We start from the raw sequence: 48209 nt of genomic DNA, 5'->3' as shown, positions 1-48209 counted from the left end.
CAGCCCGGAAAACACCACACTCACAAGCTCGTTGACATCACGCACACCATGCCAACGACGCCCGTCACCCTTCGTTACCACCGATTACGGGACAGAGCCAGAACACGGATGGACTCCCGGAGGGCCGTCATGGTCGGTGGGCCACGGAAGCGGGCAGCACCGACCGGCCCGGGGCGGCGTCCGGAGACGGACGGCCCGGGCGGGCTCGGGAAGTGGCCGGCCGCCCGCTCAGCGAGCGGGAGGCGGCAGGACGCCGCGATGCATGCCCGCCACTGTACGGGAGGACGCGACGGCCGGGCGGCCGGGGTGGTCGGGGTGGGCGGGGCGATCGGGTTGGTCGGGAGGGCCGGGAGGTTCGCCTCGGTGGGCGGCCGCGGGGGCGGGGCTCAGGCCGGGTAGGCGTGGGTCTGGGTGGCCTTGACGGCGGCCCAGACGCGGGTGCCGGGGGTGAGGTCGAGGTCGGCGGCGGCGGTGGGGGTGAGGTCGGCGGCGAGGGGGAGGGGGCCGGTGAGGTCGACGCGGAAGCGGTCGCCGTGCAGGTCGAGTCCGGCGACGGTGCAGGGGAAGAGGTTGCGGGCGCTGGTCTCGGGGCGGTGGCGGTGCAGGGTGACCGCGTCGGGCGGGAAGGCGACGAAGGCGGGGCCGGTGAGGTCCTCGTCGGTGGCGAGGACCTGGCCCTCGGGGAGGGTGACGCGGCGGCCGTCGGCGGTGCCCTGGTAGAGGTTGAGGCCGACCAGCCGGGCGATGTAGTCGGTGCGCGGGTGCCGGGCGACCTCGGCGGGGCGGCCGCTCTGGACGACCCGGCCGCCCTCGATGACGACGAGGCGGTCGGCGAGCACCATGGCGTCCAGCGGGTCGTGCGTGACGAGCACCGCGACGGCCTCGAACTCGGCGAGGTGGCGCCGCAGTTCGGCCCGGACGTCGAGCCGGGTGCGGGCGTCCAGCGCGGCCAGCGGCTCGTCCAGCAGCAGCAGGCGGGGGCGGACGGCCAGGGCGCGGGCCAGGGCGACGCGCTGGGCCTGGCCGCCGGAGAGCTTCGCGGGGCGGCGTCCGGCGTGCTCGGCCAGGCCCATCCGCTCCAGCCAGGGCAGGGCCCCGGCCCGGGCGGCGGACCGGCGCAGGCCGCGGGTGCGCAGGCCGAAGGCGACGTTGTCGAGCGCGGACAGGTGCGGGAAGAGCAGGTAGTCCTGGAAGACCACGCCGATCGGCCGCTGCTCGGCGGGCCGGAACAGGCCGTCGGCGGGGGAGTCCAGCGGTGCGCCGTCCAGGTGCAGGTGCCCGTCGGTGAGCGGCAGCAGCCCGGCCAGGGCGCGCAGCGCGGTGGACTTGCCCGCGCCGTTCGGGCCGAGCAGGGCGAGCACCTCGCCGGGCTCGGCGGCCAGCGGGACGTCCAGGGTGAACGTGCCGCGGGTGATCCGGAGTTCGGCGTCCAGGGCGGGGCGGGCGGCCGACGGAGCGGCGGTCGGGGCGGCTTCGGGAGGTTTCACGGGGTCGACATCCAGCGGTCGCGCAGTCCGGCGAGGACCGCGACGGAGACGGTGAGCAGGACGAGGCTGAGCGCGATCGCCGCCTCCGGGTCGGACTCCATGGCGAGGTAGACGGCCAGCGGCATGGTCTGGGTGCGGCCGGGGAAGTTCCCGGCGAAGGTGATGGTCGCGCCGAACTCGCCCAGCGCCCGGGCCCAGGCCAGCACCGCGCCCGCCCCGATGCCGGGGGCGACCAGCGGCAGGGTGACCCGGCGGAACGCGGTCAGCCGGGAGGCGCCCAGGGTGGCGGCGGCCTCCTCGTAGCGCGGGTCGGCGGCGCGCAGCGCGCCCTCCACGCTGATCACCAGGAAGGGCATCGCGACGAAGGCCTCGGCGATCACCACGCCGGTGGTGGTGAAGGGGAGGGTGATGCCGGTCCAGGCGTCCAGCCAGCGGCCCAGGACGCCGTTGCGGCCGAGCACCAGCAGCAGCGCCACGCCGCCGACCACCGGGGGCAGCACCAGCGGCAGGGTGACCAGGGCGCGCACCAGGCGCCGTCCGGGGAACTCGGTGCGGGCCAGCAGCCAGGCCAGCGGCACGCCCAGGACGAGTGCGACGCCGGTGGCCAGGGTCGCCGAGAGGAGGGAGAGCTTGAGCGCCTGCCACACCTCGGGCTCAGTCAGCAGTTCGGGCAGCGAGCTCCACGGGGCGCGGACCAGCAGCCCCAGCAGCGGCAGGACCAGGAAGGCGAGGCCGAGCAGCGCGGGCAGCAGCAGCGCGGCCGGGACCCGCCCGGCCCCCCGGGGCCGCCGCCGGCCCCGGGGGTGTGGTGCGGTGGTGGTGCGGGGGGCGTCCGGGCCCGTCACGGCGCCTGGAAGCCGGCGTCGGTGAACACCCGGCGGGCGTCCGCGGAGCCGAGGTAGCCGAGGAACGCGGCCGCGCCGTTGGCGTTGGACGCCTTGCCGAGGGAGACGACCTGGTAGTCGTTGACGGCCTGCGCGGCCTCGGGGAAGTTCACGCCCTCGATCTTGCCGGAGTCGGCCTTCACATCGGTCCGGTACACCAGCGACGCGTCGACCTCGCCCAGTTCGACCTTGGTCAGGGCGCCCTTGACGTCCTGCTCGTAGGTGGCGGGGGTGAGCTCCACCCCGGCCGCCCCGAGCGCGGTGACGGCGGCGGTGCCGCACGGCACCTCCTTGGCGCACAGCGCGGTCTTGACGCCCTTGAGGTCCTTCAGGCCGGCGATGTGCTTCGGGTTGCCCTTGGCGACGGCGATCTCCAGGGTGTTGCGGACGAACACCGTCGGGTCGCCGCCGCTCAGCTCGGCGTCGGTGACGGTCTTCATGGTGGCCGGGCTGGCCGCGGCGAACACGTCGGCCGGGGCGCCGGAGACGATGCTCCGGGCGAGCGTGGAGGAGCCGCCGAAGTTGAAGGTCACCGTGGTGCCCGGGTAGGCGGCCTCGAAGCGCTTGCCCAGCTCGGTGAAGGACTCCTTCAGCGAGGCCGCGGCGAACACCGTCACGGTGCCCTTGACCTCGGGCCGGGCCGGGGCCGGGTTGATCGAGGCGCCCCCGCCGCCGGAGCCGGTGCACGCGGTCAGGCCGGCCGCGAGGGCGAGGACGGCGGAGGCGGCGAGGAGTCGTCTGACGCTGCGCATGGATGGTTTCCCCTGGTCGTGTGGGCGTGGCGGGCGAGGACGTGAGGGTGTGATCAGGTGATCATAGTGCCGCAGCTGCGGGGCTCAAGACTGCTGTCTCATCGCACAAGCGACCTTAAGACGAACTTAAGGGTTGCATGTGCAATGCCTCAAGGGCGTCGCGGGCGGGACGGCCAGCACCCTCGCACTCCACCGCCCGCCGGGGGATACTGACGCGGTTTCAGCGAACCTCTCCCACACGGAGGTTCGCCCGCCAACGGAGGGGACCCCTTGACCGCCACCCGCGTGCCCGGCCCGCCCGGCCTGCCGCTGATCGGCTCGCTGCTCGACCTCAAGCGCGACGCGCTCGCCACCTACCTCGCCGCCCACCGCGACCACGGCGACGTGGTCCGCATCCAGGCCGGGCCGCCCGGCCTGCGCGCCGAGATCTGGATGGTCTTCTCGCCCGAGGCCGTCCAGCAGGTGCTCGCCACCGACGCCGCCGGCTTCCGCAAGGACAACGTCTTCTACGGCGAGATCCGGGAGAGCTTCGGCAACGGCCTGCTCACCTCCCAGGACGCCGACTACCTGCGCCAGCGCCGCCTCGTCCAGCCGCTGTTCACCCGCAAGCGGGTCGACCGGTACGCCGACGCGATCGGCGCCGAGAGCGAGGCGCTCGCCGCCCGCTGGGCCGCCGCCCCCGACGCCACCGTCGACCTCGCCGGGGAGATGAGCCGCTTCGCGCTGCGCACCGTCTCCCGGATCCTGTTCGGCCAGGACGTCGAGGAGGCCGTCGAGACCGTCCACCACGCCTTCCCGGTCCTCAACAACTTCGTCCGCGACCGCGCCTTCTCCCCGCTGCGCCTGCCCCGCCAGTGGCCGCTGCCCGGCCACCGCAAGGCGCTCGCCGCCGAACGCACCCTGTACGAGGTCTGCGACGCCATCATCGCCCGCCGCGCCGCCCAGGGGGAGACCGGCTCCGACGACCTGCTCGGCCTGCTCGCCGACGCCCGCGGCGAGGACGGCGAGCAGCTCGACGCCACCGAACTGCGCGAACAGGTGCTGATCTTCCTGCTGGCCGGCCACGAGACCACCGCCACCTCGCTGACCTTCGCCCTCCACCTGCTCGGCAAGCACCCCGAGCAGCAGGCCCTCGCCCACCGCGAGGTCGCCGACCTGCTCGCCGACGGCCGCCGCCCCACCGCCGCCGACTACGCCGAACTCCCGTACCTGACAAGGGTGCTGAAGGAAGCCATGCGGCTCTACCCGGCCGCGCCCGCGGTCGGCCGGCGCGCCGTCGCGGACACCGTGATCGGCGGCGTGCCGGTCCCGGCGGGCGCGGACGTCCTGGTCGCCCCCTACGTCACCCACCGCCACCCCGACCACTGGGAGGACCCCGAGCGCTTCGACCCCGACCGCTTCACCCCCGAGCGCGAGGCCGCCCGCCACCGCTACGCCTGGTTCCCGTTCGGCGGCGGCCCGCGGGCCTGCATCGGCCAGCACTTCTCGATGCTGGAGTCGGTGCTCGCGCTGGCCGTCCTGCTCCGTGCGTTCGAGGTTACCGCGGTCGACACCGACGTCCCGCTGAGCCAGGGCATCACCCTGGAGCTCGGCGGCCCGGTCCGGGTCCGCCTCACCCCGCGCGGCTAGGCCCGCCCCGCGCCGCGCCGCCGGGAACGCCGAACGGCCCGCCACCGGCGGGCCGTTCGCGTGCAGTTGCCGTCGGCGCAGTTGCCGTCGGTTCAGTTGTCGTCGATCCGAACCAGGCAGAGGCTGTACGAGCTGCTGCCCTTCTCCACCCAGTACGTGGCCTCGGCGGTGGGGAACGCCGCGCAGGCGTCCTTCGCGGAGGAGTCCACCCGGCCCAGCACCTTGTACTGGGCGTCGGAGCCGCCGCAGTCGACGACCTTCAGGTCCGGCGAGAAGTCGCTCCCGCTCTTGTGGACGCAGTCGCCCGCCGACGCGAAGTCCGGGTCCTGCTTGACGCTGTAGACGATCGCGCCCACGGCCACCACGGGGACCAGCAGGCCGAGGATCGCCGGGCGCAGGTACAGCGGGCGGCCCACGGGCAGCGGCGTGCCGGGGGCGCCCGGGGCGGGCGGCGCGAGCTTGCGCAGCTTGGACCAGGCCACCAGGTTCATCAGCATGGTGAACGGGTTGATCAGCGCGGAGGCCAGGCCCCACCAGCCCTGCCACAGGCTGTTGGCCGTCATCCGCCGGACGGTCGCCGTCCCGCAGTCCCGGCAGAACGGGCCGGGCAGGCGCAGGAACCTCATCATCACCAGGAAGCCCTGGTGGCCGCGGACCGTGACGTCCACGGCGGGCACCGACCCGCAGAAGCGGCAGTGCGGCCGGGTCGGGTCCGCCAGGTACGGGGCGCCCGCCGGGTACGGGGACTCGGCCCCCGGGTGCGGCGCGAAGGCCGCGGCGGGGTCGGTCTGCTGGGGCGGGACGGGTATGGACACGCTGTTCCTCAGGGGAGTGGTTCGGCCGGGAAGCAGGCGGAGGTTATCGAGTCCGACCGACAGCGCGCAGTGCTTTTTCGGAGCGGGTCCCCGCGGAAGTGCCGGGACGGGCACACGTCGTCGGACCATTCGAGCACACAACCCCCACAGTGCGAGGTGCTTTTCACATCTTCTGGTGACCATTCATCAACCCTGGGTAGCGTCCACGGTCCCTGGAACACAAGAGCTTGGGCGAGCGGCGGACGCCCCTCGCAGGAGGCACCCCGATGGGATCGATGGACCACTTCAGCTTCGGTTGGCTCACACCGGCGCTCTCCTACGCGATGGCCTGCGTCGGCGCGGCCCTCGGCCTGCGCTGCACGCTGCGGGCGCTGTCCGCCACCGGCGCCTCCCGGCGCAACTGGCTGCTCACCGCGGCCGCCGCGATCGGCTCCGGGATCTGGACGATGCACTTCGTCGCGATGTTCGGCTTCACCGTCGACGGCAGCGACCTGCGCTACGACGTCCCGCTGACCGTCCTCAGCCTGCTGGTCGCGATCGCCGTCGTCGGCCTCGGCGTCTTCGTGGTCGGCTACGGGCGGCACCGCGGCCGCAGCCTGCTGCTGGGCGGGCTGACCACCGGCGTCGGCGTCGCCGCGATGCACTACCTCGGGATGTCCGCCGTCCGCATCCACGGCGAACTGCGCTACCAGGTCGGCACGGTGGCGCTGTCCGTGCTGATCGCGGTCGGCGCCGCCACCGCCGCGCTCTGGGCCGCCGTCACGATCCGCAACGTGTACGCGGCGGCCGCGGCCGCGCTGGTCATGGGCATCGCCGTCAGCTGCATGCACTACACCGGCATGGCCGCCGTCCACGTCCACATGGAACCCGCCCGCACCGGCCTCGGCGGCGCCACCCCGATGCAGTTCGTCTTCCCGCTCGCCGTCGGGCTCGGCTCCTTCCTCTTCCTCACCTCCGCGTTCGTCGCGCTCTCCCCGACCGCGCAGGAACGCGCCGCCTACCGCGAGGCGGGCGAACTCACCGTCGAGGACCTCGGCCGCGCCGCCTGAGGCCGTCCCGCCCGCGCCGCCTCCCCGTACGCCAGCCGTCCCCGCCCGCGCCGCCGCCCCCGTACGCCAGCCGTCCCCGTCCGGGCCCTCCCGCACGCCCGCCGCCGCCCCGACGACCCGTAGCCCGAAAGGCCGCCACACCCATGCGCGCAAGCCGAGGCACCTCCCGCAGCGGACCGCCCGCCCCCAGCACGCCGCGCGGACCGGCCCGCACCCGGCCCGGTGCGCCCCGGCGCGGGGCCCACGCCGGGCCGCCCGCCGACGAGACGCCGATCGTGCTGCCCGCGCCCGCCCGGGTCGGCCTGCGGCCCCGCACCGTCCGGGCCCGGATCGTGGCCGTGCTGATGGTGCCGGTGGTGTCGGTGATGGCGCTGTGGGCGTTCGCCACCGTCACCGCCGCCGAGGACGTCTGGGACCTGCTGCGGATCAAGCAGGTCGACGCCGTCCTGCGCACCCCGCTCGACCGCACCGTCACCGCCCTCCAGGCCGAACGCGCCGCCGCCGGACAGCTGCTCGCCGCCCCCGGCGCCGACCAGGAGGCCGCGCTGCGCACCGCCGCCCAGGAGACCGACCGGGCCGCCGCCCCGCTCACCCTCGCCCCCGGTTACAACCGGGCCGACGCCGAAGGGCTCGGCACCGAGGCCGCCGGACGCCTCGACACCCTCGCCCGCGCCGTCGCCGCCCTCCCCGCGCTGCGCGGCCGGCTGCTCGACGGCAGCATCCCCTGGAACGACGCCTACCTCGTCTACACCGCCGCCGTCGACGACGCCCTCGCCACCTCCGGCTCGCTCACCGCCCTCCAGGACCACCGGGTCGCCGCGGACGCCCGCGTGCTGCTGGAGTTCGCCCGCTCCCGCGAGCAACTCGCCCGCGAGGACGCCCTGTTGCGCGCCGCCCAGCGCAGCGGCCGGCTCACCGAGGCGCAGTACCGGCAGATCGTCCAGGCCGGGTACGCCCGCGCCCAGTTCGAGCAGACCGCCGTCCCCGACCTGCGCCCCGCCGACCGGGCCGCGCTCGCCGCCTTCACCGGCGGCCCCCAGTACCAGGAACTGCGCCGCTACGAGGAGCAGTTGGCCAACGTCTCGGACCCGGCCACCGCCCTGCACGCCATCCCCGACACCCGCTGGGCCGTCGTCGCCGACGCCGTCGCGCACGCCCTCGCCGACGTCGAACGGCAGGCCGGCGCGGACGCCGCGGAACGCTCCGACCCGTACGCCCTGGGCCTGTTCAGCACCTCCGGCGCCACCGTGCTGCTCGGCCTGGTCGCCGTCCTCGCCTCGCTGCTGATCTCGGTCCAGATCGGCCGCGGCCTGGTCGCCGAACTGCACGCCCTGCGCAACTCCGCCCTGGAACTCGCCGGACGCAAACTCCCCGCCACCATGCGCCGGTTGCGCGCCGGGGAGGAGGTCGACGTGGACGCCGAGGTGCCCCCGCGGGACCACGGCGGCGACGAGATCGGCCAGGTCCACCACGCCCTGGACAGCGTCCAGCGGGCCGCCGTCACCGCCGCCGTCGAACGCGCCGAGGTGCTCTCCGGCGTCTCCGGCGTCTTCGTCAACCTTGCCCGCCGCAGCCAGGTCCTGGTGCACCGCCAACTCACCCTGCTGGACGCGATGGAGCGCCGCACCGAGGACCCGGCCGAACTCGACGACCTGTTCAAGCTCGACCACCTCACCACCCGGATGCGCCGCCACGCCGAGGGCCTGATCATCCTCTCCGGCGCCGCCCCCGGCCGCGCCTGGCGCAAGCCCGTCCCGCTCACCGACGTGGTCCGGGCCGCCGTCGCCGAGGTCGAGGAGTACGCCCGGGTCGACGTCCACCGCCTCCCGTACGCCGCCGTCACCGGCCCCGCCGTCGCCGACCTCACCCACCTGGTCGCCGAACTCGTCGAGAACGCCACCGGGTTCTCGCCCCCGCACACCAAGGTCCAGATCCGCGGCGAGGCGGTCGGCAACGGCTACGCCCTGGAGATCGAGGACCGCGGCCTCGGCATGGGCCCCGAGGCGCTCGCCGACGCCAACCGGCGGATCGACGCCAGCGAACAGGTCGACCTCTTCGACAGCGACCGCCTCGGCCTGTTCGTGGTCAGCCGCCTCGCCAAGCGCCACGGCGTCAAGGTCGCCCTGCGGCCCTCCGCGTACGGCGGCACCACCGCGATCGTGCTGCTGCCCACCGACCTGCTCGACCCGCGCGAGGCCGAACCCCGGCCGGACGAACGGGAGTTGGCCATGGTGCCGGAACTCCCGCCGACGGCCCGGCCGTTGGCGCAGACACCCGCCCCCGCGCCCGCACCCGCTTCCGCTCCGCTCCCGGCCCCCCGCCCCGCTGCGCCGGTGACGTCCGCGCCGCCCGCGCCGCCCGCGCCGCCCGCGCTGCCCGTGCAGGCGCTGCTCTCGCTGGCCGTGCCCGCCGAGCAGGAGGACGAACTCCCGCGCCGGGTGCGGCAGGCCAGCCTCGCCCCGCAGCTGCGCGAAGCCCCCGAACCGCCCCGCCCCGGGCTGCGCCCCGCCGGACCCGCCGACCGCGACCCCGAGCAGGCCCGCTCCGCGATGACCGCCTTCCAGCGCGGCTGGCAGCGCGGCCGCGGCACCGACCCGTACGGCCGTGACGCGGACCCGTACGGCCGCGGCACCGACCCGTACGAGCACGGCACCGACAACCCCCACGACAGAGGAGACCGCGCCCGATGATCGGAACCACCCGCCAGAGCGGCGAACTCAACTGGCTCCTCGACGAGTTGGTCACCCGGACCGCCCGGGTCAGGTTCACCGTCATGCTCTCCGCCGACGGCCTCCCGATGGGCAACTCCACCGGCCTCGGCCGCGAGGACGCCGAACACCTGGCCGCCGTGGCCTCCGGCTTCCACAGCCTCGCCAAGGGCGCCGGACGCCACTTCGACGGCGGCGAAGTGCGGCAGACCATGGTCGAGTTGGAGCGCGGCTACCTGTTCGTGGCGGCCGCCGGACAGGGCTCCTGCCTGGCCGTCTTCGCCGAACCCGACGCCGACCTCGGTCTGGTCGCCTACGAGATGGCCCGCCTGGTCCGCCGGGTCGGCGAACACCTGCACGCCGCCCCGCGCGGCTACTAGAACGGACCGAGGACCCAGGAGAGGAAGGGGAGTTCGTGATGGCCTACCCGCCCCGGGAGTACCTGCCCGGCACCCCGTTCGGCTACCCGCCGCCGCCCGACCGCCCCGTCCAGTGGTACGACGAGGACGCCGGGCCGATGGTCCGCCCCTACGCCCTCACCAAGGGCCGCACCCGCCCCGGCCAGCCCTTCGACCTGATCGCGCTGGTCGTCACCGACATCCCCGACCCGACCGTGCTGCCGGTCGGCCCCGAGCAGGTCGCCATCCTGGAGATCTGCCGGGGCAACGCCCTGTCCGTCGCCGAGATCGCCGCCGACCTCGACCTGCCGCTCGGCGTGGTCCGGGTCCTGCTCGGCGACCTGCTCGACGGCGAGCACATCCGGGTCAGCCGTCCCGTCCCGCCCGCCCTCCTCCCGCACGAACACATCCTCCAGGAGGTCATCCATGGGCTTCGCGCCCTCTGACAGCACCGACCTCGCCCTGAAGATCCTGGTCGCCGGGGGCTTCGGCGTCGGCAAGACCACCCTGGTCGGGGCCGTCAGCGAGATCAAACCCCTGCGCACCGAGGAGCAGTTGACCGCCGCCGGGGCCCAGGTCGACGACCTCGGCGGCGTCGAGCGCAAGACCACCACCACCGTCGCCATGGACTTCGGCCGGATCACCATCCGCGAGGGCCTGTCCGTCTACCTGTTCGGCACCCCCGGCCAGGACCGCTTCTGGTTCCTCTGGGACGAACTCGCCCAGGGCGCGCTCGGCGCCGTCGTCCTCGCCGACACCCGCCGCCTCACCGACTGCTTCCCCGCCGTCGACTTCTTCGAGCACCGCGGCATCCCGTTCGTGGTCGCCGTCAACCGCTTCGAGGGCAGCCGCTCCTTCCGGCCCGCGGACGTCTCACGGGCGTTGGACCTGGACCAGGCGACCCCCGTGGTGCTCTGCGACGCCCGCGAACGCGCCTCCGGCAAGGACGTCCTGATCAGCCTGGTCGAACACGCCGGCAAGGTGCACGCGGCCCGGGTGCTGGCCCAGGCCCGCAGCTGAGGCCCGGACCCGCAGCCGAGGCCCGGACCCGCAGCCGAGGCCCGGCGGTTCCCCGTCCGTGCGGCCCCCGCCCGTGCGGCCCCCGCCCCGGTGCGGGGGCCGCACGGAGCCCCGTCCCGGCGGGGAGGGAATCCGGGTGCCCGGCCCGTACGGCAGCCCTTACCATGGCGGACGTGTTCCCCACCCGCGACTAGGACCCCGCACCGCGACCGCCCGCCACACCCGGCGCCGCGGTCGCTCCGGCGTCCCCGTCCACCGGCGCAGCGCGCGCCGTCCCCGTTGAGGAACCCCCTTCCGTCATGTCCACGTCCTACCTTGCCGTGCTGCGCACCCCCGGTGCCGCCCGGCTGGTCCCCGCCGCCCTGCTCGGCCGCCTCTCCTACGGCACCCTCCCGCTCTCCCTGCTGCTCGCCGTCGCCGACACCACCGGCTCGTACGCCCGGGCGGGCTGGCTGACGGCCGTCTTCTCCGCGGTCAGCGTCCTGCTCTTCCCGGCCCGCGCCGGACTGGTCGACCGGCACGGCCCGCGCCGGACCCTGCCCCCCATGGCCGTCGGCTACGCGGCCGCCCTGCTCGCCCTGACCGCCGCCACCTGGCACCCCGGCACGCCGTACGGGCCGCTGCTGCTGCTCGCCACCGCCGCGGGCGCCCTCGCCCCGCCGCTGGGACCGGTCACCCGCGCCCAGTGGAGCATCCTCGCCACCGACCCCGAACTGCGCCGCCGCGCCTACAGCCTGGACACCGTCGCCGAGGAACTCCTCTACGTCACCGGCCCGCTGCTGGCGGGCCTGCTCGCCGCCACCGGCCGCCCCGCCCTCGGCATCCTGCTCAGCGCGGCCCTCGCCCTCACCGGCACCCTGGCCCTAGCGGCCGTCGCCACCCCCGTCCCCGCCGCCGCCCCGGCCGCCGACGGCGCCGCCCCGCCCCGCTCCGGCACCCGCCACCTGCTCGGCCGGGCCCGCCAACCCCTCTCCGCCGCCGCGGGCGCGGGCGCGGGCCTCGCCGCGTTCTCGCTGCTCGCGGCCGTCTTCGCCGCCCGGCACGGCCGGCCCGCGGACGTCGCCTGGGTCGAGGCCGCACTCGCCGCGGGCAGCGCGACCGGCGGGCTCGTCCTCGGCGCCACCGACTGGCGGGCCCCCGCCGCCACCCGCCTCACCGTCCTGACCGCCGCCCTCGCCGCCGCCCTCGCCCTGGCCGCCCTCGCCCCCACCCTCCCGGCGCTGGCCGCGGTCGCCGCCCTCACCGGCCTCACCGTCGCCCCCACCCTCACCACCGCCTACCTCCTCACCGACGAACTCGCCGCCCCCGCCGAACGCACCCGCGCCGGAGCCTGGGTCAACACCTCCTTCAACGCGGGCAGTTCCACCGCCACCGCCCTCACCGGCACCCTCCTCGCCCACCTCCCCCTCCCCGTCTGCCTCCTCCTCGCCGCCACCCCGCCCCTCGCGGCGCTCGCCGGCCGAAGGCCCCTCCAGCGGCCCGGGGAACGGCGGGCCCGGGGCTGCTGACGGTGCACAGCCGTGGCGTGCCATCGGCTTCGGGTTCCGTCCAGGCGCGCAGCAGCCCGGACCTCCGGCGGGCTCCGGCCGTGAGCAGCTCGGACCCGCCGTTCCCCGAGCCCCTGGACTGCACTGCCCGCCCGTCGATGAGTTCCGGCCGCGGGAGTCGTCCAACCCGGTATGACACGGATCAAGGTCAACGGAACCACCCTGGGCATCGAGTCCTTCGGCGACGAGCGCGCCCCGCTGGTCCTGCTCGCGGGCGGGACGACGATGCTCTCCTGGCCCGACGGGCTGTGCGAGCGCCTCGCCGCCGGGGGGCGCCGCGTGGTGCGCTACGACCTGCGCGACAGCGGGGAGTCGGAGACGGTCGACCCGCAGGCGCCCGCGTACACCCTGCGGAGCCTCGCCGCGGACGCGGCGGCCCTCGTCGACGCGCTCGGCGGGGGCCCCGCGCACCTCGCGGGGATCGGGGTCGGCGGGATGGTCGCGCAGGTCGCGGTGCTCGACCACCCGGGCGCGTTCTCGGCGCTCACCCTGGTCGGCACCCGTCCGGTCGCCCCCGGCCCGGTCGACGCGGACCTGCCGGAGCACGACCCGGCGACGATGCGGCGGCTGTTCGCGCGTCCGGTGCCCGACTGGGCGGACCGCGCGGCGGTCGCCGGGTTCGCCGCCGCCGGGGCGGAGGTCCTCGGCAACGACCCGGCCGCCGCCCGTGCCACCGCCGCCCGGATCTGGGACCGCACGCCCGGCACCGCGGCCCCCGTCCACCTGGCCAACCAGATCGGCCTGGTGTTCTCCCGGCTCGACTGCACGCCCCGCTGGCGCGGGCGCCTGCCCGAGGTGGCCGTCCCCGCGCTGGTCGTGCACGGCGCCCGCGACCCGTTCTTCCCCGTCGGCAACGGCGAGGCGCTCGCCCGGGAGATCCCGGGCGCCCGGCTGCTCGTCCTGCCGGAGGCGTCGACGGCGCTGCCCGCGGCGGCGGTCGGCGAGGTCGCCGGGGCGATGCTCAGCCTCTCCTGAGCGGGCCCCGCGCCGGGGCCCTGCGCAGCAGCCGTTCCGCGACGGCCAGGTTGACGATCCAGGACGCCCAGGCGCCGGAGGTGTAGACGACGGAGGCGGGCAGGCCGGCGGGGGTGAGGAGGAACAGCCAGAGGCGGAAGGTCACGGCGGTGAACATCAGGGCGTAGGAGCGGAGCATCCACCGGCGGTGGGCGGCGAGGCGGCCGCGGCGGGCGTGCTGGACGCCGAGGGCGGTGGTGGTGAGGGTGAGGACGTCGAGGAGGGCGAAGCCGAGCGGCGAGAACGGCGGGTAGAGGCCGTGCGGGGCGATGAGCAGGCCGCCGACGCCCAGCGCGGCGGCGGCCAGCACGTAGGCGCGGCCGGTCCAGCGGTGCAGGGCGGGGCGGCGGGCGCGCAGGCCGGGGAGGAACTGGAGCGGGCCGAGGGAGAGGGCGAGCACGCCGCCGCCGACGTGCAGCAGGAGCGGGGCGAGGTGGGCGAGGTAGACGGTGCGCTGGTCCGCGAGGAAGGTGTCGGGGTCGAGGGTGAAGTAGCGGGCGGAGACGGCGGCGACGAGCAGCGCGAGGGTGGCGACGGCGATCCGCCCGGCCCGTTGCAGGGCGCCGGACTTCGGTGCGGCGGTGGGGAGTTCGGTCGCGGCGGGACGGTGCGGTGTCATGGCCGGGACGCTACGGAGGGGCGTTGACCTGCGGCGTCCCCCCGGCGGGGTCCTCGCCCGTACCCCAGCTGGGGTACGACCCGGACGGGCCCCGGAGGTTCGCGGACGCCGGGGCCGGGGGTCGGCGCGGTCGGGTAGGTTCTCCCCGGCCACCGGGGCCGGACGCCCCCGTTCCCGCGATCAGCCCCCCGCGATCAGCCCCCGCCCCCCGCCAGCACCGAGGACGCCGCACGATGCCGCCCACCGCCGCCAGCAGACTCCGACTCCCCACCCTCGCCCGGGTGTCGGGCCTCGTCCCCGCCCCGCTCGCGGACGCCGCGCCCGCCGCGGTGCTGTGCGCCGCGATGCTGGTCGAGCGCTTCGGGGCGGCGGCCCGGATCGGCGGCCGGATGCCGCTCGCGCTGGCCCTGACCGTGCTGCTCACCGCCGCGGCGGCGGCCCGCCGCCGGGCCCCGCTGGCGGCGTACCTGCTGGCGACGCTGGCGCTGACGGTCGAGGCGCAGGCCGTCGCGCCGAGTCCGATCTCCCCGTACGCGAACCTGCTGGGGGCGTACGCGGCGGGCCGGTACGGGGGCCGGGGGCGGGCCCGGTGGGGGCCGCCGCTGGTGGTGGCCGGGGTGGTGGGGTACTTCGCCGGGCAGGACGTCGAGGTGGTGATGCCGGTGGGCGTGCTGGCGGTGTGGCTGGCGGTGTGGGCGTTCGGCTGGGCGGGCGCGTACCGGCTGGCCGAGCAGGCCGCCGAACGGCGGCGCGCCCGGGCCGAGTTGCTCGCGGAGGAGCGCAACCGGATCGCCCGCGAGGTGCACGACCTGGTCGGGCACTCGCTGAACCTGGTGCTGGTGCAGGCCGGTGCGGCCCGCCGCCTGATCGACCGCACCCCGGAGCGCAGCCGCGACCTGCTGGTGGAGATCGAACGGACCGGGACGGAGGCGCTCGGCGAACTCGACCGCGTCCTGGGCCTGTTGCGCGGCACCGCACCCCGACTCCCGGACGGCGCACCGGACGCCGAGCCGGGCATCACCGAACTCCCGCGGCTGACCGAGCGGATGGCGCAGGCCGGGCTGGCCGTCGCGCTGCACCGCGACACCCCGCCGCTGCCCCCCGAGCAGGACCGCTGCGCGTACCGGGTCGTCCAGGAGGCACTGACCAACGCGCTGCGGCACTCCGGCGCCGGGCACGCCACCGTCCGGATCGTCGGGCGGGCCGACGGCACCCTGGTCGAGGTCGCCGACGACGGCTCCGGCCCGCCGCCCGGCCACCGCCCCGGCCGCGGCCTGACCGGCATCGCCGAGCGGGCCGCCCGCCTGAACGGCACCGCCCAGCACGGGCTCGGGCCGAACGGCGGCTTCCTGGTCCGGGTCGTCCTCCCCACCGGGGAGGAGCGGTGAGCGCCCCCGCTCCCGTCCGGGTGCTGATCGCCGACGACGACCCGCTGCTGCGCGCCGGGCTCGCCGTGGTGCTGGAGACCGCGGACCGGATCGAGGTGGTCGGCCAGGCCGGGGACGGGCTGCGGGCCGTCGAACTGGCCCGCGCACTGCGGCCCGACGTGGTGCTGATGGACGTCCGGATGCCCGGCTGCGACGGCGTCGAGGCCACCCGCCGACTGGCCGGGTCGCCGAGCCGGGTGCTGGTGCTGACCACCTTCCACCACGACGCGTACGTGTGGGGCGCGCTGCGCGCCGGGGCGGCCGGGTTCCTGCTGAAGCGGGCCTCGCCGGAGCGGCTGATCGACGCCGTGCACGCCGTCGCCGCCGGGGAGGCCGTCCTCGACCCGGCCGTCACCCGCGACCTGCTCGGCCACCTGCTGGCCGCCCCCGCCCCGGGGCCCGCCCCCGCTCCGGGGTCCGCCCCCGCTCCGGGGCCCGCCGCGGCCGACCCGGGCCCGCTGGCGGCGCTCACCGTCCGCGAGCGCGAGGTGCTGCGGCTGGCCGCCGAGGGCCACCCCAACGAGGAGATCGCCGCGCTGCTGCACCTCGCCGAGTCCACCGTGAAGACGCACGTCAAGCGGATCCTCGGCAAGCTCGGCGCGCGCGACCGCTCGCAGGCGGTGGCCGCCGCCTACCGGCACGGGCTGATGGGGCCGCAGCCCGGCCGCCCGTTCGGGCCGGGCGTTCCGTGACACTCCGTCACTGACGGGGTGCCAGGGCAACGCGCCGGTACGGTCGTACATTGAGCGGATGATCGTGGAGAACGGGCCGGGGCCCGCGCGGCCGCTGCGCTACGGGTGGGGCCCGTCCGGGCGGCGGCTCGCCGAACAGGGCCGGTGGGACGAACTGCTCCAGCGCTTCCGGCTGGCCAGGGCCCTCGGCGACCCGCTGTCCGGACCGCTCGGCCACCTCGTCGCGTACGGCGCGCCCGCCGTCCTCGCCGCCCGGCTCTTCGACCCCGACGGCGGCCCGGGCGCCCCCGCCACCGCCGCCGACCACGACGCCGGACCGCTCTGGGAGGTCCTGGCCACCCGCCACCCCCGCCCCGTCCTCGACGCCCTCGCGCTGCCCCCCGCGATCCACCGCCTCGCCGCCCACACCCGCGCCCTGCTCGGCGAGGACCCCGGCGACGGCGCACCCGACCGGGGCGGCGTGCCGTACCGGCTGCAGCCCTGGGAGGACGGCGGCTGGGAGCGCGACACCCGGGTCCGCGAGTACCTGCCCGGCGGTGGCGCCCGCCGCGCCCTGCACCTCGCCCCGCCCACCCGCGAAGGCCTCGCCGTCCTCGAACTCCCCAACCCCGGCGGTCGGTTGACCGGGATCGCGGCCACCCGCACCCTCGCCGACCTCTCCGACTGGACCACCGCGGTGTGCGTGCGCGGCCGCGCCGCCGACGCCGTCGCCCAACTCGCCGCGGGCCCCGAAGTCACCGGCGGCCACCTCCCGTTCGCCGCCCTCTACCCCGCCCTGGTCCACCTCGCCTCCGCCCGCCCCGACCGCGGAGCCGCCCAGGGCCGCCTCGCCGTCTGGCAGTTGCTCGCCGCGATCGACGGCACCCCCGCCCCCGACCGCGCCGCCGCCGACGCCCTGGTCGCCCGCCTGCGCTGCCTCACCTGGACCGAACCCGCCGACGACCTCCGCCACCTCCACCTCGCCCTGGAGGACCCGGCCACCGGCCTCGCCTGGGCCCTCTCCGGGACGACCCCCGAACCGGCCTGAGAGGGCTCGCGGGGGTTCGGGGAACGGCGAGTCCGTGCTGCTGACGACCGGGGCCCGTCGAAGGTTCGTGCTGCTGCGTGTCTTCGGGGGAACCGGAAGCCGATGCGCGCAACGGCAGTGAACCCCGCGCAGGCCCGGGCCCGCCGTTCCCCGGGCCCCTGAAGGGGCTCTCCCGCCGGGAACCGTCGAACCCCCGTTCGCGTGGAGGTGGTTGATCGACACGAGCGGAGGCCCGATGGGGACGAAGGTGCTGGACTGGAAGGGCTGGCGGGTGCCGGCGAACGGGTGCGCCTGGGTTCCGCTGGCGGTGGCGTTCGGGGTGTGGGCGGCGCTGCGCGGCAGCGGCCTCTCCAACGAGGCCTGGCACTGGTGCCTGACGCAGAACGCCGAGGGGCTGCCGGGCCGGTTCTGGCCGAAGGCGGCGGCGATGGCGGTCTGCGTGCTGGCGGTGCTGCTGGTCGCCGCCCCGCTGGCCCGGCTGAAGGGCAGCTCCTGGTGGCTGTGGCCGGTGCTGCTGGTGGCCGGGTACGCCCTGGCCGCGCTGTACGCGTACGGCATGGGCGCCCCGGCGGACGTCCCGGCGGGGGTGGAGCCGGACTGCGACCCGATGCCGCGCTGGCCGTTCGGCCCGTCCTACCTGGACTGGCTCAGGAGCCGGTGACGGGCTGCTCCGCGGCCGGTGCGCCGCCCTGCGCGGGCAGGTCGACGGCCGCCGCGGCCGCGCCCTCGTCGTAGGGGAGGGCGCCGGACAGCACGGCGGCCAGCCGGTCGCGGTCGAGTTCGCCGGTCCAGTGCCCGATCAGGACGGTGGCGACCGCGTTGCCCGCGAAGTTGGTGAGCGCCCGGGCCTCCGACATGAAGCGGTCGATGCCGACGACCAGGCCGACGCCGTCGACGAGTTCCGGCCGGTGCGACTGCAGGCCGCCCGCCAGGGTGGCCAGGCCCGCGCCGGTCACGCCCGCCGCGCCCTTGGAGGCGAGCACCATGAACAGCAGCAGGGAGAGCTGCTCGCCCAGCGACATCGGCCTGTCCATCGCCTCCGAGACGAAGATCGACGCCATCGTGAGGTAGATCGCGGTGCCGTCCAGGTTGAAGCTGTAGCCGGTCGGCACGGTGATGCCGACCACCGGGCGGCTCACCCCGAGGTGCTCCATCTTGGCGATCAGCCGGGGCAGCGCGCTCTCCGAGGAGGAGGTGGAGAGGATCAGCAGGAACTCCCGCCCGAGGTAGCGCAGCAGCGCGAACACGTTCACCCCGGCGGCCAGCCGCAGCAGCAGGCCCAGCACCACGACCACGAACAGCACGCAGGTGGCGTAGAAGCCGACCATGATCACGGCGAGGCTCTTCAGCGCCGCCGTGCCGGTCGCCCCGACCACCGCCGCCATCGCGCCGAACGCGCCGACCGGAGCCACCCACATGATCATCGACATCACCTTGAACACCAGCCGCTGCAGGTGCTCCACCCCGCGCAGCACCGGCGCCCCGGCGCTGCCCATCGCCTGCAGCGCGAACCCGACCAGCAGCGCCACCAGCAGGGTCTGCAGCACCTGGCCCGCGGTCAGCGCCGACACCAGGGTGGTCGGGACGATCCCGAGCAGGAACTCGGTGGTCGACTCCGCGCCCGCCGCGGCCTGCGCGTGGCCGGACCTGGCGAGCGCCGCGGTCAGGTGCAGCCCGCTGCCGGGCTCCAGCAGGTTGCCGACCAGCAGGCCGATGCCGAGCGCCACCGTCGAGGTCAGCAGGAAGTAGCCCAGGGCCAGGCCGCCGACCCGGCCGACCTTCGCGGCCCGGCCGACCGAGCCGACGCCCAGCACGATCGTGCAGAAGATCACCGGGGAGATCATCATCTTGATCAGGTTGACGAACCCGGTGCCCACCGGCTTCAGCTCCACCGCGAACCCCGGCGCCGCCAACCCCACCACCACGCCCGCGACCACCGCGGCGATCACCGCCAGGTACAGGTAGTGGGTGCGGTCCGGCCTGCGCGCACCGGACGGTGCTCCGTGCTGGGTCGGTTCCATGCTCGCGGCTCCTTCGCCGTAGGCCGGTCACGTCTCGGACCCGCGGGTGGGGCGGGCCGCGCACGACTATCCGGCCGGGACGCGGCCCGGGCACGCTTGCGGTCATAGCGTTCACGCCGCGCCCCGGGCCCTGCGCGCACCGGCCCCGGGCGTGCACACTGGTCGCCATGCACCCGACCGGCCCGCCGCCCCCGCGCCGCCGCCGGCGCAGCCTGGCCGGACGGCTGTTCGCCGTCCAGGTGGTGATCGTCGCCGCCGTGGTCGCGGGCGGCGCCGTCCTGGCCTACCTGTCCACCGCGCACCGCGCCGAGGACGCCGCCCTCCGGCAGGCCACCGCCGTCGCCCTCGCCGTCGCCGACACCCCCACCGTCCGGGAGGCCGCCGCCCGGCCCGACCCCAGCACCGTCCTGCAGCCGTACGCCGAGAAGGTCCGCACCGACACCGGCGTCGACTTCATCACCGTGATGGCCCCCGACGGCACCCGCTGGACCCACCCCGACCCGGCCCGGATCGGCCGGCCCTTCCTCGGCCACACCGACCGGGCCCGCGCCGGGCAGACCCAGCACGAGACGTACACCGGCACCCTCGGCCCGTCCGTCCGCGTCGTCACCCCCGTCCTCGACGAGCGGCACCGGGTGGTCGCCCTGGTCAGCGCGGGCATCACCGTCGACAGCATCACCGCCCGGCTGCGCACCCCGCTGCTCGCCCTCACCGGCGTCGCCGCCGCCGCGCTCGCCCTCGGCGCCACCGCCAGCTACCTGCTCGCCGCCCGGCTGCGGCGGCACACCCACGGCATGGACGCCGAACAGCTCGCCCACCTGTACGACTACCACCAGGCGACGCTGCACTCCGTCCGCGAGGGGCTGGTGCTGCTCGACCGCGGGCACCGCGTCCTGCTGTGCAACGACGCCGCCCGCGAACTCCTCCAACTGGCGCACGATCCGGACGGGTTGACGGTTCGTCAGCTCGACCTGCCGGGATCGCTCACCCGGGCGCTGGAGAGCGGCGAACCCGTCCGGGACGAGGTGCACCTGACCGCCGAACGCGTCGTGCTGCTCAACACCTCCCCGGTCGGCCCCGGCCTCGGCAGCGTCGTCACCCTCCGCGACCACACCGAACTCCAGGGGCTCACCGGGGAGTTGGACAACGTCCGGGGCATCGCCGCGGCGCTCGACGCGCAGGCCCACGAGGCCGCCAACCGGCTGCACGCCGTCGTCTCGCTGATCGAACTCGGCCGCCACCGCGAGGCGGTGGAGTTCGCCACCGCCGAACTCGCCCTCGCCCAGCGGCTCACCGACCAGGTCGTCGGCGCCGTCGCCGAACCCGTGCTCGCCGCCCTGCTGCTGGGCAAGGCCGCCCAGGCCGCCGAACGCGGCGTCGACCTCGCCCTCACCGAGGACAGCCGGATCGACGACGGCGTGCTCCCCGACCGCCTCACCCCGCGCGACCTGGTCACCCTGCTCGGCAACCTGCTCGACAACGCCGTGGACGCCGCGATCGAGAACGCCGCCCACGCCGCCCCCGCGGTCGCCGTCACCGCCCGCACCGAGGACGGCCACCTGCTGCTGCGGGTCGCCGACACCGGCCCCGGCGTCGACCCCGCCGCCGCCGAGGACGTCTTCCGCCGCGGCTGGACCACCAAGCAGCACGGCCGCGGCCTCGGCCTCGCCCTGGTCGCCCAGACCGCCCGCCGCAACGGCGGCGAGGTCCGGATCGGCCGGGGCGGCGAGGGCGGGAACGGGCCCGGCGCCGTGCTCACCGTCCGGCTCCCGCTCCAGCGCACCGGGGCGGGCGCCCCGTGACCGGCCGGCCCATCCGCGTCCTGGTCGTCGAGGACGACCCCGTCGCCGCCGACGCCCACGCCCGCTACGTCGCCCGCACCCCCGGCTTCGCCCTCGCCGCCGTCGCGCACTCCCGCGCCGCCGCCCTCCGCGCCCTGGACGCCCACGCCCCCGTCGACCTGCTGCTGCTCGACCTCCACCTCCCCGACGGCCACGGCCTGCAGCTGTGCGCCGCGCTGCGCGCCGCCGGGCACGGCGCCGACGTCATCGCGGTCACCTCCGCCCGCGACCTCGCCGTCGTCCGCCGGGCCGTCAGCGCGGGCGTCGTCCAGTACCTGCTGAAGCCCTTCGGCGCCGCCGCCCTCGGCGACCGCCTGCGCCAGTACGCCCGCTACCGGGCCGACCTCGACCGCCCCGGCCAGGCGCTCGGCCAGGACGAGGTCGACCGGGCCCTCGCCCTGCTCCGCGGCACCGACCGCAGCAGCCTCCCCAAGGGCCTGGCCGCCGACACCCTCGACACCCTCGCCACCGCCCTGCGCACCGCCCCCGACGGCCTCTCCGCCAGCACCGCCGCCGAGGCCACCGGCGTCTCCCGGATCACCGCCCGCCGCTACCTCGAACACCTGGTCACCACCGGCCGCGCCACCCGCGAACCCCGCTACGGCCAGGTCGGCCGCCCCGAACTCGGCTACCGCTGGAAGGACGCCTGAGACCTGCTCACCGCCGCTCGGCCAGCACCAGGTAGCGGGCCGGCTCGTCGGTGTAGGACAGCGGGGTCCAGCCGTTGGCGGCGAGCAGCGGGAAGAGGTGCTCGCGGGCGCGCAGGTCGTCGGGGGTGAGCGGGCGGCCCTTGCGGGCGGCGAGGGCGGCGCGGCCGAGCGGGTGGAACAGGGCGAGGCGGCCGCCGGGGCGGGTGACCCGGGCGAGTTCGCGCAGGCCCGCGGCCGGGCCGGGGAGGTGGGAGACCAGGCCCGCGCCGAAGACCAGGTCGGCGACCGCGTCGGGCAGCGGCAGCCGGGTGCAGTCGGCCTGCAGCAGGGCGGCGTCGGCGCGGTGCGCGGCGGCCTGCGCCAGCATCTCGGGCGTCAGGTCGACGCCGAGGACGGTGCCGTCCGGGCCGACGGCGGCGCGCAGCAGCGGGAGGGCGCGGCCGGTGCCGCAGCCCGCGTCGACCACGAAGCCGCCGGGGGCCAGGCCGGTGTCGGCGATCGCGGCGGCGTAGCGCGGGCTGTCGTCCGGGTACTTGCTGTCCCAGGTGGCGGCGCGCTCGGCGAAGAAGGCCCGGGTCTCGGCGAGTTCGCGGGCGTGGGCGGCGGTGGTGTCCATGGACGGGAGGCTACTCGGGGGCGGGCCGTGACCCGTCGCGTTCCGGCTCGTTGGAGGGGTGGGGGTGTCCAGCAGGGGCTGGGTGGGGAGCGGGCGGGGGAATCCGCTCACCCGGACGGGTGATCCGAGGGCCTGGTGGCGGCAATCGCCGAACCCCCGAAGCTAAGGTTAGGCTCACCTAACTTCGCAAGGGAGTTCCTGCTGTGACCCTCACCGTCGGCACCGCCGCCGCACCGGCCGGCGACGCGATCCTGCGCCGCCAGCGCATCCGCGAATCGGCCGCCCGCACCTACGCCCGGTCCTTCCCGATCGTCCCGGTGCGCGCGAACGGCATGACCGTGGAGGGCGCCGACGGACGCCGCTACCTCGACTGCCTCTCCGGCGCGGGCACCCTCGCCCTCGGCCACAACCACCCCGTGGTGCTCGAAGCGATCCGCCGCAGCCTGGACAGCGGCGCCCCGCTGCACCTGCTCGACCTCGCCACCGCCGAGAAGGACGACTTCACCACCGCCCTGCTGGAGAGCCTCCCGGAGAAGTTCGCCGCCAGGTCCCGGATCCACTTCTGCGGCCCGGCCGGGACGGACGCCGTCGAGGCCGCCCTCAAGCTCATGCAGACCGCCACCGGCCGCCGCGGCGCCCTCGCCTTCACCGGCGCCTACCACGGCATGACCGCCGGGGCCCTCGCCGTCACCGGCAACACCGCCGTCAAGGCCCCGCTGCCCAGCGGCGGCGAAGTCACCCGGCTGCCCTACCCGTACGCCTACCGCTGCCCGTTCGGCGTCGGCGGCGAGCGCGGCGCCGAACTCGCCGCCGCCTACACCGAGCGCCTCCTCGACGACCCGTCCGGCGGCGTGCTCCCGCCCGCCGCGATGATCCTGGAGCCCGTGCAGGGCGAGGGCGGCGTCGTCCCCGCCCCCGACGCCTGGCTGCGCGAGATGCGCCGGATCACCGCCGAGCGCGGCATCCCGCTGATCCTCGACGAGGTGCAGACCGGCGTCGGCCGCACCGGACGGATGTGGGCCGTCGAGCACAGCGGCGTCGAACCCGACGCGATGGTGCTCTCCAAGGCCATCGGCGGCAGCCTCCCGCTCGCCGTCGTGGTCTACCGCGACGAGTACGACGGCTGGCAGCCCGGCGCCCACACCGGCACCTTCCGCGGCAACACCCTCGCCATGGCCGCCGGAGCCGCCACCCTGCGCTACGTCGCCGCCAACGGCCTGGTCGCCCGCGCCGAGACCGTCGGCGCCCGGATCGCCGCCCGCCTCGACGGCGCCCGCGACCGCCTGCCCGTGATCGGCGACGTCCGCGGCCGCGGCCTGATGCTCGGCGTCGAACTCGTCGACCCCGCGGGCGAACCCGACAGCTGCGGCGCCCGCCCCGCCGACCCTCGCCTCGCCGTCCGGGTCCGCGAGGCCTGCCTGGCCCGCGGCCTGATCGTCGAACTCGGCGGCCGCCACGACGCCGTCCTGCGCCTGCTGCCGCCGCTCACCATCACCGACGAGCAGGCCGAAGCCGTCCTCGAACGCCTCTGCGAGGCCGTCGAGTTCGCGATGCGGCAGGGTGGCGCCGACAAGTAGGAGCCTCCGAAAGGAACATGACGGACGGTCGGAAATGTACGAGGGCGGGGAGATGGACGGACAGGACACCAGCGGGGCGGCCCGACTCTCCGGCGGGGCCGCCGGACCGGAGGCCCTGCGGCCGCTGGTCGACGAGGTACTGGCCGGGCTCGCCGCCGGGGCCCGGCGCCGCGGCGGGCCGATCGTGCCCGGCACGCCGGCCGAGGTCGCCGCCGCCGTCCGGGACGCCCTCGCCGACGCCCGGGGGCCCGCCGCACTGCGCCGGTTGGCGGAACTGCTGGCGTACGGCGCGGCCGACCCGGCCGACCCGCACTGCGCCGCCCACCTGCACTGCCCGCCGCTGGCCGTCGCGGTCGCCGCCGACCTCGCCGTCAGCGCGCTCAACCCCTCCCAGGACTCCTGGGACCAGGCCCCCGCCGCGACCGCCCTGGAGAGCGAACTGCTCGCCGAACTCGCCGAGTCGGTCGGCTTCCGCCCCGACCGGGCGGCCGGGGTGCTGACCACCGGCGGCACCGAGTCCAACCTGATGGGGCTGATGCTGGCCCGCGACCAACGCCTGGGCCCCGACGTCGAGTTGAACGGCCTGCCGGGCAACGTCCGCCCCCGCATCCTGGCCTCCGAGGCCGCCCACTTCTCCGTCCAGCGCGCCGCCGCCCTGCTCGGCCTCGGCGAACGCGCCGTCCGCACCGTCCCCGTCGACCGCCAACTCCGGATGGACCCGGCCGCGTTGGCCGACGCCTTCGCCGAAGCGGGCTGGGAGGGCGCCACCACCCTCGCCGTCGTCGCCACCGCCGGAACCACCGACACCGGCGCCGTCGACCCCCTGCGCGCCGTCGCCGACCTCGCCGCCCGCCACGGCACCTGGCTGCACGTCGACGCCGCCTACGGCGGCGGCGCCCTCTTCTCGAAGCGGCTCGCCCCGCTCCTCGACGGCATCGACCGCGCCGACTCCGTCTCCCTCGACTGGCACAAACTCGGCTGGCAGCCCGCCGCCGCCGGAGTCTTCCTCGCCCGCGAGGCCCGCACCTATGCCTCGCTCGCCCGCCGCGCCGTCTATCTCAACCCCGCCGACGACGAAGAGGCCGGCTACCCCAGCCTGCTCGGCCAGTCCCTGCGCACCACCCGCCGCCCCGACGCCTTCAAACTCGCCACCACCCTGCGGGTCCTCGGCCGCGACGGCCTCGGCGCGCTGGTCGACCGCTGCCACGAGAACGCCCTGCGGGCCGCCCAACTCGTCCGTGCCGCGCCCGAGTTGGAACTCCACTGCGACCCGGTCCTGACCACCGTGGTCTTCCGCTACGCCGTCCCCGACCCCGCCGGGAGCGACCGCGTCAACGCCGAACTCCGCCGCGGGCTGCTGCGCACCGGCCGGGCCGTGGTCGGCCGCACCGAACTCCCCGGCCACGGCCCGGGCCGGGTCCGCCTCAAGCTCACGCTGCTCAACCCGCACACCACGGAGGCCGAACTGGCCTCCCTGCTGCGCGCCGTGGTCGAAACCGGGGAAGCGAACTCGGGGAGGTGAAACCGGGGGCGCTTCCCGTTTTCGCGTCCCGCGTTCCTCTACACGCCGTCGAGCAGGATCCCCCGGAGGGTCTCCCACTGCTCGGGGTCGGCGGCGACCAGGAGGCCGTCGGCGCTGCCGAGGGGTTCGGGGTGGTAGGGGGTGCCGTCGAAGCGGGCGCTGCGGCCGCCTGCCTCGGTGACGAGGAGGGAGCCGGGGGCGTGGTCCCAGGGGAGGGTGCGCCAGTAGAGGAGGAAGTCGTGGCTGCCGGTGGCGACGAGCGGGTACTCGATGCCCGCGGCGCCGCGGCCCGGGTCGAGGGGGCCGAGGGCGAGGGTGTTGGCGAGGAGGCGGTGGCCGGTGGGCGGGGCGAAGTAGCGGGTCTTGAGGATGCCCGTCCACTTCTCGGGGGCGGTGGTGACCTTCGGCAGGGTGAGCCGTTCGCCGTCGCGCCAGGCGCCCGCGCCGAGTTCGGCGGAGTAGGCGGTGCGGGTGCAGGGCTGCCAGATCCAGGAGGCGACGGTCTGGCCGCGGCGCACGAGGGAGGCCATCACCGCGTACGAGGGGCGTCCGGCGACGAAGTTGCGGGTGCCGTCGACGGGGTCGACCAGCCAGGCGGCGGGCTCGTCGCGCAGGGCGAGGGCGAGGTCGGGGTCGGCGGAGACGGCCTCCTCGCCGACGACGGGGACGGGGAGCAGTTCGCGCAGGCGGCGGGCGATGATCCGTTCGGCCTCGCGGTCGGCGACGGTGACGATCTCGCCGGGGGCCTTCTCCATCACCTCGCCCTCGGCCAGCGCCCGGAACCGCGGCTCCACCGCTTCGGCCGACGCCTCGACCAGGATCTCGGCGACCTTCTCCATCAACACGCCCGTGCTCCCTTCACCGCCTCCCACTCTCCCACGCCGCGGCGGTACGGACGGTGCGCAGGTGACGGGTGGGGCTCGGGGGAGCGGGTCACCGGCCGGTGAGGTCCTCGTACTCGGCGCGCACCCGCCGGTCCATCGCGAGGGCGAACTGGGCGTCGTTGACGGCCCGGGCGAGCGGGCGGACGCGCTGGATCCGCTCGGTGAGCAGGGCGGCCTCGGCGGGGGTGAGGTCCTGGACGCGGGTGAGCCCGTCGAGCAGGTGGTCGCGGACCAGGGCGACGAAGAGGTCGGCCATGGCGTCGGCGTACTCGGCGGCGCGGCGGCTGACGTCCAGGACGGCGGCCAGCGGGACGCCCTCGCCGACCAGGGCGACGGTGGCGTCCATCAGGCGGCGGCTGACGTGGGTGATGCCGTCGGGGCGGACGGTGACGTAGCCCTGCGCGACGGACTCGGCGGTGTTGGCGGGGGTGAGCTGCTCGCCGAACGCGGCGCGCAGCTCGTCCCAGCCGAGGTGGACGGGGGTCTCGTCCGACCAGGGGGCGACCAGGGCGGCCTGCAGGCCGATGAGGTCGGCGACGTCGCGGCCGTCCTGCCCGGCGTCGATGAGTTCGGCGATGCCGCCCAGGGCGTGGCCGCGCTCCAGCAGTTCGGCGATCAGCCGGAGCCGGGCCAGGTGCTCGTCCCCGTACCAGGCGATCCGGCCCTCCTTGCGGGGCGGCTGGAGCAGGCGGCGCTCGCGGTAGAAGCGGACGGTGCGCACGCTGACCCCGGCCGCCTCGGCGAGTTCGGCGACCCGGTAGGCGCGGGGGTGCTCGTCTTCCTGCTGGGGCTTCGGCACGCCGGTCAGCATAGGGGCTGTCCGGGCCGCCGGGCGGCGCGGAAACCGCGGCGTCCCGCGCTATTCCACTGAGTGTCAACAAGGGCTACTCTGCCAAACGCGCCAGTGATTACTGGCAGCGTCCGATGTCACCGGCCACCAGCCACCAGCCAGCGCCCCCCACCCTCGCCAGGAGGCCCGCCCATGGCACCCCGCACCAAGAAGCCCCCCGCGCCCGCCGCCGACACCGACCCGCCCGTCCCGCACGTGCGGGTCGCCGTCATCGGCTCCGGCTTCGGCGGCCTCGGCGCCGGCGTCCGGCTGCGCCGGGCCGGGATCACCGACTTCGTGATCCTGGAACGCGCCGACTCCGTCGGCGGGACGTGGCGCGACAACTCGTACCCGGGCTGCGCCTGCGACGTGCCCTCGCACCTGTACTCGTTCTCGTTCGCGCCGAACCCCGAGTGGCCCCGGGTGTTCTCCGGCCAGCCCGACATCCGCGCCTACCTGGAGCGGGTCGCCGACACCTTCGGGCTGCGCCCGCACCTGCGCTTCGGCGCCGAGGTCACCGAGCTGCGCTGGGAGGAGGAGCACGCCCGCTGGCGGGTCGCCTCGCGGGCCGGGAACTGGACCGCGGACGCGGTGGTCTCCGCCGCCGGGCCGCTCGCCGACCCGCAGATCCCCGACCTGCCCGGCCTGGACGCCTTCCCCGGCAAGGTCTTCCACTCCTCCCGCTGGGACCACGACTACGACCTGGCGGGCAAGCGCGTCGCCGTGGTCGGCACCGGCGCCTCCGCCGCCCAGATCGTCCCGGCCATCCAGCCGCTGGTCGGCAGGCTGACCGTCTTCCAGCGCACCCCCGCCTGGGTCCTGCCGCGGGCCGACCGCGAGGTCAGCGGGGCGGAGAAGTGGCTGCACGCCAAGCTCCCGCCGACCGGGCTGCTGCGCCGGGCCGGGCTGTTCGTGATGCGCGAGCTCCAGGTCGACGCGTTCGTCCGCCGCCCGCAGCTGCTGAAGCTCGTCCAGCAGGTCGCGCTGCGGCACCTGCGCAAGGCCGTCGCCGACCCGGCGCTGCGCGCCAAGCTGACCCCCGACTACCGGATCGGCTGCAAGCGCATCCTGCTCAGCAACACGTACTACCCGGCGCTGGCCGCCCCCAACACCGAGGTGGTCGCGGGCGGCCTGCGCGAGCTGCGCGGCTCCACCCTGGTCGGCGCGGACGGCAGCGAGCACGAGGTCGACGCGGTCGTGTTCGGCACCGGCTTTCACGTCACCGACCTGCCGATCGCCGAGCGGGTCTTCGGCATCGGCGGCACCTCGCTCGCCGAGGCCTGGAAGGACGGCATGGAGGCGCTGCGCGGCTCCACCGTGCGCGGCTTCCCCAACCTGTTCTTCCTGATCGGCCCGAACACCGGGCTCGGCAACAACTCGATGATCCTGATGATCGAGTCGCAGCTGAACTACCTGGTCGACGCCCTCACCACCCTCGACGCGGTCGGCGCCGCCGCCATGCAGCCCACCGAACGCGCCCAGCGGCAGTGGAACCTGGAGCTCCAGCACCGGATGGGCCGCACCGTGTGGACCACCGGCGGCTGCCGCAGCTGGTACCTCGACCAGGACGGCAGGAACACCGTGCTGTGGCCCGCCTCCACCAGCGCCTTCCGCCGCGCCACCCGGCACGTCGACCTCGCCGAGTACGAGCTGCTCAAGCGCACCGCTCCGGTCGGGGCCCGCGCCGAGGCGGTGACCGCGTGAGCGCCCGCGTCCCCGCCGACTGCGTGCTGCCCGACCCGGCGGCCGTGCACACCGTCCGCTCCGCCGACGGCGCCGAACTGAACGTCGAGGAGTACGGGCCCGCGGACGCCCCGCTGGTCGTGCTCGCCCACGGCTGGACGTGCTCCACCGCGTTCTGGGCACCGGTGGTCAACCGGCTGGTCGCCGACTTCCGGGTGGTCGCCTACGACCAGCGCGGCCACGGCCGCAGCCCCGCCCCCGCCACCGCCGACGGCTACTCCACCGACCGGCTCGCCGACGACCTGGAGGCGGTGCTCGCCGCCACCGTGCCCGCCGGGCGGCGCGCCGTGGTCGCCGGGCACAGCATGGGAGGCATGACGATCATGGCGGCCGGCGACCGGCCCGGCGTCGCCGACCGCACCGCCGCCAACGTGCTGGTCAACACCGGCCCGGGCGCGCTGGTCGCCGAACTGGCCGTGCTGCCGCCCGCCGTCCGGGCCAAGGGCCTGCGGCGCTTCCTGCACCGGCAGATCCTGCGCTCCCGGCTGCCGCTGGGCCCGGTCACGGCGCTCAGCCGGGCCGCGCTCAAGTACGCCACGATGGGCCCGGCCACGCCCCCCGACCGGGTCGCGGCCTGCGCGCAGGTGGTGCACGCCTGCCCGGCGAAGGTCCGCTTCCACTGGGCGGGCGTGCTCGACACCCTCGACGTGCACGACGGGCTGGCCCGGATCGCCGCCCCCACCGCCGTCGTCGCGGGCAGCCGCGACCGGCTCACCCCGCCCGTCCACGCCCGCCGGATCGCCGCCGCCCTCGCCGACCCGCGCGGCCTGCTCGAACTGCCCGGCACCGGCCACATGAGCCCGGTCGAGCGCCCCGCCGAGGTCGCCGCCGAGATCCGCCGCCTCGCCGCCCTGGCCGCCACGCCCCTTGAGGAGACCGCATGACCCCGCCGCTGTCCTCGCAGGTCGTCGTCATCACCGGGGCCGCCCGCGGCCTCGGCGCCCTGATGGCCCACAAGCTCTCCGAGCGCGGCGCCAAGGTCGCGCTGGTCGGCCTGGAGCCCGCCGAGCTCAAGGCGGTGGCCGCCCGGTGCGGCGAGCACGCCTCCGCCTGGGAGGCCGACGTCACCGACCTGGACGCGCTCACCGAGACCGCCAACCGGATCAAGGACCGGTACGGGCGGATCGACGCCGTCGTCGCCAACGCGGGCATCGCGCTCGGCGGCCCGATGCAGGACAGCGACCACCGGGCCTGGACCCGCGTCGTCGAGGTCAACCTGCTCGGCTCGGTCGCCACCGCCCGGGCCTTCCTGCCCGCGCTCGCCGAGAGCCGCGGCTACCTGCTGCAGATCGCCTCGCTGGCCGCGCTGACCCCGGCCCCGCTGATGTCCGCGTACTGCGCCTCCAAGGCGGGCGTCGAGTCCTTCGCCCACGCGCTGCGCGCCGAGGTCGCCCACCAGGGCGTCAAGGTCGGTGTCGGGTACCTGAGTTGGACCGACACCGACATGGTGCGCGGCGCCGACCAGGACGCCGTGCTGCGGCAGATGCGGGCCAGGCTGCCCTGGCCCGCGAACAAGACCTACCCGATCGGCCCCGCCGTCGACCGCCTGGTGGCGGGCCTGGCCCGCCGCTCCGCGCACGTCTACGCCCAGGCGTGGCTGCGCGGCATGCAGCCGCTGCGCGGCTTCCTGCCCGGCCTGATCGCCGCGGTCGGCTCCCGCGACGTGGCCCGCCTCGCGCCCGAGTTGAAGGCCACCGCCGCCACCCGGCTGGGCCCGGTCGGCGCGGGCGGGCAGGCCGACCTGGCGGCCCGGGAGGGCCGTCCGACCTGAGCCGGGCGCGCACCGCGACCGGACGGACCGCCTGCCCCGGAGAGGGGCGGGCGGTCCGTCCGGCGTTCCGGCCGCAGTGCCCGTCCGCCGGGACGGCAGCGGCCTGACCTCAGCGAACACCGGGGCCGGACAGCGGTTTTTCGCCTCCTAATACCGTGTGACTAATATCAATCCGTCATAGTCCTGTCAGATTCGACCAGTTGTGAACGACTGGTGTTGTCTCCGAGGAGAATGCCCTGCGCACGCGCGCGTCTCGGCGGATCAGAACGGGTCGGCTCTCGCTCCGCGCGACCCTGCTCGTCCTGGCGATCGTCCCCAGCGTGGCACTGGCCGCCCTGTGGGCCGTCACCAGCGGACAGTTGCTGTTGGACTTCCAGCGTCAGGCGGCCCAGGGCCTGCTCGCGCAGGAGGCCGGTCAGCCGTCCAACATCGTCTACTACAACCTGCAGGAGGAGCGGCGCCTGAGCGCCGACGTCCTCGCCACCCACAGCGGGGTCAGCGACGCGCTGCGCAGCCAGCGCGTCAAGACCGACCAGGCCATCCGCGACTTCCAGAAGGCGTCCGACGTCGCAGCCGACGACGCGCCCGCCGAGGTCAAGGAGGCCGTCGCCCTGGCCCGGCAGTCGATCAACCAACTACCCGCCCAGCGGGCCCTGGTCGACAGCGGCAGCGAGCAGCAGCAGGCCGCGGTCTACGGCTACTACACCGACCTGATCGCGGTCGACCTCAAGCTGTTCGCCGCGCTCGGCCACGTCGACAACGGCAAGATGACCACCATCTCCGCGCCGCTGGTCGACCTGTTCTGGGCCAAGGAGATGATCTCCCGCTCGGACGCCCTGCTGGCCCGCGGCTGGACCGCCGGCAGCCTGAGCGCCGAGGACTACCAGCAGCTGCGGCAGGCCGTCGCCGAACAGGACTTCCAGTTCGGCACCAAGGTCGCGCCCTACCTGCCCGCCGACCAGGCCGCCAAGTGGCAGAAGATCACCGGCAGTTCCGCCTGGCAGGCCAAGGAGCAGGCCGAACGGGAACTGCTCGCGCCGGTCGCCGCCGACCGCAACGGCCGGATCGCCCTCGCGGGGGACCGGGCCGCCTGGCGCCAGGCGATCGACGCGCTCAACCCGCAGATCGTCGACCTGCTGGAGCACCGCACCGCCTACGTGGTCGACCACGGCAAGAGCAGCATCATCTCGCTCGCCGTCCGGCTGGTCCTCACCACCGTCGTCGGCCTGATCGCCGTCATCGTGGTCGCCGTCACCTCCTGGCGGGTCACCCGCACCCTGCGCCGCCGGCTCGGCCGCCTCCAGGAGCAGGCCGAGGACCTCCAGTCCACGCTGCCCGCGGTCGTCGAACGGCTCGGCAACGGCGAGCAGGTCGACCCGGAGGAGCACGCCCGGTCCGTCGCCCCCGACCCGTGGGGCCGCACCGGGGACGAACTCGCCAAGCTGGCCGAGGCGTTCAACCTGGCCCGGGGCAGCGCGGTGCAGTCCGCCGTCGCCCAGGCCGAGCAGCACCGCGCCTACGAACGGCTGCTCCAGCGGATCGCCCGCCGCACCCAGCAGCTGATCGGCCAGCAGCTCAAGAAGCTCGACGAACTCGAACGCCGCCACGAGGACCCGGAGTTCCTGGAGGGCCTGTTCGACCTCGACCACCTCACCGCGCGCCTGCGCCGCTACGAGGAGAACCTGGTCATCCTGGCCGGCGGCACCCCGCACCGGCGCTGGCGCAAGCCCGTCCCGCTGCTGGACGTGATGCGCTCCGCCCAGGGCGAGGTGCAGGACTACCAGCGGGTCACCATCGACCTCGAGGGCAGCCCGTGGATCTCCGAGCGGGCCGTCGGCCCGGTCGCCCACGTGCTCGCCGAGCTGATCGAGAACGCCCTGACCTTCTCCCGCCCGCCGAACCCGGTCGAGGTCCGGGCCGGACGGGTCAGCCGCGGCGTCGCCATCGAGGTCGAGGACCGCGGCCTGGGCATGGACGAGGACCAGATCGACGCGGCCAACGAGATGATGGCCCGCCCGCCCCGCGCCGACGTGCTCGCCCGCGGCGACGACATCCGCCTCGGCTTCTACGTCATCTCCCGGCTCGCCGAACAGCACGGCCTGCGGGTCGAGTTCCGCCAGTCCGCGTTCGGCGGCACCCGGGTCGTGGTGCTCGTCCCCGAGGAGCTGATCGTCCCCGACCCGAACGCCCGGCCCACCGTCGTCCCCGCGCAGCCCGTCGGCGGCCTGCCGACCCGCAACCGCGGCCAGGCCCTGGCCGGCGTCACCGCCCTCACCGGCGCGCCCGGACCGGCCCCCGCCCCGTACGGGCTGCCGCCGGAGGCCGAGCAGGCGCCGTACCCCCCGGCCGAGCCGTACCTTCCCGCGGAGCCGTACCCGGTCGACCCGTACCTCTCCGCCGACCCGTACCCGCAGCACGAGCCGCTGGGCGCGCCGCACGAGGAGTACGGGGCGGCCGGGCACGAGCAGCCGTTCCCCGACGCGGTGCTGCCGCTGCAGCCCGCGCCCGTCCCGTACGCGCTGCCCGCCGGGCAGCACCACGAGCCCGCACCGGCCGGCTCGTGGCCCCCGCCCGTCGGGGGCCAGGGGGAGCCCGCCCCGTTCCCCGCGGGCGCGTACCCGCCGCCCGGCGGCGAGCCGCCGCTGCCGCGCCGGATCCGCCAGGCCAGCCTGGTGGACGAGCTGCGGGTCGACCCCGCGGCCCCCAAGGAAGCACCCGCGCCGCCCCGTTGGGACGAGAACCCGCTGTTCCGACCGGCCCCCCGACGGGCCGGAGCAGCGATCGGTGCGTTCCAGCGGCGCTCCCGCGAGGCGCGCGGCGGCCCGGCCGCCCCGGCCGCCGACACCACCACCACCGGCGGCGCCGAGGAGCAGGCCGGTCCGGCCGACGGCTGGCACGACAACCACATCCCGACGAGAGAAGATCGGTCATGACGCGCACTACCGCCACCCACCAGGACCTCGACTGGCTGCTGGACGGCCTGGTGGACTCGGTGGCCGGCACCAAGAACGCCGTGCTGCTCTCCGACGACGGACTCGTGGTCGGCCACTCCCGCAGCATCGACCGCTCCGACGCCGAGCGCCTCGCGGCCGTCGCCACCGGCCAGCAGAGCCTGGCCCGCGGCGTGGGCCAGCTGTTCGCGGGCGGCCCGGTGCACCAGGTGATCGTCGAACTCGCCGACCTCTGGCTGTTCGTCATCGCCGCCGGCTCGGGCACCCACCTGGCCGTGATCGCCTCGCAGGACGTCGACGCCGAGGTCATGTCGCTGGCGATGCACAACCTGGTGCAGCAGGTCGGCCAGAAGCTCAGCACCCCGCAGCGCAGCGACTTCGACGCGTTCGGGGTCCGCAGCGGGCAGCGCGCGTGAACGCCCTCCCCTGGGACGACGAGTACGAGTACGAGGACGGGGACGACGGCGCCGACAGCATGGTGCGGCCGTACACGATCACCCGCGGCCGCACCGCGCCCGAGCGCGACGACCTCACCCTCATCACCCTGCTCACCACCGTGCCCGGACCGGTCGACGCCTACGGCGCGCCGGTCCGGCCCGCCCGGCTCCAGCCCGAGCACCGGATGATCATCGACCGGTGCCGGACCCCGGCCGCGGTGGCCGAGGTCGCCGCCGACCTCGACCTGCCGGTCTCGGTCACCAAGATCCTGCTCGGCGACCTCGTCGCGCAGGGCCTCCTGTCGGCCCGTGCCCCGATCTCGGTGGCCCGGGCCGCGGGCGGCGCCGACCGCGGCCTGCTGGCCGCCGTACGTGAGGGCCTGAGGAGGCTTTGAGATGACCACCACCCCGGTCGGCGCGGCCGCGGTCAAGATCCTGATCGCCGGCGGCTTCGGCGTCGGCAAGACCACCCTGGTCGGATCGGTCAGCGAGGTCGCGCCGCTGCGCACCGAGGAGTACCTGACCACCGCGAGCGTCGGCGTGGACGACCTGTCCGGGGTCGACCAGAAGACCACCACCACGGTCGCCCTGGACTTCGGCCGGATCACCGTCAGCCCCGAGCTGGTGGTGTACCTGTTCGGCACGCCCGGCCAGGAGCGGTTCTGGTTCATGTGGAACGACCTGGTCAACGGGGCGCTCGGCGGCGTCGTCATCGCCGACACCCGCCGCCTGGAGACCAGCTTCGCCTCGATCGACTTCTTCGAGAGCCGCGGCATCCCGTTCGTGGTGGCGATCAACTGCTTCCACGGCGTCAACACCCGCTCCGACGCCGAGATCCGGGCCGCCCTCGACCTCGACCCGCACGTGCCGATGCTGGTCGGCGACGTCCGCGAGCGGTCGTTCGGCCGGGACGCCCTGCTGGCCCTGGTCGACCACCTGATGGCGATGCCCGTCGGCTGACCCCGCGGCCCCGCCGCACCCGCACGGCCCGCGCCCCCGCCCGGGCCGTCCCCCCGAACCCACGGAGAGACCATGGCAACACCCCTGCGCGTCCTCGTCCACGGCGGCGGCATCGGCGGCCTCAGCCTCGCGATCGCGCTGGCCCGGCGCGGCCACACCGTCGAGGTCGTCGAACTCCGCGAGCAGCTCGACGCGCTCGGCGTCGGCATCATCCAGCCCTCCAACGCGCTGCACGTGATGCGCGAACTCGGCGTGCTGGACGCCTGCCTGGAGGTCGGCTTCGAGTGGGAGGTGCTGACCATCTGCGACCCGGCCGGCAGCCCGCTGGCGAAGATCCCGCAGCCCCGGATGGACGGCGCCCCCGCCAACAACGGCATCCCCCGCCCGGCGCTGGCCCAGGTGCTCGGCCGGGCCGCCGCCGAGGCCGGCGCGACCGTCCGCTTCGGCACCACCGTCACCGAACTCGCCGACGACGGCGAGGGCGTGGACGTCACCCTCTCCGACGGCTCGACCGGCCGCTGGGACGTCGTGGTCGGCTTCGACGGCATCGGCTCGCCGCTGCGCACCCGCCTGTACGGCGACCGCCACCGCCCCGAGTACACCGGCTTCGCCAACTGGCGGGTCACCGTGCCCCGGCAGGCCGAGGTGCAGGGCGTGGTGATGAGCACCGGCAACCAGGCCGCGAAGGCGCTGCTCACCCCGATCACCGACGAACTCATGTACCTGGGCGCGGTGTTCGCCGAGGCCGAGGACTTCCGCCCGGACCGGGAGCGGGCCCACGAGCAGCTCGCCGAGCGGCTGGCCGGCTTCTCCGGCCCGGTCGCCGAGGCGCTCGCCCACGTCACCGACCCGGCCGCCGTGGTGTACTCGCGGATCTCCCAGGTCACCGTCGAGGAGCCCTGGCACGTCGGCCGGGTGGTGCTGGCCGGCGACGCCGCGCACGCCTCCACCCCGCACCTGGCGCAGGGCGCCGCGATGGCCGTCGAGGACGCCCTGGTGCTGGCCCAGGAACTGGACGCCGCCGCGGACGTGCCGTCCGCGCTTCGGGCCTGGGAGGAGCGCCGCCGCCCGCGCGCGATGTTCGTCCAGGCGCTGTCCCGGGCCGTCCTCAAGCAGGAGACCGGCACGGCGACCACCCCGGAGGAGGACGAGCTGCTGAAGATCGGCATCCCGGGCGCCGCCCACGTGCTGGTCAAGCCGTACTGACGCACCCGCCGGACCGCCGGACCGCCGGACCGCCGGAACCCGGCCCCGGACGCGCGTCGGGCCCGGCCCCCGGAGGAGGGGCGGGCCCGGGCGTGCGGAAGCGGTGCCGGCCGTCAGTGCCGCGCGGGGCGGCGGGAGCGGGCCGGCGGTGCGACTTCTATGGAGCGCAGGTGGAACTGGACGGACATCGGTTCTCCTGGAAGGGATGGGCACCGCGTGGGACGGCGGTGCTGCCCGAAACCGTAGGGTGATCCGAAGAACGCCGGTGCGGGGCGCGCCGCCGAGGCCCCGCGGGTCGCCCGAAGGGCCGAGGCGTCCGTGGTCCGGTCGGTCGATGCGGCCCCGCACTACCGCCCGGTACGGTCGGGGCCATGACCACCGCTCTCATCACCGGCGCCACCGCCGGCATCGGCGCCGCCTACGCGGACCGCCTCGCCCGCGACGGCCGCGACCTGGTGCTGGTCGCCCGCGACGCCGAACGCCTCGCCGCCGCCGCGGCCGAACTCTCCGGCCGCCACGGCGTCCGGGTCGAGACGCTCACCGCCGACCTCGCCACCGAGGCCGGCATCGAGACCGTCGAGGACCGGCTGCGCGACCCCGCCCGCCCCGTCGACCTGCTGGTCAACAACGCGGGCTTCGGCCACCGCGGCACCTACCTGGACGTCCCCGTGCAGGACGAGCTCGACATGCTCAAGGTCCACGTCGAGGCGGTGCTGCGGCTCACCACCGCCGCCGTCCCCGGCATGCGCGGGCGCGGCTTCGGCGCGGTCGTCAACGTCGCCTCGGTGGCCGCGTTCCTGCCCCGCGGCACCTACGGCGCCACCAAGGCCTGGGTCGTCAACTTCACCCTCGGCATCGCCCGCGACCTGGCCGGCAGCGGCGTCCGCCTCCAGGCCCTGTGCCCCGGCTTCACCCGCACCGAGTTCCACCAGCGGGCCGGGATGGGCACCTCCGCCATCCCCGCCTGGGGCTGGCTCACCGCCGACCGCGTCGTCGACGACTCGCTGCGCGACCTCGCCCGCAACCGCCCGCTCTGCATCCCCAGCAAGCGCTACCGGGCCGCCGTCGCCGCCGCGAGGCTCCTGCCGCCGGGCGGCCTCGGCAAGCTCTCCAACACGGCGGGCCGCGACTACCGCAAGCCCTGAGCGGGCGGCGGACAGCAGAAGGCGAAGCCAGGGGCGCGAGGAACTGCGCGGCCGGCCGAGCACGCACAGCCGGATCGCGACGCAGGACGAGAGCTTGCACCATCCCGCGATCTCGCGGGCGTGCTCCTCCCGCTTCGCGCAGTTCCCCGCGCCCCCGGTCGTGCTTCTGTCGGCGCAGCGGTTCTCCCCGCGCCCCTGGTTCCGCGTCCCCTGCGGAATGCCCAGAAGCTTAGGTTTGCTAATGGTGAGCAAGGCTCGTTAAGCTCGGCCCGTCATCGCGTCCACCGACCCCCAGGAGGCCCCCGTGCGGTTGAACCGGATCGACTGGACGCCGCCCGAGGGGCAGCAGCAGCCCGCGCAGGTGCGGCGGATCCTGCGGCTGTTCCGGCCGTACGCCGGGCGGCTGGCCGTGGTGGGGCTGCTGGTCGCCGCGTCCGCCGTGGTCTCGGTGGTGACGCCGTTCCTGCTGCGCGCGGTGCTGGACACCGCGATACCGCAGGGGCGGACGGGGCTGCTCAGCCTGCTCGCGCTGGGGATGATCGCCGCCGCCGTGGTCACCAGCGTGCTGAACGTGCTGCAGACGCTGATCTCCACCACCGTCGGCCAGCGCGTCATGCACGACCTGCGGACCTCCGTCTACCGGCACCTGCAGCGGATGTCGCTGGCGTTCTTCACCCGCACCCGCACCGGCGAGGTGCAGTCCAGGATCGCCAACGACATCGGCGGCATGCAGGCCACCGTCACCGGCACCGCGACCTCCCTGGTGTCCAACCTGACCGCGGTGGTCGCCAGCGTGGTCGCGATGGCCGCGCTCGACTGGCGGCTGACGATCGTCTCGCTGCTGCTGCTCCCGGTGTTCGTCTGGATCAGCCGCCGGGTCGGCCGGGAGCGCAAGAAGATCACCGGAGAGCGGCAGCGCCGGCTCGCCGAACTGTCCTCGGCCGTCCAGGAGTCGCTGTCGGTCAGCGGCATCCTGCTCGGCCGCACCATGGGCCGCTCCGGCTCGCTGACCCGCGAGTTCGCCGACCGCTCGGACGACCTGGCCGCCCTGGAGGTGCGCTCCAGCATGGCCGGGCGGTGGCGGATGTCCACCATCGGGATCGTGATGGCCGCGATGCCCGCGCTGATCTACTGGGCGGCCGGGCTGGCCTCCGCCGCCGGGGCGCCGATCGTCTCGCTCGGCACCCTGGTCGCGTTCGTCTCGCTCCAGCAGGGCCTGTTCCGGCCCACCGTCGGCCTGCTCTCCACCGGCGTGGACGTGCAGACCTCGCTCGCCCTGTTCCAGCGCATCTTCGAGTACCTAGACCTGCCGGTGGAGATCGACGAGCCGGAGCACCCCGTCCACCTGGAGCACGTCCGCGGCGACGTCCGCTTCGAGGGCGTCGAGTTCCGCTACCGCCCCGACCAGGACCGCCCCACCCTGTCCGGCATCGACCTGACCGTCCCGGCGGGCGGCTCGCTCGCCCTGGTCGGCGAGACCGGCTCCGGCAAGTCCACGCTGTCCTACCTGGTGCCGCGGCTGTACGACGCCACCGGCGGCCGGGTCCTGATCGACGGGGTGGACGTGCGCGAGCTGTCCTTCGAGACGCTGGCCCGGGCGGTCGGCGTGGTCTCCCAGGAGACGTACCTGTTCCACGCCTCGGTCGCCGACAACCTGCGCTTCGCCAAGCCCGACGCCACCGACGCCGAACTGGTCGCGGCCGCGAAGGCCGCCCAGGTCCACGACATGGTCGCCGCCCTCCCCGACGGCTACGACACCATGGTCGGCGAGCGCGGCTACCGCTTCTCCGGCGGCGAGAAGCAGCGCCTGGCGATCGCCCGCACCGTGCTGCGCAACCCGCCGATCCTGGTCCTGGACGAGGCCACCAGCGCCCTCGACAACCAGACCGAGCACGCCGTCCAGCAGGCCCTGGACGCGCTCGCCGCGGGCCGCACCACCCTCACCATCGCGCACCGGCTCTCCACCGTCCGGGGCGCCGACCGGATCGCCGTCCTGGACGGCGGCGAGATCGCCGAACTCGGCACCCACGACGAGCTGGTGGCCCGCGGGGGCCGCTACGCCGCGCTGCTGGGCCGCGAGGCGCTCCCCGTCCCCGCGGCCTGAGCCGGAGGGCTCACACCCACGGCCGGAGCTTCTCCGGGTTGCGCACCACCCAGACGTGGCTGATCCGGCCCCCGGTGACGTGGAACGCGAACACGCTGTGGGTGACCCCGTCCACCTGCGCGACCAGCCCCGGGCGGCCGTTGACCGCGCACTCCACCAGCACCGTGCCGGCCGGCGCCCCGTCGAACGAGGTCACCGCGCGGGCGATCCGCTCCCCGCCCGCCAGCGGCTCCAGCAGCGCGCCGACCAGGCCGCCGCCGTCCGCGACCACGGTCGCGTCCGGGTCCAGCAGGGCCACCAGCGCGCGGACGTCCTTCGCCTCCCAGGCCCGCTTGAACTCCCGCACCAGCCCGCCCTGCCCCCGCGCCGGGGCCACCGGCGGCCGCGCCTCCCGGACCCGGCGGCGCCCCGAGGCGGCCAGCTGGCGGCAGGCCGCCGCCGAACGGCCCACCACCTCCGCCACCTCCGGGAACGGGTAGCCGAACACGTCGTGCAGCACGAAGGCGACCCGCTCGGCCGGGGTCATCGACTCCAGCACCACCAGGAACGCCATGTGCACCGACTCGTCCAGGGTGATCCGGTCCGCCGGGTCCCCGTCCGGGCCCCGCCCCGCGCCGTCCCCCGGCACCGGCTCGGGCAGCCACTCGCCCACGTACCGCTCCCGCCGCACCCGGGCCGAGCCCAGCAGGTCCAGGCAGATCCGCCCGACCACCGTGGTCAGCCAGCCGCCCGGCGCCGCCACCTCCGCCCGCCGCCGCGGCTCCATCGCGTACCAGCGGGCGTACGCCTCCTGCACCACGTCCTCCGCGTCGGCCAGCGACCCCAGCAGCCGGTAGGCCACGTTGGTCAGCTGCCGCCGCTCGGCCGCCACCGCGCGCAGGACCTCGCCCCGCCGTCCGTCCACGCCGTCCTCCACCTCGCGCCTCCTCGCACCCGTCGCGTCACGGCACGACGTCACAGCACAAGACCGGACAGCGCCCCGGATTGTGACACCGGCCCCGCACCTCACACTCCGGCGGGCCGTTTCGTCGTACCGGTGGACAGCAGAACGGAGAGAACGATGAACGACTTCCAGCCGGTCGCGGACCGGGTCGAGATCCAGGCCCTGCAGGCCGACTTCACCGACGCGGTGATGATGCGCGACCGCCCCCGGCTCGCCGCCCTGTTCACCCCCGACGGGGTGCTGCGGATGCCCGACGTCCCGATCGAACTGACCGGCCCCGAGCAGATCCGGGCCGGCGGCGAGAAACTCCAGGAGCAGTGGGAGTTCTTCGTGCAGAACACCCACCCCGGCACCGTCCGGATCGACGGCGACACCGCCACCGGACGGGCCCACATGTACGAGCTGATCCGGCTGCGCGACGGCTGGCAGGGCGTCAACCACGCCGTCTACCACGACCGTTACCGGCGCACCCCGGAAGGCTGGCGGTTCACCGAACGGGTCTACGAGATCCGCTACCTGGACACCAGCCCGCTCGGCGGGAGCGCCCCCGGCACCACCCGCCCCGACCCCGCCGCCCCCGCCGCCGAGGACCGGCTCCAGCGGGCCGCCGCGGCCCTCGCCGCCCGCGGCTTCGCCGTCGAGGTCCTGGACGGCGCCGCGGCCGCCCGCGCGCGCGTCCGCGCGCTCCTCCCCGACGGCGCGAGCGTGCTCACCACCGCCAGCGAGACGCTCCGGCTCTCCGGCATCGAGGAGGACGTCGACGCCCGCCCCGGCGCGGTCAGGCCCCGGCTGCTCGCCATGGACCGGGAGCGCGAGGCCGACGAACTGCGCCGCCTGCTCGCCGCCCCCGACGTCGTCCTCGGCAGCGTCAACGCCCTCGTCGAGACCGGCGCCCTCGTCCTCGCCTCCGGCAGCGGCAGCCAACTGCCCGCCCACGGCGGCGGCGCGGGCCACGCCGTCTGGGTGGTCGGCGCCCAGAAGCTCGTCCCCGACCTGCCCGCCGCCCTGCGCCGCGTCCACGAGTACGCCCTCCCGCTGGAGAGCGCCCGCACCGGGGCCGCGTACGGCCGGCCCAGTGCCGTCAACCAGCTCCTGGTGCTGCACGCCCCGCCCCGCTTCACCCGCGGCACCGTCCTGCTGCTGCGGGAGGCCGTCGGCTACTGAGCGCGGGACGGGGCGGGGCGGTCGGTTCAGCCGCGGAAGTTGGCCGGGCGCTCCGGGGAGGCGGCGGCGAGGGCCGCGGTGACGCCCGCGACGCCCTCGCGCAGGCCGTAGACGGGCGTCTCGGGCTGCTGGCGCCAGGAGTCGTCGATGCCGCCGGAGTCGACGGTGTCGAAGCCGAGGGCGTCGATCAGCTCGCGCACCAGCTGCTTGGCGGCCGGGTCGTCGCCCGCGACCGGGAGGGCGATCCGGCCGGGGTCGCCGGCCGGGCGCGGCGCGTCCAGGATGTCCTGGGCGTAGGTGCCGTTGAAGGCCTTGACCACGGGGTGGCCGAGCTGCTGCTCGACCCAGCGGCTCTCGGTCAGGCCGCCGTCCTCGATGGCGTCGATCCGGCCGTCGCGCTCGCGCGGGTAGTAGTTGTTGGTGTCGAGCAGGACGAAGCCCTCGGCCGCGCCCGTGAGCAGGTCCTTCGGCAGGTCGGGGACGTTCTTCAGCGGGACGGTCACCACGACCAGCTCCGCGCCGTTCGCGGCCTCGGCGGCCGGGACGGGGGTCGCGCCGGTCTCCGCGGCCAGCTCGGCCAGCGTCTCGGGGCCGCGCGAGTTGGCCACCGCGACCTGGTGGCCGAGGGCGGTGAGGCGGCGGGTCAGGTTGCCGCCGATGTTGCCCGCTCCGATGATGCCGATCTTCATGGGTGCGCTCCGTAGCCTGTCGGGTCGGTGTCGCGGGCGCCGGGAGGGGCGCCCACGAAGGTGCCGAACAGGCGGCCCCGCGCGGTTGTTCCCGGCGCGGGGGAGCGGGCCCCGGAGGGGTGGCGGGGCGTCAGGCCGCCTTGGGCGACTCGTTGTACTGCTCGGCGGGCTCCTGGCCGGAGAGCGCCTGGATGGCGGCCATCACCTCGTCGGTGACCTGGCGGCGGGCCTTGGCCGAGCGGGCCTGGCCGTGCAGCTCGTCGAAGCGCAGCGGCTCACCGAACTTCACACTGATCCTCCGCAGCCGGGGGATCCGCTTGCCGACCGGCAGGATGTGCTGCGGGCCCTCCAGCGCCACCGGCACCACCGGGACGCCCGCGGTCAGCGCCAGCCAGGCCACGCCGGTCTTGCCGCGGTACAGGCGGCCGTCCAGCGAGCGGGTACCCTCGGGGTAGATGCCGAAGGCCCGGCCGGAGGTCAGGATCTCCAGGCCCTCGTCCAGCGAGGCGGTGGCGGCCCGGACGCTGCCGCGCTCCACCGGGACGGCGTTGATCACGTGGGTGAAGAAGAACCGGGAGACCGCGCCCTTGAGGCCGGTGCCGGTGAAGTACTCGGCCTTGGCCAGGAAGAACACCTGGCGCGGCGCGGCCAGCGGGATCACCACGCTGTCGACGAACGACAGGTGGTTGCTCGCCAGGATCACCCCGCCCTTGCGCGGCACGTTCTCCAGGCCCTCGATCGTCGGCCGGTACAGGGCCTTGGCGAGCGGCTTGAGCACGAGCTTGGTGACGAGGTCGATCACGGTGTGGCCCTCCCTGGCCGGATGAACGGTTCCGGCCGGGGGACGTCCCCGGCCGGGGGCCCGCCCCCTGGGGGCGGGGCGCGCGGCTCGGACTGGGCCGGACCGCTGGGCAACGGATCGCAGACTACGACACGCACCCCGCGGTCCGTCCACATCCGCCGCGATCGCGGGGCTGCGATCCTTGTCACGCCCGCCCGGTGGACGGATTCCTTCTCGCATGGTGGGACGAGGGCGCCGGGTCAGGCCCGGAGCGGAAAGATCCGGCTGACCACCCGCTCGGCGGCCCGGCCGTCGTCCCAGGGGCAGAACCGCTCCCGGAAGCGCTGCCGGGCCTCCGGCTCCGGGTCGCCCGCGAGCAGCGCCTCGACCAGCGCGTCCTGGTCGGTGGTGGCCGCGCCGGGCGGCTCCTCCATCAGGTCGAAGTAGACCCCGCGGACCTCCTGGTACTCCTCCCAGTCGGGGGCGTACACGGCGATCGGGCGGTCCAGCACCGCGTAGTCGAACATCATCGAGGAGTAGTCGGTGACCAGGACGTCCGCGGCCAGGTAGAGGTCCTCGACGACGGGGTGGTCGGAGACGTCCAGCAGGGTCGCCGAGCCGGGGGCGGCGGTCAGGTCGCCCGCGCCGCCGTCGTGGAAGTAGTGGGTGCGCACCAGGACCGTCCAGCCGGGGCCGAGCCGCTCGGCCAGCGCGGGGAGGTCCAGCAGCGGCAGGTAGCCGCCGCGGGACTCGCGGTGGGTCGGCGCGTACAGCACGGTGCGCTGCCCGTCGGCGATGCCCAGGGCGCGGCGGGCGTCCACGCACTGCTCGGGGGTGGCCAGGGCGAGGCGGTCGTTGCGCGGGTAGCCGGTGTCCAGGACCTGGTACGTGCCGGGGAAGGCCCGGGCGAAGTGCTTGCTGGTGTGCGGGTTCGGCGAGACCAGGTAGTCCCAGCGCCCGACCACCTCGCGCAGCCGCTCGAAGTCCATCCCGTCCGCGGCCAGCGGCCGGTCCACCAGGTCCATGCCCATCGCCTTCAGCGGCGTGCCGTGCTGGGTCTGCACGTGCACGGTGCCGGTCCGCTTGGTCATGGCGTGCGGGAAGTTGACGTTGTTGACGAAGTACTTGGCGGTGGCCATCGCCTTCAGGTAGGCGGGCGTGTTGACGATCACGTACGGCACCCCGGCGGGCAGCGCGGCGGCCCGCTCGGCGTTCTCCACCACCCACACCCCGCGCACCTGCGGGGCCAGCTCCTTGGCCTTGGCGTAGATCGCCGCCGGGTTGCAGGCGTACCCGCGGTGCCAGTACGCCGCGTACACCGCCAGGTTCTCGTCGACCGGCAGCCGCTTGAAGGCGTTGTACGCGGTGAACCGGGCCCCGCTGCGGACGGCCTTCCTCACGCCGGGCGCGACCGCCCCGGCGCCGCGCTTGACCGCGCCGGGCAGCCGCCCGCCGCGACGCAGCTCGGCGTAGGCGCGCCGGGAGCCGCGGGCGGCCAGCCGGTACTGGACGCCGCGCACGCCGGACGGGTAGCGGTACCCGGCCGGGCGGTGCTTCGCGAAGTGGGCGGTGATCCGGGCGAAGAACTCGGGGCGCAGCTCGACCGGGACGAGCCCGGGGGTGTCGTAGAGGGTGAGGGCCTGCTTGACGGTGCGGTCGAAGACCAGGGTGCGCAGCGCGTCCGCGCGCTCGTCGCGGTCCAGGAAGGCGAAGATCGCGTCGTACTGGGCGAAGGCGTCGGCGTGCTTGGGGGAGGCGGTGGCGGTGATCGCGCCGGGGCGGCCGCGCCGGTAGTTGTAGCAGGGGCGGTCGAGGTAGAGCAGCCGGTCGGCGGCCAGCAGCAGCGGGTAGGTGACCGAGATGTCCTCGTAGTGCCCGCGGCCGAAGTGCACGTCCAGGCCGAGCAGGTAGGCGCGGCGCACCACCTTGTTCCACACCGCGAGGACGGCGTTGAACAGCGCCGGGTGCTCGGCGGCGGTGCAGCCGGAGACCAGCGGGGAGCCGGCCAGCACCTTGCGCCACGGGTTCGGCTCGGTGCCGCCGTCGTGGTGGACGTGGGTGAAGTCGGTGATCAGCACGTCGGCGGGCAGCTCGCGGGCCGCCTCGGCGCGCAGCTCGGCCAGCACGGCGTCGACGGTGCCCTCGGGCAGCCAGTCGTCGCTGTCGACGAACCAGACGTAGGTGCCGGTGGCCTCGGCCAGCCCGGCCGTGCGGGCCCCGCCCAGGCCCCGGTTCTCGGCCAGGTGCAGCACCCGCATCCGCGGGTCGGCGGCGGCGTGCGCGTCGAGCAGGGCGCCGCAGCCGTCGGGGGAGCGGTCGTCCACCGCGATCAGCTCGACCTCGCCGGGGGCGGCCCCGTCGGCCCGGAGCGAGCCGAGGCACTGCGGCAGGAAGCGCTCCACGCCGTGAACGGGGAGGACGATGCTGAGCAGGGGTGGCACGTGCGTTCACTCCGCGAAGGGATGGGGTGGCTGACGGCTGGGCGCCCGGTGGGGACACTCTACCGAGCGGGCCTGGGCACTCCCTGGGAGCGGCGGCAGGGGAGGGCGGGCCCCGGGGGCCGCGACGGGACCACGACAGGCGGTCCGGGGGCGGGCGGGACGGGGGCTCCGGCCGGGCCGCGGCACCCCGGGCGCAGGTGGTCGGGGTGGACCGGGGTGCCGCGGACGGCGGGGAAACGCGACCGCCGGTGCCGCGCCGTACCAGCGGCGGCACCGGCAGCCCGGTTGGCGGTCCGACCGACCCTCAACGATCGACCGCCGGTCCGTCCACCACATCGGAGTCGGGCCGCCGCAGCGTCGAGACGGCCTGACAGTGACTCACCGTGGTGTCGGAAGTGTAACGGGATGGTCGGGTGATTCGTTCATACTCGAAATCACCCGACCGGGGATGGGTGGGTGTTCCCCGCTATCCCGTGTCGATACAGATATTGCTTGGAGGTTTCGGCCACGTCAATCCCTCGTATGTGTTCAATTTCTGAACTCAGAATGTCCTGCCCGCGGGGGCGGTGTGCGCGGGGCATTGCCCGGCCCGCGACCCGCTCCTATATTGACGCCACGTCTCACAAGCGGGGGGTACACCGAGGATGGCCGCCACACCGCCCGCACGGCCGGTCAGCCCGCTCCTGCGGGCCCTCCTCCTCGGCCCGCTCGCCGCCGCCGCGCTCTGGGCCTTCCTCGCCCTGTGGCCCGCCCCCGGCTCCACCGCCCAGCTCTTCGCCTGGACCACCTCCCCCGTCACCGCCGCCCTGCTCGGCTCCTGCTACGGCGGCGCCGCCGCCATGCTGGCCCTCGCCGCCCTCGCCCGCAGCTGGGCCGAGGTCCGGGTGGCCACCGCCGCCAGCTGCCTGCTCGTCCTGCTGACCCTCGCCGCCACCCTCGCCGACCACCGCGAGCTGCACCTGCACGGCGGCACCCCCCTCGGCCTGCTCGCCGCCCGGGGCTGGCTCGCCGTCCACCTCGCCGCCCCGCCCCTTGGCCTGCTGGCTCTCGCCGCCCAGCTCCGCACCCGCGGCCCCGCCCCCGCCCCCGCCCGCGCCCCCCGGCTGCCCTGGTGGGTCGCCGCCCCCGCGGCCGGCAGCGGCGCCCTGCTCGCCCTGCTCGGGCTCGCCCTCGCCCTGTTCCCCGGCCCGCTCGCCGCGCACTGGCCCTGGGCCGCCCGCCCCCTGGACGTCCGCGCCCTCGGCGCCTGGAGCCTCGCCTTCGGCGCCGCCCTGCTGCTGGCCTCCCGCGAGTGCGAACTGCGCCGGGCCCGCAGCGGCATGGCCGCCCTGGTGCTCACCGGCCTGCTCGGCCTGACCGGCCTCGCCCGCGAGGGCGGCCAGGTCAGCTGGCACCAGCCCGGCGCCTGGCTCGCCGTCCTCGTCCTCACCGCCCTGCTCGGCCTCGGCCTGTGCGGCTACGGCGCCTCCGCCGTCCTCGACCCGCCCCGCACCGCCGCACCACCGGACGGGACCGGCGAGGTCGAGGAGGTCCGGCTCGGGTGAAACCCCGCCGCGGGGTCGGACCGGGGCGCCCGGCCCCGCCCCCGCGCGCCCCGCGCACCCGGCACCCCCGGTGCGCCCCGGCAACGCCCCGGACCGCCGCAGAGCCTGACGCCCGGTCAGTGCTTGGATGGTGCACCATCAACCGATGCGTAGTCGTGACCGAGACCACCGAGCCCTGGTGAAGCGTCAGTTCCGTTCGCACGATACGGTGGCAGAACACCAGGACGGTTGTGTGAAGGCCGTCATAGCCGGATAGTCTTCGCCTCACGGCCCTGGCGCCTCGTAGGGGTGGGAAACAGATGGAACAGATGCAAACGCGACCGCGGCCCCGGGTGCCCGCGATCCAGTGCGGTGTCGGCACGACCGGCCGCCGGATCGACCGACACCTGGCCGTCCTCGGCGCGCCCGCGCTCCCGGCGGTGGACACGGCAGAAGCGCTCGGCCTGATAAGGGAACTGACTCCCCGCGGCCCCGGCGTCGCCGCCCCGGCCGCCTCGCCGCGCCGCAGCGCCCGGGTCTCCCTGATGGCCCCGCTGCGCCGCCTCAAGCGGAGCCTCTTCGGCAGTCGGCGCTGACGCCCGGGGCGGCGACGCCCCGGCGGCCCGCCGCCCACTGCCACGACCCGACGGACGGGAGTCCGTCGGGATTTCGTCGTCCCCGCCGCCCGGCCCGCCCCCGCCGCCCCTCCCGCCGCCGGCCGTGCAGTCGGCCGTCCCGCGGCTCCGGCGGACGGTGGCGCGCCCTGGCGGTCGGGTGGCGTTCGGCCGCCGCCCCTACGAGGCGCGCCCCAAGATCGGCCAGGATGGCCCCATGTCCGACACCTTCCACACCCAGACGCTCGACGTCGCCACCGGCCGCGCCGAGGTCGCCCTCGACGTCACCGACCGCTGCCACGCCTTCCTGAGAGAGGTCGCGGACGGCCGCGACGGACTGCTCAACGTCTTCGTCCCGCACGCCACCGCGGGCATCGCCGTGATCGAGACCGGCGCGGGCAGCGACGACGACCTGCTCGCCGCCCTGCGCGACCTGCTGCCCGCCGACGACCGCTGGAGCCACCGCCACGGCACCCCCGGCCACGGCCGCGACCACGTCCTGCCCGGCCTGGTCGCCCCGCACGCCACCCTCCCCGTGGTCGGCGGCCGGATCGCCCTCGGCACCTGGCAGTCCGTCGTCCTGATCGACACCAACGGCGACAACCCGCAGCGCAAGCTCCGCCTCTCCTTCCTCGGCTGACAGTGAGGATGTGTAGTGGCTCCTCCGGCGGGTCTGACCCACCGGCTGACCGACGCCGACTGGCTGTCCTCCAGCGGATTTGTCGGCCC

42 protein-coding genes and 1 pseudogene are annotated in these 48209 nt (G+C 75.6%); 30 read left to right on the top strand and 13 right to left on the bottom strand.

Annotated features, from left to right (window positions below):
• Positions 1–386 precede the first annotated feature (386 nt).
• Genes OO57_RS23660 through modA form a run of 3 tightly spaced genes read right to left on the bottom strand, consistent with a single transcriptional unit; the run spans position 387 to position 3123 of the window.
• Positions 387–1487 (bottom strand): ABC transporter ATP-binding protein, encoded by a 1101-nt coding sequence (locus OO57_RS23660; RefSeq protein ID WP_033254620.1) that lies wholly within the window; start codon positions 1485–1487, stop codon positions 387–389.
• Positions 1484–2332 (bottom strand): ABC transporter permease, encoded by an 849-nt coding sequence (locus OO57_RS23655; RefSeq protein ID WP_051778151.1) that lies wholly within the window; start codon positions 2330–2332, stop codon positions 1484–1486. Before OO57_RS23655 ends, OO57_RS23660 begins: the two co-directional genes overlap by 4 nt.
• Positions 2329–3123, bottom strand: coding sequence for a molybdate ABC transporter substrate-binding protein (gene modA, locus OO57_RS23650; protein ID WP_033254619.1), 795 nt, complete (start codon positions 3121–3123; stop codon positions 2329–2331). Before modA ends, OO57_RS23655 begins: the two co-directional genes overlap by 4 nt.
• Positions 3124–3393: 270 nt before the next feature.
• Here modA and OO57_RS23645 point away from each other — a divergent pair, with 270 nt between their 5' ends.
• Positions 3394–4752: a cytochrome P450 gene (locus OO57_RS23645; RefSeq protein ID WP_033254618.1), complete on the top strand. Its 1359-nt coding sequence runs from the start codon at positions 3394–3396 to the stop codon at positions 4750–4752.
• A gap of 92 nt (positions 4753–4844) precedes the next feature.
• On the opposite strand, the gene OO57_RS23640 is transcribed toward OO57_RS23645, so the two are convergent.
• Complete coding sequence (locus OO57_RS23640; RefSeq protein WP_051778150.1) at positions 4845–5567, bottom strand: LppU/SCO3897 family protein; 723 nt, start codon at positions 5565–5567, stop codon at positions 4845–4847.
• 266 nt (positions 5568–5833) lie between these two features.
• On the opposite strand from OO57_RS23640, the gene OO57_RS23635 reads away from it, so the two are divergent.
• The 7 genes from OO57_RS23635 to OO57_RS23605 all read left to right on the top strand — a co-directional run bounded on the left by OO57_RS23635 (position 5834) and on the right by OO57_RS23605 (position 13264).
• The gene (locus OO57_RS23635) at positions 5834–6616 is read left to right on the top strand and encodes an MHYT domain-containing protein (RefSeq protein ID WP_033254617.1); all 783 of its coding nucleotides are present in this window, start codon (positions 5834–5836) and stop codon (positions 6614–6616) included.
• Between the two features lie 143 nt (positions 6617–6759).
• Complete coding sequence (locus OO57_RS23630) at positions 6760–9306, top strand: nitrate- and nitrite sensing domain-containing protein (protein WP_051778149.1); 2547 nt, start codon at positions 6760–6762, stop codon at positions 9304–9306.
• Positions 9303–9704, top strand: coding sequence for a roadblock/LC7 domain-containing protein (locus OO57_RS23625; protein WP_033254616.1), 402 nt, complete (start codon positions 9303–9305; stop codon positions 9702–9704). The genes OO57_RS23630 and OO57_RS23625 overlap by 4 nt, the downstream gene beginning before the upstream one ends.
• Before the next feature lie 38 nt (positions 9705–9742).
• Positions 9743–10168 (top strand): DUF742 domain-containing protein, encoded by a 426-nt coding sequence (locus OO57_RS23620; protein ID WP_051778148.1) that lies wholly within the window; start codon positions 9743–9745, stop codon positions 10166–10168.
• Positions 10149–10742 carry a GTP-binding protein gene (locus OO57_RS23615; protein WP_033254615.1) on the top strand — a complete coding sequence of 198 codons (594 nt, stop codon included), beginning with the start codon at positions 10149–10151 and terminating at the stop codon, positions 10740–10742. The genes OO57_RS23620 and OO57_RS23615 overlap by 20 nt, the downstream gene beginning before the upstream one ends.
• Positions 10743–11041: 299 nt before the next feature.
• Entirely contained in the window at positions 11042–12250 is a 1209-nt protein-coding gene (locus OO57_RS23610; RefSeq protein WP_033254614.1) for an MFS transporter, read from the top strand.
• A gap of 171 nt (positions 12251–12421) precedes the next feature.
• Complete coding sequence (locus tag OO57_RS23605; RefSeq protein WP_033254613.1) at positions 12422–13264, top strand: alpha/beta fold hydrolase; 843 nt, start codon at positions 12422–12424, stop codon at positions 13262–13264.
• On the opposite strand, the gene OO57_RS23600 is transcribed toward OO57_RS23605, so the two are convergent.
• Entirely contained in the window at positions 13251–13922 is a 672-nt protein-coding gene (locus tag OO57_RS23600; RefSeq protein WP_051778147.1) for a DUF2306 domain-containing protein, read from the bottom strand. The two genes, OO57_RS23605 and OO57_RS23600, sit on opposite strands and share 14 nt — an antisense overlap.
• Positions 13923–14155: 233 nt before the next feature.
• Between OO57_RS23600 and OO57_RS23595 the strand changes: the two genes are divergently transcribed.
• The 4 genes from OO57_RS23595 to OO57_RS23580 all read left to right on the top strand — a co-directional run bounded on the left by OO57_RS23595 (position 14156) and on the right by OO57_RS23580 (position 17729).
• Positions 14156–15310, top strand: a complete 1155-nt coding sequence (locus OO57_RS23595; RefSeq protein ID WP_051778146.1) for a sensor histidine kinase — start codon at positions 14156–14158, stop codon at positions 15308–15310.
• The gene (locus OO57_RS23590; protein WP_033254612.1) at positions 15307–16041 is read left to right on the top strand and encodes a response regulator; all 735 of its coding nucleotides are present in this window, start codon (positions 15307–15309) and stop codon (positions 16039–16041) included. Before OO57_RS23595 ends, OO57_RS23590 begins: the two co-directional genes overlap by 4 nt.
• Before the next feature lie 58 nt (positions 16042–16099).
• Entirely contained in the window at positions 16100–17068 is a 969-nt protein-coding gene (locus tag OO57_RS23585) for a hypothetical protein (RefSeq protein WP_033254611.1), read from the top strand.
• A gap of 235 nt (positions 17069–17303) precedes the next feature.
• On the top strand, positions 17304–17729 hold the full coding sequence (locus OO57_RS23580; protein WP_033254610.1) for a hypothetical protein: 426 nt from the start codon (positions 17304–17306) through the stop codon (positions 17727–17729).
• Here the strand turns inward: OO57_RS23580 and OO57_RS23575 are convergent.
• Positions 17716–19089 carry a cation:dicarboxylate symporter family transporter gene (locus OO57_RS23575; RefSeq protein ID WP_051778145.1) on the bottom strand — a complete coding sequence of 458 codons (1374 nt, stop codon included), beginning with the start codon at positions 19087–19089 and terminating at the stop codon, positions 17716–17718. The genes OO57_RS23580 and OO57_RS23575 overlap by 14 nt on opposite strands.
• 167 nt (positions 19090–19256) lie before the next feature.
• On the opposite strand from OO57_RS23575, the gene OO57_RS23570 reads away from it, so the two are divergent.
• Together OO57_RS23570 and OO57_RS23565 are read left to right on the top strand one after the other, a co-directional pair.
• A complete protein-coding gene (locus OO57_RS23570; protein WP_033254609.1) occupies positions 19257–20891 on the top strand; it encodes an ATP-binding protein in 1635 nt (544 codons plus the stop codon).
• Positions 20888–21580, top strand: coding sequence for a response regulator (locus OO57_RS23565; protein ID WP_033254608.1), 693 nt, complete (start codon positions 20888–20890; stop codon positions 21578–21580). Before OO57_RS23570 ends, OO57_RS23565 begins: the two co-directional genes overlap by 4 nt.
• A 7-nt stretch (positions 21581–21587) precedes the next feature.
• Here the strand turns inward: OO57_RS23565 and OO57_RS23560 are convergent, their stop codons facing one another.
• Positions 21588–22196, bottom strand: a complete 609-nt coding sequence (locus OO57_RS23560; protein WP_033254607.1) for a class I SAM-dependent methyltransferase — start codon at positions 22194–22196, stop codon at positions 21588–21590.
• A gap of 203 nt (positions 22197–22399) precedes the next feature.
• On the opposite strand from OO57_RS23560, the gene OO57_RS23555 reads away from it, so the two are divergent.
• Entirely contained in the window at positions 22400–23773 is a 1374-nt protein-coding gene (locus OO57_RS23555) for a diaminobutyrate--2-oxoglutarate transaminase family protein (RefSeq protein WP_033254606.1), read from the top strand.
• A gap of 52 nt (positions 23774–23825) precedes the next feature.
• A complete protein-coding gene (locus tag OO57_RS23550) occupies positions 23826–25295 on the top strand; it encodes a pyridoxal phosphate-dependent decarboxylase family protein (RefSeq protein ID WP_033254629.1) in 1470 nt (489 codons plus the stop codon).
• Positions 25296–25333: 38 nt separating this feature from the next.
• On the opposite strand, the gene OO57_RS23545 is transcribed toward OO57_RS23550, so the two are convergent.
• The gene (locus OO57_RS23545; protein WP_033254605.1) at positions 25334–26134 is read right to left on the bottom strand and encodes an inositol monophosphatase family protein; all 801 of its coding nucleotides are present in this window, start codon (positions 26132–26134) and stop codon (positions 25334–25336) included.
• 94 nt (positions 26135–26228) lie between these two features.
• A complete protein-coding gene (locus tag OO57_RS23540) occupies positions 26229–26978 on the bottom strand; it encodes a MerR family transcriptional regulator (RefSeq protein ID WP_033254628.1) in 750 nt (249 codons plus the stop codon).
• Between the two features lie 183 nt (positions 26979–27161).
• On the opposite strand from OO57_RS23540, the gene OO57_RS23535 reads away from it, so the two are divergent.
• From OO57_RS23535 to OO57_RS23490, 10 genes are all read left to right on the top strand, one after another.
• Positions 27162–28712, top strand: a complete 1551-nt coding sequence (locus OO57_RS23535) for a flavin-containing monooxygenase (RefSeq protein ID WP_051778143.1) — start codon at positions 27162–27164, stop codon at positions 28710–28712.
• Positions 28709–29635 carry an alpha/beta fold hydrolase gene (locus OO57_RS23530; RefSeq protein ID WP_033254604.1) on the top strand — a complete coding sequence of 309 codons (927 nt, stop codon included), beginning with the start codon at positions 28709–28711 and terminating at the stop codon, positions 29633–29635. The genes OO57_RS23535 and OO57_RS23530 overlap by 4 nt, the downstream gene beginning before the upstream one ends.
• The gene (locus tag OO57_RS23525) at positions 29632–30522 is read left to right on the top strand and encodes an SDR family oxidoreductase (protein ID WP_033254603.1); all 891 of its coding nucleotides are present in this window, start codon (positions 29632–29634) and stop codon (positions 30520–30522) included. Before OO57_RS23530 ends, OO57_RS23525 begins: the two co-directional genes overlap by 4 nt.
• Positions 30523–30842: 320 nt before the next feature.
• A complete protein-coding gene (locus OO57_RS23520; RefSeq protein WP_063737628.1) occupies positions 30843–33455 on the top strand; it encodes a sensor histidine kinase in 2613 nt (870 codons plus the stop codon).
• On the top strand, positions 33452–33889 hold the full coding sequence (locus OO57_RS23515; protein WP_033254602.1) for a roadblock/LC7 domain-containing protein: 438 nt from the start codon (positions 33452–33454) through the stop codon (positions 33887–33889). The genes OO57_RS23520 and OO57_RS23515 overlap by 4 nt, the downstream gene beginning before the upstream one ends.
• A 59-nt stretch (positions 33890–33948) precedes the next feature.
• Positions 33949–34305, top strand: a complete 357-nt coding sequence (locus OO57_RS23510) for a DUF742 domain-containing protein (RefSeq protein ID WP_033254625.1) — start codon at positions 33949–33951, stop codon at positions 34303–34305.
• A 1-nt stretch (position 34306) separates the two neighbouring features.
• Entirely contained in the window at positions 34307–34870 is a 564-nt protein-coding gene (locus OO57_RS23505; RefSeq protein ID WP_033254601.1) for a GTP-binding protein, read from the top strand.
• Between the two features lie 72 nt (positions 34871–34942).
• Positions 34943–36076 (top strand): FAD-dependent monooxygenase, encoded by a 1134-nt coding sequence (locus OO57_RS23500; protein WP_033254600.1) that lies wholly within the window; start codon positions 34943–34945, stop codon positions 36074–36076.
• 371 nt (positions 36077–36447) lie between these two features.
• Complete coding sequence (locus OO57_RS23495) at positions 36448–37221, top strand: SDR family NAD(P)-dependent oxidoreductase (RefSeq protein WP_033254599.1); 774 nt, start codon at positions 36448–36450, stop codon at positions 37219–37221.
• A 304-nt stretch (positions 37222–37525) separates the two neighbouring features.
• On the top strand, positions 37526–39325 hold the full coding sequence (locus tag OO57_RS23490; protein WP_033254598.1) for an ABC transporter ATP-binding protein: 1800 nt from the start codon (positions 37526–37528) through the stop codon (positions 39323–39325).
• A gap of 10 nt (positions 39326–39335) precedes the next feature.
• Here OO57_RS23490 and sigJ read toward each other — a convergent pair whose 3' ends face one another.
• Positions 39336–40241, bottom strand: coding sequence for an RNA polymerase sigma factor SigJ (gene sigJ, locus OO57_RS23485; RefSeq protein WP_199811309.1), 906 nt, complete (start codon positions 40239–40241; stop codon positions 39336–39338).
• 144 nt (positions 40242–40385) lie between these two features.
• Between sigJ and OO57_RS41395 the strand changes: the two genes are divergently transcribed.
• Positions 40386–41432: a nuclear transport factor 2 family protein gene (locus tag OO57_RS41395; protein ID WP_033254597.1), complete on the top strand. Its 1047-nt coding sequence runs from the start codon at positions 40386–40388 to the stop codon at positions 41430–41432.
• A gap of 26 nt (positions 41433–41458) precedes the next feature.
• Here the strand turns inward: OO57_RS41395 and OO57_RS23475 are convergent.
• From OO57_RS23475 to OO57_RS23465, 3 genes and pseudogenes are all read right to left on the bottom strand, one after another.
• Positions 41459–42127: pseudogene (locus OO57_RS23475) on the bottom strand (NADPH-dependent F420 reductase); the annotation flags it as partial.
• A 124-nt stretch (positions 42128–42251) separates the two neighbouring features.
• Entirely contained in the window at positions 42252–42923 is a 672-nt protein-coding gene (locus tag OO57_RS23470; RefSeq protein ID WP_081973902.1) for a lysophospholipid acyltransferase family protein, read from the bottom strand.
• Positions 42924–43162: 239 nt separating this feature from the next.
• Positions 43163–45343 carry a bifunctional glycosyltransferase/CDP-glycerol:glycerophosphate glycerophosphotransferase gene (locus tag OO57_RS23465; protein WP_051778142.1) on the bottom strand — a complete coding sequence of 727 codons (2181 nt, stop codon included), beginning with the start codon at positions 45341–45343 and terminating at the stop codon, positions 43163–43165.
• Positions 45344–45987: 644 nt separating this feature from the next.
• On the opposite strand from OO57_RS23465, the gene OO57_RS23460 reads away from it, so the two are divergent.
• From OO57_RS23460 to OO57_RS23450, 3 genes are all read left to right on the top strand, one after another.
• Positions 45988–46887, top strand: a complete 900-nt coding sequence (locus OO57_RS23460; RefSeq protein ID WP_033254595.1) for a hypothetical protein — start codon at positions 45988–45990, stop codon at positions 46885–46887.
• A 299-nt stretch (positions 46888–47186) separates the two neighbouring features.
• The gene (locus OO57_RS23455) at positions 47187–47462 is read left to right on the top strand and encodes a hypothetical protein (protein WP_033254594.1); all 276 of its coding nucleotides are present in this window, start codon (positions 47187–47189) and stop codon (positions 47460–47462) included.
• Positions 47463–47697: 235 nt separating this feature from the next.
• Entirely contained in the window at positions 47698–48120 is a 423-nt protein-coding gene (locus OO57_RS23450; protein WP_033254621.1) for a secondary thiamine-phosphate synthase enzyme YjbQ, read from the top strand.
• The last annotated feature ends 89 nt before the right edge of the window (positions 48121–48209 follow it).

Origin of the sequence: Kitasatospora phosalacinea, from assembly GCF_000717185.1 — a bacterium.
Classification (GTDB): domain Bacteria; phylum Actinomycetota; class Actinomycetes; order Streptomycetales; family Streptomycetaceae; genus Kitasatospora; species Kitasatospora phosalacinea_A.
The sequence above is the reverse complement of the archived record's forward strand: the minus strand, read 5'-3'. Positions and strand labels throughout refer to the sequence as shown.

What these genes read in the sequence shown, in the direction of transcription:
- OO57_RS23450 (WP_033254621.1), top strand. Translation starts at nt 47,698, where the DNA reads ATGTCCGACACCTTCCACACCCAGACGCTCGACGTCGCCACCGGCCGC.
- OO57_RS23585 (WP_033254611.1), top strand. Translation starts at nt 16,100, where the DNA reads ATGATCGTGGAGAACGGGCCGGGGCCCGCGCGGCCGCTGCGCTACGGG.
- OO57_RS23595 (WP_051778146.1), top strand. Translation starts at nt 14,156, where the DNA reads ATGCCGCCCACCGCCGCCAGCAGACTCCGACTCCCCACCCTCGCCCGG.
- OO57_RS23460 (WP_033254595.1), top strand. Translation starts at nt 45,988, where the DNA reads ATGGCCGCCACACCGCCCGCACGGCCGGTCAGCCCGCTCCTGCGGGCC.
- OO57_RS23625 (WP_033254616.1), top strand. Translation starts at nt 9,303, where the DNA reads ATGATCGGAACCACCCGCCAGAGCGGCGAACTCAACTGGCTCCTCGAC.
- OO57_RS23635 (WP_033254617.1), top strand. Translation starts at nt 5,834, where the DNA reads ATGGGATCGATGGACCACTTCAGCTTCGGTTGGCTCACACCGGCGCTC.
- modA (WP_033254619.1), bottom strand. Translation starts at nt 3,123, where the DNA reads ATGCGCAGCGTCAGACGACTCCTCGCCGCCTCCGCCGTCCTCGCCCTC.
- OO57_RS23550 (WP_033254629.1), top strand. Translation starts at nt 23,826, where the DNA reads ATGGACGGACAGGACACCAGCGGGGCGGCCCGACTCTCCGGCGGGGCC.
- OO57_RS23630 (WP_051778149.1), top strand. Translation starts at nt 6,760, where the DNA reads ATGCGCGCAAGCCGAGGCACCTCCCGCAGCGGACCGCCCGCCCCCAGC.
- OO57_RS23600 (WP_051778147.1), bottom strand. Translation starts at nt 13,922, where the DNA reads ATGACACCGCACCGTCCCGCCGCGACCGAACTCCCCACCGCCGCACCG.
- OO57_RS23560 (WP_033254607.1), bottom strand. Translation starts at nt 22,196, where the DNA reads ATGGACACCACCGCCGCCCACGCCCGCGAACTCGCCGAGACCCGGGCC.
- OO57_RS23615 (WP_033254615.1), top strand. Translation starts at nt 10,149, where the DNA reads ATGGGCTTCGCGCCCTCTGACAGCACCGACCTCGCCCTGAAGATCCTG.
- OO57_RS23575 (WP_051778145.1), bottom strand. Translation starts at nt 19,089, where the DNA reads ATGGAACCGACCCAGCACGGAGCACCGTCCGGTGCGCGCAGGCCGGAC.
- OO57_RS23580 (WP_033254610.1), top strand. Translation starts at nt 17,304, where the DNA reads ATGGGGACGAAGGTGCTGGACTGGAAGGGCTGGCGGGTGCCGGCGAAC.
- OO57_RS23455 (WP_033254594.1), top strand. Translation starts at nt 47,187, where the DNA reads ATGGAACAGATGCAAACGCGACCGCGGCCCCGGGTGCCCGCGATCCAG.
- OO57_RS23510 (WP_033254625.1), top strand. Translation starts at nt 33,949, where the DNA reads ATGGTGCGGCCGTACACGATCACCCGCGGCCGCACCGCGCCCGAGCGC.
- OO57_RS23505 (WP_033254601.1), top strand. Translation starts at nt 34,307, where the DNA reads ATGACCACCACCCCGGTCGGCGCGGCCGCGGTCAAGATCCTGATCGCC.
- OO57_RS23535 (WP_051778143.1), top strand. Translation starts at nt 27,162, where the DNA reads ATGGCACCCCGCACCAAGAAGCCCCCCGCGCCCGCCGCCGACACCGAC.
- OO57_RS23515 (WP_033254602.1), top strand. Translation starts at nt 33,452, where the DNA reads ATGACGCGCACTACCGCCACCCACCAGGACCTCGACTGGCTGCTGGAC.
- OO57_RS23495 (WP_033254599.1), top strand. Translation starts at nt 36,448, where the DNA reads ATGACCACCGCTCTCATCACCGGCGCCACCGCCGGCATCGGCGCCGCC.
- OO57_RS23605 (WP_033254613.1), top strand. Translation starts at nt 12,422, where the DNA reads ATGACACGGATCAAGGTCAACGGAACCACCCTGGGCATCGAGTCCTTC.
- OO57_RS23610 (WP_033254614.1), top strand. Translation starts at nt 11,042, where the DNA reads ATGTCCACGTCCTACCTTGCCGTGCTGCGCACCCCCGGTGCCGCCCGG.
- OO57_RS23500 (WP_033254600.1), top strand. Translation starts at nt 34,943, where the DNA reads ATGGCAACACCCCTGCGCGTCCTCGTCCACGGCGGCGGCATCGGCGGC.
- OO57_RS41395 (WP_033254597.1), top strand. Translation starts at nt 40,386, where the DNA reads ATGAACGACTTCCAGCCGGTCGCGGACCGGGTCGAGATCCAGGCCCTG.
- OO57_RS23570 (WP_033254609.1), top strand. Translation starts at nt 19,257, where the DNA reads ATGCACCCGACCGGCCCGCCGCCCCCGCGCCGCCGCCGGCGCAGCCTG.
- OO57_RS23545 (WP_033254605.1), bottom strand. Translation starts at nt 26,134, where the DNA reads ATGGAGAAGGTCGCCGAGATCCTGGTCGAGGCGTCGGCCGAAGCGGTG.
- OO57_RS23525 (WP_033254603.1), top strand. Translation starts at nt 29,632, where the DNA reads ATGACCCCGCCGCTGTCCTCGCAGGTCGTCGTCATCACCGGGGCCGCC.
- OO57_RS23620 (WP_051778148.1), top strand. Translation starts at nt 9,743, where the DNA reads ATGGCCTACCCGCCCCGGGAGTACCTGCCCGGCACCCCGTTCGGCTAC.